This window comes from Alcaligenes endophyticus, assembly GCF_026344035.1.
Taxonomy (GTDB): domain Bacteria; phylum Pseudomonadota; class Gammaproteobacteria; order Burkholderiales; family Burkholderiaceae_B; genus Alcaligenes; species Alcaligenes endophyticus.
In genome coordinates this window covers 57,672-115,342 of record NZ_JAPKND010000004.1, presented here as the reverse complement: position 1 = coordinate 115,342, position 57,671 = coordinate 57,672, and the positions used below count along the sequence as shown (strand labels likewise).

The 57,671-nt window shown below is 49.4% G+C and carries 46 protein-coding genes and 2 tRNA genes (2 of these 48 cut by a window edge); 30 read left to right on the top strand and 18 right to left on the bottom strand.

Translation table 11 applies throughout. From position 1 onward, the window contains the following. On the top strand, positions 1-324 hold the 3' portion of the coding sequence (locus OSH01_RS08915; protein WP_266123747.1) for a DUF1178 family protein. It extends 129 nt beyond the left edge of the window; 324 of the gene's 453 nt are visible here — the last part of the coding sequence; its start codon lies off the left edge, out of view; it ends in the stop codon at positions 322-324. A gap of 78 nt (positions 325-402) precedes the next feature. Here the strand turns inward: OSH01_RS08915 and efp are convergent, their stop codons facing one another. The 8 genes from efp to prpB all read right to left on the bottom strand — a co-directional run bounded on the left by efp (position 403) and on the right by prpB (position 9,111). Further along, positions 403-960, bottom strand: coding sequence for an elongation factor P (gene efp / locus OSH01_RS08910; RefSeq protein WP_266123746.1), 558 nt, complete (start codon positions 958-960; stop codon positions 403-405). A 63-nt stretch (positions 961-1,023) separates the two neighbouring features. Continuing rightward, positions 1,024-2,148: an elongation factor P maturation arginine rhamnosyltransferase EarP gene (earP, locus tag OSH01_RS08905; RefSeq protein WP_266123745.1), complete on the bottom strand. Its 1,125-nt coding sequence runs from the start codon at positions 2,146-2,148 to the stop codon at positions 1,024-1,026. Continuing rightward, a complete protein-coding gene (locus OSH01_RS08900; RefSeq protein ID WP_266123744.1) occupies positions 2,126-3,328 on the bottom strand; it encodes a DUF2863 family protein in 1,203 nt (400 codons plus the stop codon). Before OSH01_RS08900 ends, earP begins: the two co-directional genes overlap by 23 nt. Before the next feature lie 136 nt (positions 3,329-3,464). After that, positions 3,465-6,050: a bifunctional aconitate hydratase 2/2-methylisocitrate dehydratase gene (gene acnB, locus OSH01_RS08895; protein ID WP_266123743.1), complete on the bottom strand. Its 2,586-nt coding sequence runs from the start codon at positions 6,048-6,050 to the stop codon at positions 3,465-3,467. Positions 6,051-6,167: 117 nt separating this feature from the next. Continuing rightward, positions 6,168-6,443 (bottom strand): GNAT family N-acetyltransferase, encoded by a 276-nt coding sequence (locus OSH01_RS08890; protein ID WP_266123742.1) that lies wholly within the window; start codon positions 6,441-6,443, stop codon positions 6,168-6,170. A gap of 16 nt (positions 6,444-6,459) precedes the next feature. Next, on the bottom strand, positions 6,460-6,861 hold the full coding sequence (locus OSH01_RS08885) for a hypothetical protein (RefSeq protein ID WP_266123741.1): 402 nt from the start codon (positions 6,859-6,861) through the stop codon (positions 6,460-6,462). Positions 6,862-6,983: 122 nt separating this feature from the next. Further along, complete coding sequence (prpC, locus tag OSH01_RS08880; protein WP_266123740.1) at positions 6,984-8,150, bottom strand: bifunctional 2-methylcitrate synthase/citrate synthase; 1,167 nt, start codon at positions 8,148-8,150, stop codon at positions 6,984-6,986. A 55-nt stretch (positions 8,151-8,205) separates the two neighbouring features. After that, positions 8,206-9,111: a methylisocitrate lyase gene (gene prpB, locus OSH01_RS08875; protein WP_266123739.1), complete on the bottom strand. Its 906-nt coding sequence runs from the start codon at positions 9,109-9,111 to the stop codon at positions 8,206-8,208. A gap of 204 nt (positions 9,112-9,315) precedes the next feature. Between prpB and prpR the strand changes: the two genes are divergently transcribed. Continuing rightward, positions 9,316-11,250, top strand: coding sequence for a propionate catabolism operon regulatory protein PrpR (gene prpR / locus OSH01_RS08870; protein WP_266123738.1), 1,935 nt, complete (start codon positions 9,316-9,318; stop codon positions 11,248-11,250). Between the two features lie 62 nt (positions 11,251-11,312). Here prpR and OSH01_RS08865 read toward each other — a convergent pair whose 3' ends face one another. Further along, positions 11,313-12,302 carry a malate dehydrogenase gene (locus OSH01_RS08865; RefSeq protein ID WP_266123737.1) on the bottom strand — a complete coding sequence of 330 codons (990 nt, stop codon included), beginning with the start codon at positions 12,300-12,302 and terminating at the stop codon, positions 11,313-11,315. Between the two features lie 322 nt (positions 12,303-12,624). Here OSH01_RS08865 and OSH01_RS08860 point away from each other — a divergent pair, with 322 nt between their 5' ends. The 7 genes from OSH01_RS08860 to gltA all read left to right on the top strand — a co-directional run bounded on the left by OSH01_RS08860 (position 12,625) and on the right by gltA (position 18,361). After that, positions 12,625-13,359 (top strand): GntR family transcriptional regulator, encoded by a 735-nt coding sequence (locus tag OSH01_RS08860; RefSeq protein WP_266123736.1) that lies wholly within the window; start codon positions 12,625-12,627, stop codon positions 13,357-13,359. A gap of 94 nt (positions 13,360-13,453) precedes the next feature. Then, positions 13,454-13,867, top strand: coding sequence for a succinate dehydrogenase, cytochrome b556 subunit (sdhC, locus tag OSH01_RS08855; RefSeq protein WP_266123735.1), 414 nt, complete (start codon positions 13,454-13,456; stop codon positions 13,865-13,867). Then, a complete protein-coding gene (gene sdhD / locus OSH01_RS08850) occupies positions 13,867-14,250 on the top strand; it encodes a succinate dehydrogenase, hydrophobic membrane anchor protein (RefSeq protein ID WP_266123734.1) in 384 nt (127 codons plus the stop codon). The genes sdhC and sdhD overlap by 1 nt, the downstream gene beginning before the upstream one ends. A gap of 2 nt (positions 14,251-14,252) precedes the next feature. After that, complete coding sequence (gene sdhA, locus OSH01_RS08845) at positions 14,253-16,031, top strand: succinate dehydrogenase flavoprotein subunit (RefSeq protein ID WP_266123733.1); 1,779 nt, start codon at positions 14,253-14,255, stop codon at positions 16,029-16,031. A gap of 15 nt (positions 16,032-16,046) precedes the next feature. Continuing rightward, a complete protein-coding gene (locus OSH01_RS08840) occupies positions 16,047-16,763 on the top strand; it encodes a succinate dehydrogenase iron-sulfur subunit (protein WP_266123732.1) in 717 nt (238 codons plus the stop codon). Positions 16,764-16,777: 14 nt separating this feature from the next. After that, the gene (locus tag OSH01_RS08835) at positions 16,778-17,038 is read left to right on the top strand and encodes an FAD assembly factor SdhE (RefSeq protein ID WP_266123731.1); all 261 of its coding nucleotides are present in this window, start codon (positions 16,778-16,780) and stop codon (positions 17,036-17,038) included. Positions 17,039-17,056: 18 nt separating this feature from the next. Continuing rightward, on the top strand, positions 17,057-18,361 hold the full coding sequence (gene gltA, locus OSH01_RS08830) for a citrate synthase (RefSeq protein ID WP_266123730.1): 1,305 nt from the start codon (positions 17,057-17,059) through the stop codon (positions 18,359-18,361). A gap of 193 nt (positions 18,362-18,554) precedes the next feature. Here gltA and OSH01_RS08825 read toward each other — a convergent pair whose 3' ends face one another. Further along, a complete protein-coding gene (locus OSH01_RS08825) occupies positions 18,555-19,316 on the bottom strand; it encodes an FCD domain-containing protein (RefSeq protein WP_266123729.1) in 762 nt (253 codons plus the stop codon). A 220-nt stretch (positions 19,317-19,536) separates the two neighbouring features. On the opposite strand from OSH01_RS08825, the gene OSH01_RS08820 reads away from it, so the two are divergent. Beyond that, complete coding sequence (locus OSH01_RS08820) at positions 19,537-21,315, top strand: L-lactate permease (protein ID WP_266123728.1); 1,779 nt, start codon at positions 19,537-19,539, stop codon at positions 21,313-21,315. A 129-nt stretch (positions 21,316-21,444) separates the two neighbouring features. Here OSH01_RS08820 and OSH01_RS08815 read toward each other — a convergent pair whose 3' ends face one another. Continuing rightward, complete coding sequence (locus OSH01_RS08815; RefSeq protein ID WP_266123727.1) at positions 21,445-23,739, bottom strand: NADP-dependent malic enzyme; 2,295 nt, start codon at positions 23,737-23,739, stop codon at positions 21,445-21,447. A 524-nt stretch (positions 23,740-24,263) separates the two neighbouring features. On the opposite strand from OSH01_RS08815, the gene OSH01_RS08810 reads away from it, so the two are divergent. The 5 genes from OSH01_RS08810 to OSH01_RS08790 all read left to right on the top strand — a co-directional run bounded on the left by OSH01_RS08810 (position 24,264) and on the right by OSH01_RS08790 (position 32,556). After that, positions 24,264-27,131 carry a 2-oxoglutarate dehydrogenase E1 component gene (locus OSH01_RS08810; protein WP_266123726.1) on the top strand — a complete coding sequence of 956 codons (2,868 nt, stop codon included), beginning with the start codon at positions 24,264-24,266 and terminating at the stop codon, positions 27,129-27,131. A 36-nt stretch (positions 27,132-27,167) separates the two neighbouring features. Beyond that, entirely contained in the window at positions 27,168-28,385 is a 1,218-nt protein-coding gene (gene odhB / locus OSH01_RS08805) for a 2-oxoglutarate dehydrogenase complex dihydrolipoyllysine-residue succinyltransferase (protein ID WP_266123725.1), read from the top strand. 156 nt (positions 28,386-28,541) lie between these two features. Beyond that, positions 28,542-29,969 carry a dihydrolipoyl dehydrogenase gene (gene lpdA, locus OSH01_RS08800; RefSeq protein WP_266123724.1) on the top strand — a complete coding sequence of 476 codons (1,428 nt, stop codon included), beginning with the start codon at positions 28,542-28,544 and terminating at the stop codon, positions 29,967-29,969. A 121-nt stretch (positions 29,970-30,090) separates the two neighbouring features. Further along, entirely contained in the window at positions 30,091-31,185 is a 1,095-nt protein-coding gene (gene zapE / locus OSH01_RS08795) for a cell division protein ZapE (protein WP_266123723.1), read from the top strand. A gap of 42 nt (positions 31,186-31,227) precedes the next feature. Next, entirely contained in the window at positions 31,228-32,556 is a 1,329-nt protein-coding gene (locus OSH01_RS08790; RefSeq protein WP_266123722.1) for a tryptophan--tRNA ligase, read from the top strand. A 62-nt stretch (positions 32,557-32,618) separates the two neighbouring features. Here the strand turns inward: OSH01_RS08790 and OSH01_RS08785 are convergent, their stop codons facing one another. After that, a complete protein-coding gene (locus OSH01_RS08785) occupies positions 32,619-33,128 on the bottom strand; it encodes a hypothetical protein (protein ID WP_266123721.1) in 510 nt (169 codons plus the stop codon). Positions 33,129-33,130: 2 nt separating this feature from the next. Beyond that, on the bottom strand, positions 33,131-35,479 hold the full coding sequence (locus tag OSH01_RS08780) for a Tex family protein (protein WP_266123720.1): 2,349 nt from the start codon (positions 35,477-35,479) through the stop codon (positions 33,131-33,133). A 148-nt stretch (positions 35,480-35,627) separates the two neighbouring features. Here OSH01_RS08780 and OSH01_RS08775 point away from each other — a divergent pair, with 148 nt between their 5' ends. Then, positions 35,628-37,661, top strand: coding sequence for an ATP-dependent DNA helicase (locus OSH01_RS08775; protein WP_266123719.1), 2,034 nt, complete (start codon positions 35,628-35,630; stop codon positions 37,659-37,661). 36 nt (positions 37,662-37,697) lie between these two features. Here OSH01_RS08775 and OSH01_RS08770 read toward each other — a convergent pair whose 3' ends face one another. Continuing rightward, positions 37,698-38,468 (bottom strand): outer membrane protein assembly factor BamD, encoded by a 771-nt coding sequence (locus OSH01_RS08770; protein WP_266123951.1) that lies wholly within the window; start codon positions 38,466-38,468, stop codon positions 37,698-37,700. A 113-nt stretch (positions 38,469-38,581) separates the two neighbouring features. Here OSH01_RS08770 and OSH01_RS08765 point away from each other — a divergent pair, with 113 nt between their 5' ends. The 5 genes from OSH01_RS08765 to phaR all read left to right on the top strand — a co-directional run bounded on the left by OSH01_RS08765 (position 38,582) and on the right by phaR (position 43,491). Next, on the top strand, positions 38,582-39,553 hold the full coding sequence (locus tag OSH01_RS08765) for an RluA family pseudouridine synthase (protein WP_266123718.1): 972 nt from the start codon (positions 38,582-38,584) through the stop codon (positions 39,551-39,553). Next, complete coding sequence (pgeF, locus tag OSH01_RS08760; protein WP_266123717.1) at positions 39,532-40,326, top strand: peptidoglycan editing factor PgeF; 795 nt, start codon at positions 39,532-39,534, stop codon at positions 40,324-40,326. Before OSH01_RS08765 ends, pgeF begins: the two co-directional genes overlap by 22 nt. Before the next feature lie 126 nt (positions 40,327-40,452). After that, positions 40,453-42,078, top strand: coding sequence for a PHA/PHB synthase family protein (locus tag OSH01_RS08755; protein WP_266123716.1), 1,626 nt, complete (start codon positions 40,453-40,455; stop codon positions 42,076-42,078). Positions 42,079-42,161: 83 nt separating this feature from the next. Beyond that, positions 42,162-42,899 (top strand): acetoacetyl-CoA reductase, encoded by a 738-nt coding sequence (phbB, locus tag OSH01_RS08750; protein WP_266123715.1) that lies wholly within the window; start codon positions 42,162-42,164, stop codon positions 42,897-42,899. A 43-nt stretch (positions 42,900-42,942) separates the two neighbouring features. Further along, complete coding sequence (gene phaR / locus OSH01_RS08745) at positions 42,943-43,491, top strand: polyhydroxyalkanoate synthesis repressor PhaR (protein ID WP_266123714.1); 549 nt, start codon at positions 42,943-42,945, stop codon at positions 43,489-43,491. Here the strand turns inward: phaR and OSH01_RS08740 are convergent. The 3 genes from OSH01_RS08740 to OSH01_RS08730 all read right to left on the bottom strand — a co-directional run bounded on the left by OSH01_RS08740 (position 43,488) and on the right by OSH01_RS08730 (position 45,629). After that, positions 43,488-44,624, bottom strand: a complete 1,137-nt coding sequence (locus OSH01_RS08740; protein WP_266123713.1) for a GNAT family N-acetyltransferase — start codon at positions 44,622-44,624, stop codon at positions 43,488-43,490. The genes phaR and OSH01_RS08740 overlap by 4 nt on opposite strands. A 152-nt stretch (positions 44,625-44,776) precedes the next feature. Then, a tRNA-Met gene (locus OSH01_RS08735) sits at positions 44,777-44,853 on the bottom strand. Between the two features lie 699 nt (positions 44,854-45,552). Further along, positions 45,553-45,629, bottom strand: a tRNA-Met gene (locus OSH01_RS08730). 65 nt (positions 45,630-45,694) lie between these two features. Between OSH01_RS08730 and scpB the strand changes: the two genes are divergently transcribed. From scpB to typA, 8 genes are all read left to right on the top strand, one after another. Then, positions 45,695-46,435 carry an SMC-Scp complex subunit ScpB gene (scpB, locus tag OSH01_RS08725; protein WP_376918071.1) on the top strand — a complete coding sequence of 247 codons (741 nt, stop codon included), beginning with the start codon at positions 45,695-45,697 and terminating at the stop codon, positions 46,433-46,435. Positions 46,436-46,445: 10 nt separating this feature from the next. Beyond that, positions 46,446-48,191 (top strand): 23S rRNA pseudouridine(2605) synthase RluB, encoded by a 1,746-nt coding sequence (rluB, locus tag OSH01_RS08720; protein WP_266123712.1) that lies wholly within the window; start codon positions 46,446-46,448, stop codon positions 48,189-48,191. 328 nt (positions 48,192-48,519) lie between these two features. Continuing rightward, positions 48,520-49,011: a ribosome maturation factor RimP gene (rimP, locus tag OSH01_RS08715; RefSeq protein ID WP_266123711.1), complete on the top strand. Its 492-nt coding sequence runs from the start codon at positions 48,520-48,522 to the stop codon at positions 49,009-49,011. Next, positions 49,008-50,492, top strand: a complete 1,485-nt coding sequence (nusA, locus tag OSH01_RS08710) for a transcription termination factor NusA (RefSeq protein WP_266123710.1) — start codon at positions 49,008-49,010, stop codon at positions 50,490-50,492. The genes rimP and nusA overlap by 4 nt, the downstream gene beginning before the upstream one ends. Before the next feature lie 66 nt (positions 50,493-50,558). Further along, positions 50,559-53,693 (top strand): translation initiation factor IF-2, encoded by a 3,135-nt coding sequence (infB, locus tag OSH01_RS08705; protein ID WP_266123709.1) that lies wholly within the window; start codon positions 50,559-50,561, stop codon positions 53,691-53,693. Between the two features lie 3 nt (positions 53,694-53,696). Further along, positions 53,697-54,101 carry a 30S ribosome-binding factor RbfA gene (rbfA, locus tag OSH01_RS08700; RefSeq protein WP_266123708.1) on the top strand — a complete coding sequence of 135 codons (405 nt, stop codon included), beginning with the start codon at positions 53,697-53,699 and terminating at the stop codon, positions 54,099-54,101. Between the two features lie 32 nt (positions 54,102-54,133). Next, entirely contained in the window at positions 54,134-54,886 is a 753-nt protein-coding gene (truB, locus tag OSH01_RS08695; RefSeq protein ID WP_266123707.1) for a tRNA pseudouridine(55) synthase TruB, read from the top strand. A 3-nt stretch (positions 54,887-54,889) separates the two neighbouring features. After that, entirely contained in the window at positions 54,890-56,707 is a 1,818-nt protein-coding gene (typA, locus tag OSH01_RS08690) for a translational GTPase TypA (protein ID WP_266123706.1), read from the top strand. A 64-nt stretch (positions 56,708-56,771) separates the two neighbouring features. Here typA and OSH01_RS08685 read toward each other — a convergent pair whose 3' ends face one another. Then, entirely contained in the window at positions 56,772-57,440 is a 669-nt protein-coding gene (locus OSH01_RS08685; RefSeq protein ID WP_266123705.1) for an LOG family protein, read from the bottom strand. Between OSH01_RS08685 and polA the strand changes: the two genes are divergently transcribed. Next, a protein-coding gene (polA, locus tag OSH01_RS08680; protein WP_266123704.1) for a DNA polymerase I crosses the window boundary here: on the top strand, positions 57,439-57,671 show its start. It continues 2,485 nt past the right edge of the window; the window shows 233 of its 2,718 coding nt (coding positions 1-233); the start codon lies at positions 57,439-57,441; the stop codon falls past the right edge of the window. The genes OSH01_RS08685 and polA overlap by 2 nt on opposite strands.

Sequence of the window (57,671 nt, the reverse complement as noted above, 5' to 3'; positions counted from 1 at the left end):
GAACGTAAGCTGACCGCCGCCCGTATTAATACAGGAGCGAAAGAACCGACCTCAGCACCCAGCACAAGTACTGCAGCTAGCGCTGTGACTCCTAGTGTTGAGACAATGCAAAGTCAGGCTATAAAGCAGTTACGCGCCTTGGTGAGGCAAACAGAAGATGTAGGAGCGCGATTTGCCCAAGAGGCTAGGCGTATGCATGAAGGGGATATAGAAGCGCGCGCTATCCGTGGGCAGGCTACTCAGAAGGAGTGCTTGGAGTTGCTGGAGGATGGCGTAGAGCTGATGCCTATCCCTGCTTTTTTGGATGACGACCGTTTGCAATAAAGCCGTTGCTTAGTAAGTACGTTAACGCAAAGGGCCACTCATTATGAGTGGCCCTTACTGTGTTACTTGTACGACAGCTTAGTTTACACGGCTGCGGTATTCGTTGGTGCGAGTGTCAATTTCAATTTTGTCACCGATGTCGCAGAACATAGGTACGCTCAGTTCCATGCCAGTGGATAGTTTTGCTGGTTTGAGCACTTTACCGGACGTATCACCGCGTACTGCAGGTTCGGTGTAGGTGATCTCTCGTACCACGATAGTGGGGAGCTCAACAGAGATAGCACGGCCATCATAGAATACTACTTCTACTTCCATGTTTTCTTCTAAGTAGTTTAGCGCGTCGCCCATGCTTTCAGCTTCAATTTCGTACTGGTTGTACTCTTGATCCATAAATACATACATAGGATCACCGAAATACGAATAAGTGCATTCGCGTTTGTCTAACATGACTATTTCAAACTTTTCGTCGGCCTTGTGTACTGCCTCACTAGGTGAGCCTGTTAACAGGTTTTTGAATTTTAATTTGACAACAGCAGCATTACGTCCAGATTTGTTGTACTCGGTTTTTTGAACTACGAGTGGGTTGCCGTTCAACATGACTACGTTGCCAACGCGCAATTCTTGTGCGGTTTTCATGGAAAAAGAACTCCGTTCAGGGGCTCCGCGCATATCGAGGAGCATTAGCGTAAACCATGTATTTTACCGTGTTCGGGCGACTTGAGCATAAAAAGACAGAATAGCGTTGCTTAATTCTGGCCCGTTGATGAGTTTTTCACTAAAACTTGCCGCTTGAGCTTGCCATTCAGACCAGTTGTGGGGCTGGAAAAGCTGCTCTAGCGCCGGACGTAAGTCATGCCCCGCGGCTTGACTCCATGCGTAATGTGCCTGCTGTACGCTAGGATTATACGAGGTGTGTTGTAGCCAAGCCGCGAGTTTTTCCAGGTGCCAGTTATCATCTTGGTAATAGGGTTGCCAAATCATGGGTTTAGCGGCCCAAATAGCCCGTACTAGAGAGTCCTCTCCACGCACTATATTAAGGTCGCTACACCAAAGCACGCAGTCAAAATCGGTTTGGCTAATAGGGGGGAGGATATGCAAGGCAAGTTTTGGTGTGGGCGTAAACGTAAAGTGCCGGGCCACACTGGCTGGAACCAGGAGCAAGGTGTTGTGTTCCTGCAAAACTTGTAATAGCTCTTGAACAGGGGCGTTGGGGTAGCAAAACAAAAAGATAACTTTACGCTGTGCGAGTTGAGCTACCAGCTCTTCGTCTACGCCTAAATAACGTAAAAAATCCCGTCTTGTCTCACTATTTGCTTGTAGTGCGTCGCGTTCAGATACAAGATCTTTTTCACGCAGTAAGCCGCCTGTTTCGGGGGTGAAACCGGGGAAGAAAAAGTATTTTGTTTGGCCTCCCGCTTGGGGGGAAGCACCCAGATGAAAAGAAGGTACCCACTTTTCAGCCGATAAATACTCTAGATTGAGCCACAAGGTGTGTGCCCCAACATGCTGTTTGACGCTTTCTGGTAGTTCGCAGGCAAAAGCCTCTATGAGTAGCTCTAATGGAGGTGGAAATACGCAGTCTTGGCGCCAGTTTAGGACTTCAATTCCTTGGCTGCGTTGTAAGTGTAGATGAGGTTGAATCTCTGGATTGATATGGGTAAAGCTATGAAGATCGTCGACCCAGAGACGTACTTGTGGTAATTGGTGCCGCAGTTGGCGTGCTAGTCGCCAACATACCCCAATGTCGCCATAGTTATCGATAACGCGGCAGTAAATATCAGCGCCATTAGGGGTCATAGGTTTAATGTAGCTGGACTGGCTCAAGGTTAATTTCGTCGGGAAGCTCAGGGTGCTTCAGTTCTCCCTGCACGCTAGGAAAAAATGGAGCCTGGCAGTCCTCGCAAGTCTCGGGAGTATAGATGCCGGGATGGCGCTGTATGCCTTCCACTCCTAAGCTTTTCAATAAGGCTGCAATCGTATCCGGAATATCGATGTGTTCTGCATCTGATTTGCTGCTATCGACTTCGTCTTGGCTGAGCACAGGCCAAATGCACCCGTATATCACAGCACTAGAGCCTTTGACGCTAAAACCAACACGATATTCTTCGATGTGTTCTTGACCGCAAGCAGCAATAGAAACGATGAGTTCTTGAGGTTGGATATTGGCGGCAGCCTGTAGCCAACTGACCCCAGCTTGTATTGTTAAGGGACGAATTTCACGATCGGCTTCGCGAATATTATGATAGTAGCCATTAGGAGGTAAAAACTGTACTTGGCAGCCCATAAGCAGAGGAGCAAGTTGTTGTTGGCATAACTCACGCCAAGACTGATGCACGCGCTCAGTGGCTTCAGGGGGAGCATCTAGGGCTTCCTGCCATTGAAACAGAGGCATCCCTACGGGGGTAATAGCCACACCAACTAAAAAGCGTGCGTCAGCCAGCAAGTTGCCGGTTTCACTATTATTGGCAAGTTCAAACCCAGCACCGTCGGGAACGAGCGCCTGATGCGCAAGTTTTTGTGTCCATTCGTGCACCTGTCTGAAGGTTTCAGGCATGGTGTCGTAATTAACCAGCTCGTGTAGCAAAGCTAGGCGAGTGTGGGCAGTAAAGACATGCTCCTGTAGGCCTTGGCGTAGCGTATCTATGCTGTGCGAGGGTAAATGACCCGGAGGCAATTGATAGCGAGTCCACAGTGTCATGGGAGCAGTGAATAGCAGTGCTTCGTAGTGCTGCCCTTGATGCTCGATGACCATGCTTTCAGCCATAGATTCTGTGTGCTCTAGGACTATTTCATAGTGCTGTAAGAGCTCGTGTTGGAGGAGTAAGTCGAGTGTTTGTTCAATAGACTGATTTTTTTTACTACTCAGCAGCTTGTTTAGTAGGCTACACAATAGCTTATGCCAGTATTTTTCTTCTACGAGCGAGCCAGAACGCATCATGGCGTCAGCGTAGTGGATGAGACGCTGTACGTCTTTAGGTGACTGAGTAAACAGTTGAGGTGTCATAAAGGGCATGGCGACTTTTTTGGATAGCTATGTGTCTAGTTTAACCCGCCATGAGGATAAATATAGCGTAGTAGGCTAGCAAAAAAAACACCCCCGATGCTTAGGGCAGCGGGGGTGTTCAGGTGGAGCAGTTACATTACAGACCTACGGAGTCGGCAATTTCTTTGAACTCTTCAATTTGATCGAAGTTCATATAGCGATAAATATTGTCGCTATCGCTTTCTAAAATGCCCATATCGGCCAAGTACTCTTCACGTGTGGGGATACGTCCCAAGCGTGAGCAAATGGCGGCCAGTTCAGCAGAGCCTAAAAACACGTTTGTGTTCTTGCCCAAACGGTTGGGGAAGTTACGGGTGCTGGTAGACATCACCGTAGCACCTTCACGCACTTGAGCTTGGTTACCCATACACAAAGAGCAGCCTGGCATTTCCATGCGAGCCCCGGCTACGCCTAACACACCGTAGTGGCCTTCCTCGGTCAATTGTTGTTGATCCATTTTGGTAGGTGGTGCGACCCATAAACGAGTAGGAATATCGCGTTTGCCTTCCAATAGCTTAGACGCAGCACGGAAGTGCCCGATGTTAGTCATGCAACTACCAATAAAGACTTCGTCAATTTGGGTGCCAGCAACGTCTGAAAGCGTTTTCACGTCATCGGGATCGTTCGGGCAAGCTACGATAGGCTCATGAATCTCTGCCAAATCGATGTCGATGACTGCTGCATATTCTGCGTCAGCATCTGGCTCAAGGAGTTGCGGATTAGCCAACCACTCTTCCATGGCTTTGATGCGGCGTGTAATAGTGCGCTCATCTTCATAGCCGTTTGCAATCATCCACTTGAGCAGCGTAATGTTGCTGTTCAAGTATTCAATGATGGGCTCTTGATTCAGGCGGACAGTACATGCTGCTGCGGAACGCTCGGCTGAAGCATCAGACAGCTCAAAAGCCTGTTCGATCTTCAGGTTCGGCAAGCCTTCGATTTCTAGAATGCGCCCTGAGAAAATGTTTTTCTTGCCTGCTTTTTCGACGGTTAATAAACCCTGCTTAATGGCATAGAAAGGAATGGCGTTAACCAAGTCGCGCAACGTAACGCCAGGCTGCATTTCGCCTTTAAAGCGCACCAGTACGGATTCGGGCATATCCAAAGGCATGACACCCGTGGCAGCTGCAAAAGCGACTAAGCCAGAGCCAGCTGGGAAGCTGATGCCGATTGGAAAACGAGTGTGCGAGTCACCGCCTGTACCAACGGTATCAGGCAAGAGCATGCGGTTCAACCAAGAGTGAATAATACCGTCACCAGGACGCAAGGAAACACCACCACGTGTACTAATAAATGCTGGCAGCTCATGATGTGTTTTGACGTCTACGGGCTTAGGATACGCCGCGGTGTGGCAGAATGACTGCATGACTAGGTCAGACGAGAATCCTAGACAAGCCAAGTCTTTCAATTCATCGCGGGTCATGGGGCCAGTGGTATCCTGACTACCAACGGTAGTCATGCGTGGTTCGCAGTAGGTGCCTGGGCGTACGCCGGTACCCTCTGGTAGACCGCAAGCACGACCTACCATTTTCTGCGCCAAGGAAAAACCACGTTTGGTATCTGAAGGATTCTGCGGCAAGCGGAACAAGGTAGTAGGAGGCAATCCGAGCGCCTCGCGAGCACGTGTGGTAAGACCGCGACCAATGATCAGGGGAATACGACCACCTGCACGAACCTCGTCAAAGAGGACATCGGACTTGACTTCAAACTCGGCAATGACTTCGCCATTTTTCAGTGCTTTACCTTCATAGGGGCGCAGTTCCACCACATCGCCCATTTCCATATTGGATACATCAAGCTCAATGGGCAGCGCGCCAGCGTCTTCCATGGTGTTGTAGAAGATAGGAGCAATTTTGCTACCTAGGCAAACACCACCGAACCGCTTATTAGGGACGAAAGGTATATCTTGGCCTGTGTACCACAGCACTGAGTTGGTCGCGGACTTGCGTGAGGAGCCTGTACCAACTACGTCACCCACGTAGGCGATCAAGTGACCTTTTTCTTTTAAGGATTCAATGAACTTAATAGGACCAATTTTGCCGGGCTCGTCGGGCTCAATACCTGGACGAGGGTTCTTAAGCATGGCCAGTGCATGTAGCGGAATATCAGGACGGCTCCACGCATCGGGCGCAGGAGATAGATCGTCAGTGTTGGTTTCGCCAGTGACTTTAAATACGGTGACAGTCAGGCTTTCGGGGACTTCAGGACGGCTGGTGAACCACTCGCCATCGGCCCAGCTTTGTAGCACAGCTTGAGCATGTGCGTTACCTTGATCTGCTTTTTCTTTGACGTCGTGGAAGGCATCAAACATCAATAGCGTTTTTTTCAGGCCGTCGGCAGCGATGGGAGCGAGTTCGGCATCATCCAATAATTGGATGAGCGGCGAAATGTTGTAGCCGCCCAGCATGGTGCCGAGTAATTCGGTGGCACGGGCGCGGCTGATTAGGCTACAGGCTTCCGTGCCCAATGCCAAAGCAGTTAAGTAGGAGGCTTTAACGCTAGCGGCTTCGTCCACACCAGCGGGGACACGATGAACTAATAGGTCCAGCAGGAAATCCTCTTCGCCAGCCGGTGGGTTTTTGATCAGTTCGATAAGATCGGCAGTTTGCTGCGCTGACAAAGGCAGCGGTGGTATGCCTTGCGCTGCACGTTCGGCAGCGTGTTCACGGTAAGATTCCAACATGTGGCAGGCCTATCGGTAAGAGGTTGAGTACAAATAATGAGTGACTGCTTCAATTGTAGATTGAAGCGGTGTATGAATCAATGGTCTTATATCTTATATAAGACTTGGGCCGCTGTTTTAAGGTAACAAGTTAGCAAATTCAGGATGACGCTTAATGTACGCCTCGGCGTAGCTGCAGGCGGGAACAACTTTCCAGTCGTTTTTCTGGGCTGTTTGTAAAGCATGCCGCGTTAAATCGGCAGCAATGCCACGGCCTTCTAAGGCAGAGGGGACAACAGTGTGGGTAATGGTCATGACTTGATCACGTAACTCGTAATCAATAATGCTGCGTAAGCCGTCTTCTAGGTAAAAAAACTGTTGCTCGTCGCGATCGTGTTGTATTGTCCGGTGCATAGCAAAGTCCTAATGATTAAGCTAAAGCTGTCTGTAATCCAATAAGTGCCCATACGCTTAGCATGCTGATTATGCCCAGTAAGCAGCCTCCCCAGAAGCCCATTAATGGCCACTTAACAGAGAGTGGAACCGTATCGGCTTTGACGTGTGGGAGTAGGGTGTTGGCTTGGCCAAAAATCCAGCCACGAGAGTTAGAAAAGTTTAAACGTATAAAGTAATCTAACAAAATGCCCATTTTTAATGAGAGTGGCAACTGCTCCCAACTATATTTCTCTAGGTAAGGATGCTTCAAGGCCTGGTTTGTTTTACGTAGATTGAATAAAAACAGATACAGACCAGAAACAAGGCAAGCAAAGGCGCAGGCCACGAGCAAGGTAGCACTAAAGGGCAGGGCGTAATGTACAAAAGTGGATAACATGTTGCAGTGCAGAGTATGGCGTTAAAAGCCCCAGCGAAGAGCTAGGGCTTTGAGTGTGCAGCTAGTTTGCCAGATATTTAGGCCCGCGCAAGCAGAAATGCTTGATTGAGCCATACTCTGATTTATGAGCGCTGATCCAAGGGAACAAAATCTAGATTTTCCGGGCCTACGTAATTAGCTGTAGGACGGATAATTTTGTTGTCGACACGCTGCTCTATGATGTGGGCAGCCCAACCGGCGGTACGGGCAATCACAAATAGAGGGGTGAACATGGCAGTGGGTACTCCCATGGTGTGATAGGAAACCGCTGAGAACCAGTCTAAGTTGGGGAACATTTTTTTCACTTCCCACATGACTGTCTCCAGACGTTCTGCAATGTCATACATTTTTGTGTTGTTATCAGCTACGGCTAATTCCTTGGCAACTGACTTGATAACCTCGTTGCGTGGATCGGATACTGTATAGACAGGGTGACCAAATCCGATAATGACTTCTTTATTAGCCACACGTTCGCGAATGTCTGCCTCAGCTTGGTCTGGAGTTTCGTAGCGTTTTTGAATTTCAAAAGCAACTTCGTTTGCGCCGCCATGTTTGGGGCCACGCAGAGCACCAATCGCACCTGTAATAGCCGAGTACATATCGGAGCCCGTACCAGCGATTACTCGGCTGGTAAAGGTTGATGCATTAAATTCATGTTCAGCATAAAGATTGAGGGAAATGTGCATCGCACGCTCCCACTCAGGGCTGGGTTTTTCGCCGTGCAGCAAGTGCAGGAAGTGACCACCTATACTGTCGTCATCCGTCTGTACATCGATCATTTCGCCGTTATGGCTGAAGTGGTACCAGTACAGTAGTGCGGAGCCTAGGCTTGCCATAAGGCGGTCGGCGATATCGCGTGCATCGGGTAAGTTATGATCGTCTTTTTCAGGCAGAGTGCAACCTAACACCGATACGGCTGTGCGCATCACATCCATAGGGTGGCTATGCGCAGGTAGAGCCTCTAGGGCGGTTTGTACAGTTAGTGGTAATCCACGCAGACGCTTGAGTTTAGTTTTGTAGGCCTGTAACTCTGCTTTATTGGGCAGCTTGCCATGTACGAGCAAGTGAGCCACTTCCTCAAATTCGCACGCTTTGGCCAGATCTAAGATGTCGTAACCACGGTAATGAAGATCGTTACCCGTGCGGCCCACGGTGCATAAAGCGGTATTGCCCGCTACAACGCCAGAGAGAGCGACTGATTTTTTTGGTTTAAAGGTGCTGCTAGTGGCTTGTGTTTCTGTATTGCTCATTAGATGTGCTCCTGATGTTATAAAAATATCGTCGTGATGTGCCGTGGCACTTTGATCAAGAATTTTTGTTTTTCTGAAATAAAGCGTCTAGGCTGCGCTCAAACTCGTGATAGCCAATGCGGTCGTAGAGTTCCTCGCGACTTTGCATCAAGCTAATAACTTCTTTTTGATGGCCCTCTTGGCGGATGGATTGGTATACCTGTTCGGCTGCTTTATTCATTGCTCGGAATGCAGATAAAGGATACAAAATGATTTGTACACCTACAGATGCCAGTTCGTCGCGAGTAAATAAAGGAGTTTGTCCAAACTCAGTAATGTTTGCCAGTACGGGAACGTCTAAGGCATCGGTAAAGCGTTTGTAGCTTTCCAAGTCGTAGCAAGCCTCTGCAAAAATACCATCAGCACCCGCTTCTACGCAAGCAATAGCACGTTCCAGTGCCGCATCTATGCCCTCTACGGCAATGGCATCGGTGCGCGCCATAATGAAAAAGTCGGGATCAGTGCGAGCGTCAGTAGCGGCTTTGATGCGGTCAACCATTTCACCTGCACTGACGATTTCCTTGCCTGGGCGATGGCCGCAGCGTTTGGCGCCGACTTGGTCTTCGATATGACACGCCGCAGCGCCAAATTTGATCAAGCTTTTAATAGTGCGAGCGATGTTGAACGCTGAAGCGCCAAAGCCGGTGTCGATATCTACCATTAGTGGTACATCGCATACATCGGTGATACGACGTACATCGGTCAGCACATCATCAAGAGTGTTGATGCCTAAGTCTGGTAAACCTAGCGAGCCTGCTGCGACGCCACCCCCGGACAGATAAATGGCGCGATAACCGGCGCGCTTTGCCAGCAGGGCATGATTAGCATTGATAGCACCGATGACTTGTAACGGTTGTTCTTCACGCAAGGCTTGGCGAAATGCGGCACCGGCAGAGTGTAGAGAGGTATTGGCTTGGCTCATGATCGTCCTTTTGGTCTAGAAAAGAATAGTAGATTGATAAGTGCATTAAGCAAAAATCATGCCAGTTTTTAAATGGATGCGGTTGTTTTCCTAAGGCCGAGTGTATCAGGCGCGGCGCTATCGATAATCAGAGAAAAAAAATGATGGGCTGCAGGATGCTGTTAAGATGTTTCATTTTTGAATCGTTTTCGTTTCAGGTGTTTCATGGTCGATACTGCCGCTGGTCTAAAGAATAGGTCTGACACTAGGCTAAGAATTGCTGCAGTAGGCATGCATGGGTTGCGTGACATGCTGGAGCAATTGGCGCCTGAGTATGCGCATCGGGCTGATATTCTTATCATTGACAAGGGGTATGAGCAGGCCGTGCAAAGTGTGCAAGCACTTTTGCGTCAAGATGGCGTGGATGCAGTTGTCTCTGCTGGTTCTAATGGGAGTTACTTGCGGGCTCATTTGCCCGTGCCAGTTGCAACCGTGCGTGCAGGAGGGTTTGACCTGATGGAGTTGCTAGCCCACGCAGCAAGGCAAACCCGCAGCCTTGCGATGGTCGTGCACGGGCAAATCCCTGAGGGCTTGCGGGCGTTGGTCAGTGAATTTTCCCTCCCTGTGCATTTGCTGAGCTATCAGGACGAGGATCAGGCAAAAACGTGCGTGCAACGTCTACAGGATCTAGGGGTGGAGGTGGTGCTTGCTCCAGGCTTGGTGGTGGATTTAGCACGAGCGGTGGGGCTGCAGGCGGTGTTGTTGTATTCGCCTGCAGCCGTTAGGGCAGCCATGGAGGATGGCATCGAAATGGCCCGCGCTGCGCGTGCTGAGGCCGCGCGCCATGATAGATTACGAGCCATGCTAGGCCATTTACGCGACGGGGTGTTGGCGGTGGATGTGCATGATCGTGTGTATGCATTAAATCCCTCTATGTTGAATGTAGTGAATCTTCAGGAGGCTGATCTGCTTGGGCAGGTTCTGCATGAGGTGCAGCCCGAGCTGAGCTTGCAAGCCATTTTGCGTAGCGGTAAGCCCGAGTTGGAGAAAGTTCAGCAGATAATGGGGCGTACTTTGGTTGTGACTCGTCTTCCCATTATTGAGCAGGGGCAATTAAACGGTGCGGTTTTGGTGTGTCAGGATCCGGCTGCTATTCAGCGAGTGGATCGTAGCTTGCGTAGCCGTCGTTCACGTACAGGCAAGGCGACAAGATATACCCTTGATGATCTGATTGGACACAGCGATGTCATGCAATCTTTACGCGCCGTCGCACATGCTTACGCACGTAGTAGTGCCACGGCGCTAATTGTGGGTGAGAGCGGAACCGGTAAAGAGCTTTTGGCGCAAGGGGTACATAATGCCAGTGCGCGTCACGCCCAACCTTTTATAGCGGTTAATTGTGGAGCTTTTCCCGAGTCTTTGCTGGAAAGTGAGCTGTTTGGCTATGTAGAGGGCGCTTTCACTGGCTCAAGCCGGGGGGGGAAAATAGGCTTATTTGAGGCGGCTCATACCGGTACTTTGTTTTTGGACGAGATTGGCGAACTCCCGCTTGCCTTGCAAACTAGATTGTTACGAGTGCTGCAAGAAAAGGAAGTATTGCGTATTGGAGCTATCGAACCTACACCGCTTGATGTGCGGGTAATTGCCGCCACGCACCAAAACTTAGAGTTGTTAGTTGAGCAAGGTCGCTTTAGGCAGGATTTGTACTACCGCCTCAATATTCTGGTGCTAAAGCTTCCACCTTTACGGCAGCGACTCGAAGACTTGCCAGCGCTGATGCAGCATTTACAGCAAAAGTTGGCGCATGACCTAGGACTGGATGCGACGAGTCAAGCCAGCTTGTTTCATGCGCTGTTACGCTTGGGCGTAGGGTATGCATGGCCAGGTAATATTCGCGAGCTGGAAAACATTGTCGAACGGGTGCTCGTTTTGGGTATGGCGGGTTTACTAACAAAAGAGCAGCAATTGAGCCAAATCGTACCTGAGTTGTATGACAGGCAGGCAGAGGGTGGGGGGGAATGGCAAGTGCGCCAGCATCAGGATGAGCAACGTTTACTAGAGGCTGTGTTGGCAGAGTGTGGTGGCAATCGAGAGCAGGCGGCAAAAAAATTAGGGATTAGTCGTAGTACCTTGTGGCGGCGTTTAAATCGTTCTACTTGAGTCGCGAAAGACAAAAACGGCACCTTATGTAAGGTGCCGTTTGAGCATAAAACAGGCTTGGCTTATGCCAGCAAGTCTTTTACCCCGTCACGCTCTTCCAAGAGTTCGTTAAGCGTGTGATCCATGCGTTCGCGTGAGAAAGCGTCGATCTCTAAGCCTTCAACGCGTGTGTATTCACCGTTTTCGGTAATAACAGGTACGCCGTAAATAATACCTTCAGGGATACCGTAGGAGCCATCTGAAGGTACGCCCATGGTTACCCACTTACCGTTAGAGCCTAGAACCCAGTCACGAATGTGGTCAATGGCTGCATTGGCAGCGGAGGCTGCGGAAGAGAGGCCGCGCGCTTCGATGATGGCGGCGCCACGCTTACCAACTTTAGGAATAAAGGTATCGCGGTTCCAAGCTTGATCGTTAATCAGAGCGTCGATTTTCTCGCCATTAACGGTGGCAAAGCGTGAATCAGGGTACATGGTTGGGGAGTGATTGCCCCAAACAATCAGATTTTCGATGTCGGCAACCGCTTGCCCGGATTTAGCGGCTAATTGGGATAGTGCACGGTTGTGATCTAGGCGCAGCATGGCGGTGAAATTTTTCGCTGGCAGATCGGGAGCCGATTTCATTGCAATGTAGGCATTTGTGTTGGCCGGATTGCCGACAACCAAAACTTTCACATCACGACTAGCGACCTTGTTCAGTGCGCGACCTTGAGCGGTGAAGATCTGAGCATTGAAATTCAGTAGGTCTTTGCGTTCCATACCTGGCCCGCGAGGACGCGCGCCGACAAGTAGAGCGATATCAGCATCTTTAAAAGCACTTTCTGGATCGCTGTGTGCGGACATTCCTTGTAGGAGGGGGAATGCACAATCGTCCAGCTCCATCATGACGCCTTCTAGCGCCTTCTGGGCTTTTTCATCGGGTAGCTCCAGCAATTGCAAAATAACTGGCTGGTCTTTGCCTAGCATTTCTCCGGATGCGATACGAAATAGCAGGGCATAGCCGATTTGTCCGGCTGCGCCGGTGACGGCAACGCGCTTGGCTGGTTTGGACATGAGAGTATGACTCCGTAGGTGTTGAAAGTCGGTCGTAAAAATAGAGTGTAATCCTTCGAGCCTTATCTAGGCTGATGGATGATATAAAAATGATACAAAGGGTCTGCTAAAGAGCTAGACTGATTTGCGCAGCCTAGTGTAAAACTTACTGCGCGTCAAATCATCTTATATCTTATATAAGACAGAAGAGTGTTAGACATTCAGCCTAATGCATGCGAAAATTGAGCGGTGTTATTTGTAAAGTAAGTCGTGTCCTGTCAAGAGAGTGGTACGCTTGGGTGTAATAAGGTGAATCATTTTTTGACTGAAAATCGAATCAACAATGACTAAAACAGCGATTAGTGCGGCATACAGTCCGTTATACCAACAGATTAAGGCTTTGCTGCTGCAAAGTTTGGATCGTGGTGAGTGGAAGCCGGGCGAGTCTATCCCTAGTGAGTTTGAACTGGCTGCGCGTTATCAGGTCAGCCAGGGTACGGTGCGCAAAGCTATCGACGAGTTAGCAGCGGATAACCTGCTAATACGTCGACAAGGCAAAGGTACGTTCGTGGCCACGCATCACGAAGCCAATGTTCGTTTTCGTTTCTTACGTCTCACTCCTGATAGTGGCAGAGTGGGCCTTTCTACCAGCCAAATTCTCGATTGCACTCGTCTTAAAGCGCCGGCTGACATCGCTTTGTTACTCGATTTACGCACGGCAGATATGGTCGTTAATTTGCGGCGCGTCTTATCATTTGATGATAAGCCAACTATTTTTGATGATATTTGGTTACCTGGCACGGTTTTTAAAAAACTCACTCTGGAATTGGCTGAGAAAAACAAAGGGCCTATGTACGCTTGGTTTGAAAGTGAGTTTGGTGTAAGTATGGTTCGTGCTGATGAGAAAATCGAGGCGGTTTCAGCTAATGATGAGGCGGCAACGCTTTTGCAGGTGACACCCGGAAGTCCTTTGCTGCACGTTGAGCGAGTATCATTTACCTATGGCGATCGACCTGTAGAGGTTCGTCGTGGTTGGTACCTCACAGACAGGTTCCATTACCGAAACCATCTCAACTAAGCGTTCAATATACGTAATTGATGCTGCACGGCATCGTTAAATCAGCGAAAATACCTAGGTTTATTTTATTTTTTTACTTTTATTCGAGGCCATCATGTCTGATACCGCACCTAAGCAGCGTCCGCAGTATCGCAATATCAGCGTGCCGCAGATATTAAGCTACCGCTTGCCCTTGGCTGCAAAAGCATCGATTTTGCATCGAGTCAGTGGTGCTCTACTATTTCTGTGTTTACCGCTAGTGATATTGCCACTATTTGCGCTGAGTGTTAGCTCACCTGAGTCGTTCGCCAGCTTACGTAGTTATGTTGATAATCCCTTCTGTAAGTTGATCGTGCTGGCCTTGATCTGGGGCTATATGCACCACTTCTGTGCTGGGATTCGTTACCTGTGCTTAGATCTGCAAATGGGTAATGATAAACATAGTGCGAAAAAATCGGCTACTGCCGTCTTCGCGGTGAGCCTAGTGCTGACTGCTATCTTTGGCCTGAAACTATTTGGAGTCTGGTAATGGCTAATCGTGAACGCATAGGAGCTCATCGCCTGGTAGTGGGTGCGCATTACGGTACGCTTGACTTTATTGCTCAGCGCGTAACAGCTGTCATTATGGCTATTTATACCTTAGTCATTGTGTTCGGTATTTTGTTTACCAGCGAACTTAATTATGAGTCTTGGCGCCATCTGTTTACTTTTCACGTGGGCGCTTTGCCGCTAGGGCAGTTGTTGGCCACGCTGTTTTTCTTCGCTTTGTCTTGGCACGCCTGGATTGGCGTGCGTGACATCTGGATGGATTACGTTAAGCCTGCCGGCTTGCGTCTGTTATTGCAGACGCTCACCTTGCTCTGGCTGATTGCTTCCATCGTCTATTTCGCAAAAATTCTTTGGAGTCTGTAACCGTGGCTGCTGTCAAATCTTCTTTGCCTCGCCGCCAGTTTGATGTGGTGGTAGTTGGTGCCGGTGGTGCCGGCATGCGTTGCTCCCTACAACTTGCTCAGGCAGGGCTGTCTGTTGCCGTTCTTTCCAAAGTGTTCCCAACGCGTTCGCACACTGTCGCTGCACAGGGCGGTGTGAGTGCCTCTTTGGGCAACATGAGCGAAGACCATTGGTATTGGCACATGTACGACACGGTGAAAGGGTCCGACTGGTTAGGCGACCAAGACGCCATTGAATTTATGTGTCGTGAAGCACCGCACGCTGTGTATGAGCTTGAGCACTTCGGTATGCCCTTTGACCGTAACGCCGATGGCACTATCTATCAGCGTCCATTTGGTGGTCATACTGCCAACTTCGGTGAAAAACCTGTACAACGCGCCTGTGCTGCAGCTGACCGTACTGGGCATGCCATGCTGCACACCTTGTATCAGCGCAACGTGGCCGCTCGCACGCAGTTTTTTGTAGAGTGGATGGCCCTAGACTTGCTGCGTAACGAAGCAGGTGATGTGCTGGGTGTGACTGCCCTGGAAATGGAAACGGGCGATATCTATATTCTTGAGGGTAAGCGCGTAGTGTTGGCCACAGGTGGTGCCGGTCGTATTTGGGCCGCGTCTACTAACGCCTTTATTAACACCGGTGATGGCCTAGGTATGGCCGCACGTGCAGGGCTTCCGTTGCAAGATATGGAGTTCTGGCAATTCCACCCTACAGGGGTGGCTGGTGCAGGAGTCTTGATTACCGAAGGGGTACGAGGCGAAGGCGGTATTCTACTCAACAAAGATGGCGAGCGCTTCATGGAGCGTTATGCCCCTAACCTGAAAGACTTGGCCCCGCGCGACTTCGTTTCGCGCTCAATGGACCAAGAAATCAAAGAAGGTCGTGGTTGTGGTGATGGTAGTTACGTGGTCTTGAAGCTGGATCATTTGGGCGCTGACGTCATTAAAAAGCGTTTACCGTCTATTCGAGAAATTGCGATCAAGTTCGGTAACGTTGATCCTATCAAAGACCCGATCCCTGTAGTACCCACAATTCATTACCAGATGGGTGGTATTCCAACCAACTATTACGGCCAGGTTGTGACGCAAACTGCCAGTGGTGAAGCAAAAGTTGTGAATGGTCTGTACGCCATCGGTGAGTGTGCGGCTACTTCCGTACACGGAGCTAACCGCTTGGGCACGAACTCCTTGCTCGACTTGATCGTGTTTGGTCGTGCAGCAGGTAATCACATTGTTGATTCGCATCCCGAGCGTGACCATGCTCACCAAGAAATCAACGAGTCCACCATCGAATTCTCCATGGATCGTCTGAACCGTATGGAAAGCCGCACCTCAGGCGAAAAAGCACAGGATGTCGGTGAGAAAATTCGTCACGCCATGCAGGCTCATTGCGGTGTATTCCGCACTATGGATCTGCTAGAAAAAGGCGTGGAGAAAATAGAAAGCTTGGTGCCAGAAGTCGGTCAAGTGTATTTCAAAGATAAATCTAAAGTCTTTAATACGGCACGTATTGAGGCGTTGGAAATTGAAAACATGATTGAAGTGGCTCGTGCAACGACGCGCTCTGCCGCAGCTCGCACAGAAAGCCGTGGCGCACATGCCTTGAACGACTACCCTGAGCGGGATGACAATAACTGGCTGCGTCATACCTTATGGTTCTCCGAAGGCAGTAAGCTTGAGTACAAGCCTGTGCAGATGGAGCCCTTGACTGCCGAGAGCATTCCTCCCCAAGCACGGACTTTCTAAGACAGGATTACTGAAATGAGTCAAACCCGTACCCTTAAGTTTGAGATCTATCGCTACGATCCCGACAAAGACGATCGTCCTTACATGCAGAAGCTTGAAGTCACTTTGAAGCCAACAGATAAAATGCTGTTGGATGCCATTGTGCGCATCAAAAATGATATCGATGATAGCTTGGCCATTCGTCGCTCATGCCGTGAAGGTGTGTGTGGTTCAGATGCCATGAATATCAATGGTAAGAATGGTCTGGCATGTACGACTAACTTGAACGATCTTAAGCAGCCCATCGTGTTGCGTCCGCTACCAGGTTTACCCGTTGTACGTGACCTGATCGTGGATATGACTAACTTTTTTGATCAATACCATTCGGTCAAGCCTTTCCTGATAAACGATGCGCCTCCGCCCGAGAAAGAGCGTTTACAAACGCCCGAAGCGCGTGAGGAGCTGGATGGCTTGTACGAATGTATTTTGTGTGCCTGTTGCTCCACTTCGTGCCCGTCATTTTGGTGGAATCCCGACAAATTTGTTGGTCCAGCAGGTCTATTGCAAGCATACCGCTTTATCGCCGATTCTCGTGACGAAGCCACCGGTGAGCGTTTGGATAACCTAGAGGATCCATATCGTCTTTTCCGCTGTCATACCATCATGAACTGTACGGATGTATGTCCTAAAGGATTAAATCCGTCACTTGCCATCGGTAAGATTAAGGAAATGCTTGTACGGCGCAGTATTTAAGGAGCGTGTCAGGCATGGGAACCTTATCAGAGCTAGAGCGCGCACGTTTAAGATGGCGCGCCCGTCGGGGCTTATTAGAAAACGATTTAATCATTACTCGGTTTTTAGATCGTTTTGAGTCCGAGTTGACGGAAGTTGAAGTCTCAGCTTTGACCCGTTTATTCGTTATGGATGATACGGAGTTACTAGATGTACTGCTAGCTCGTAAAGAGCTAGAGGGTCCCTACGACACGCCTGACATCCGGCGCCTAGTTGCAGTTATGAGAGAGCTTTAATCTTTGAGGAAGTAAGTGATGGAATTGTCAGATAAAAAGGCTACGCTATCGTTTTCCGATGGCACTTCTCCTATCGAGTTCCCGGTTTATAAAGGATCGGTAGGTCCAGACGTAATTGATATCCGCAAGTTGTACGGCCAAACAGGTATGTTTACCTATGACCCAGGCTTTATGGCTACCGCTTCATGTGAGTCGGCTATCACTTACATTGACGGTGATAAAGGTGAGTTGCTGTATCGTGGGTACCCCATTGATCAGCTGGCGCAGAAATGCGATTTCATGGATGTGTGTTACCTTATTTTGAATGGCGATTTACCGAATGGCCAGCAAAAGCAAGAGTTTGACTCCTTGGTAACCAACCACACCATGGTTCAAGAGCAAATGCAGCACTTTATGCGTGGCTTCCGTCCTGATGCTCATCCAATGGCTATTATGACGGGTCTGGTCGGTGCGTTGTCATCGTTCTATCATGACTCCACAGACATCACTAATCCCCATCACCGTCATGTCTCGGCAATACGCTTAATTGCGAAAATGCCAACTTTGGTGGCGATGACCTATAAGTATTCTTTGGGCCAGCCTTTCATCTATCCAAAAAACGACCTGTCTTACACGGGTAATTTCTTGCGTATGATGTTTGCTACGCCTTGTGAAGACTACCATGTCAATGAAGTGGTAGAGCGCGCTCTGGATCGCATCTTTATTTTGCATGCAGATCATGAGCAAAATGCATCTACTTCAACTGTGCGTTTGTGTGGTTCATCGGGTACTAATCCATTTGCAGCTATCGCCGCCGGCGTAGCGTGTTTGTGGGGCCCAGCTCATGGCGGTGCTAACGAAGCATGCTTGAATATGCTTGAGCACTTGCAGGCAAATGGTGGCGTGGCAAAAGTGGGCGAGTTCATGGAGAAGGTTAAAGATAAATCTTCTGGCGTGCGCTTAATGGGTTTTGGACATCGTGTTTACAAAAACTACGACCCACGTGCAAAACTTATGCAAGAAACCTGCAAAGAAGTGCTGAGTGCCTTAGGCCTAGAAAACGACCCATTGTTCAAGCTGGCCATGGAACTTGAGCGCATTGCGCTGGAAGATCCTTACTTTGTAGAGCGTAAACTGTACCCTAACGTAGACTTCTACTCAGGTATTGTGCAGCGTGCTATTGGTATTCCTACCTCTTTGTTTACTGCTATTTTTGCGTTGGCACGTACAGTAGGCTGGATTGCCCAGTGGAACGAAATGCTATCTGATCCAGATTACAAAATTGGCCGCCCACGTCAACTGTATGTTGGCTCACAGCGCCGCGATGTTAATCTAGAGCGTTAATTCCGTTCTCGCTGTGTTATGAAAAGCTGCGCTTTTCATTAAAAAACACCCCAAAAATAGGCGATGCCTGTAAATTTTGGGGTGTTTTTATTGTTGATACCCTAAATATGTTCGCTAGCGTCCCTTAGGGCAGTTTAGTGCCCAGTTTGTCGACGCGAACAAGCCGCCGTTTAAACGTAGAGCATACTTATTTTTAATTATGTAATTGTACTTTTAGACGCTCTAAGCGTTGTCGACGGGCATCATCTTCCTCTACTTTGCGTATGCTGTGTTGTACATAATCTAGGTGTCGCTCAGCATGTGATTTTGCATTTTTCGCATCACCCATCAGTATCGATTCCATCAGTGCATGATGCTGCTGCGTCAGCTTTTCTACCGCACGACGATCATGAAACTGAAAAATAATACGTCTATTTTCATGCACGGTAGAAAAAAGCAAATTTACTAAACCACGCATAACTTGCAGCATAACGGCGTTTTGGCTGGCCTGTGCAATGGCTAAATGAAATTGCGCATCCGCTTTCGCAGCCTCGAAAACAAGATTTTGTTCTTGCAGCTTAATCAAATGATCAAAGCTGCGTTCAATGGCGTCTTTGTCTTTGGGAGTGGCGCGTAAAGCGGCAAACCATGCGCAACTGCTTTCTAGGGCACGTCGTGCTTCTAAGACATCGTAACGATAATACACGTCGCTTTGCAGGAGTGCGTTAACTGGCGTCATAAACTCGGCGCGCCATTCTGCATAGTCTTTTTTAATATAGCTGCCACCGCCATGACGAGTTTGTAACAAACCCTGGCTGCCTAATATACGTAATGCCTCTCGTATGGGGGCTCTGGAGCTATTAAGTAGCTCACACAGTTTACGTTCTGAGGGCAGGCGATCCCCAACAGCTAAGGCTTGTTCTTGAATCAGTATTCTTATCTTTTTGGCGAGTATTTCAGAAAGAGGTATAGACATAGAGGGTGTTTTACTAGAGTGGTCTTACCAGTTTAGCGTTTTTCTTGATTTTTAGTGCGTTTTTCAAGGGTTATCTCGGATAAGCGCCAGATGGTTAGACTACTAAGATAAACGCTGCTTACAAGACGACGAGCTTAATGGGTGTTTTATTAAGCCAAAAAAACCAGCTGCCGTGTAGGCGGTCTAGGCGAGTCGCAATTTATCTCTTAAGGATGAGTTTATGACTAACGTTTACACTTTGTTGGCGCTTGCGCCTATCGCAGTGGTCTTTGTGTTAATGGTGGTGCTGAGCCGCTCCGCAAAGACATCTATGGGGGTTGCCTATGTAGTAACAGCCGTCTTGGCATTAGCGGTTTGGGGAACGCAGCCCACTGTCGTGGCGGCTGCTACGGTGCATGGTCTGGTAACGGCCGTGACCCTATTGTTCATTGTGTTTGGCGCTATTTTGTTGTTGAACACACTTAAAGAAAGTGGTGCCTTGCATGCCATTCGCCAAGGCTTCATGGATGTTTCGCCAGACCGCAGAATCCAAGTCATTATTGTTGCTTGGTTGTTTGGGTCGTTGATTGAAGGATCTTCCGGTTTTGGCACCCCTTCAGCTGTGGGTGCACCGTTGCTTTTAGCCTTGGGTTTCCCCGCTATGGCAGCTGTGATGGCGGTTTTGGTGATTCAGTCTACGCCTGTATCTTTCGGTGCTGTGGGCACGCCCATGATAGTGGGGGTCATGTCGGGTATTGATAATAAAACGGATGTAGCCCAGGCCATTGCTCCCCTGAGCCCAGTGGAGTATTTGCAGCTTATTGTGGCCGATGTGGCGTTGCTGCACGCCTCAATCGGTTTGTTTATTCCTTTGATACTATGTGGCTTGCTCACGCGCTACTTTGGTGCCGAGCGCTCATTTACTCAAGGTCTAAAAGCCTGGCGTTTTGCGTTGTTTGCAGGCCTCGCTTTTACCGTGCCTTACTACTTTATAGCGATCACCTTAGGGCCCGAGTTTCCGTCTATGTTAGGCGCTATGATTGGTTTGGCTATCGTCATTACTGGAGCGCGTAAAGGGTGGTTTCAACCTAAAGAAGTATTTGATTTCCCGCCGCGCAGTCAATGGGAGTCACAATGGCTAGGAACCTTGTCTTTAGATGCTGACGAACAGGATACTAGCGCACCGCGTTTTTCAGTGCTGCGTGCTTTTTCACCCTATTTATTAGTGGTGTTAATGTTGATCGTGACCCGTATTATTCCGGAAGTTAAGGCCTTTCTAACCGGGCCTATCGCGACGATTAAATTTAGTCAGCTCTTTGGTACAAATATCACTAGTTCTGCGCAGTTTCTCTACTCGCCAGGTTTTATGTTGATACTCGTGTCTTTAGCGTGTATTGCTATTTTCCGAATGAATGGTAGTCAGTACATGACAGGTGTGCGACGCTCCGCAAAAACAATGCTAGATGCCGCACCCGCGCTATTGTTAGCCGTCCCTATGGTGCAGGTATTCATTAACTCTGCCTCGGCTGATGGTAGCTTACTCAGCATGCCTTTGATGTTGGCTCAAGGGGCTGCTGCGATAGCAGGGGAGGCCTGGCCTAACTTTTCACCATGGGTGGGAAGTTTAGGTGCTTTTATTGCGGGTTCGAACACGGTGAGTAATATGATGTTCGCTTACTTCCAGTTCTCTACCGCTCAGCATTTGGCGTTGAATATTGATCAAACCGCGGTAGTGGTGGCCTTGCAAGCGGTGGGCGGAGCTGCCGGGAATATGATTTGTGTACACAACGTTGTGGCGGCTGGGGCAGTGGTAGGCATGATGAACCGTGAAGGTGAAATCGTACGTAAAACCCTAATTCCTATGTCGTACTATGCCATTCAGGCTGGCTTATTAGGGCAAGCCTTAATTACTGGCAATATCCTGTGGGGTATTGCAGCCGTTGTTTGGCTGGCAGCGTTTTTGGGTATCAACAGTTTTTTCAAAGGAACTGCACCAGTCTTACGCTCAGTTGCACCCTAAAACCTATTATCGCTAGGTGTATGGTTTTGTGTAACATAAGTGAATGACCACCGGGTTTTGCCAGTGGTCATAAAAAAAGCCAAGTTCCGATGGGGAACTTGGCTTTTTGCATGGCCTAGTGTTTAAGAGTTAGGCTTTAACTTGTGCTTCCTGCTGTGCATCGACTACGGCCAAGGTGGTCATGTTTACGATACGACGCACGGTAGCGCTGGTGGTTAAGATGTGTACAGGACGGGCAGCGCCTAACAAGATTGGCCCCATTGCCACCCCGTTACTACCTGTCATTTTCAACATGTTGTAGGTAATATTGCCTGCATCTAAGTTAGGTGTGATGAGTAGGTTGGCGGCACCGCGCAGGGTAGTGTCTGGGAAGGCCTTAAAACGTATGCTGTCAGATAGGGCTGAGTCAGCGTGCATCTCACCATCAACTTCCAGTTCGGGCGCGCGTTCACGGATCAGATCGCGTGCTTTAGCCATTTTCCGTGAGGAAGCTGTTTTACGGCTACCAAAGTTAGAGTGCGAAAGTAAGGCAATACGTGGTACTACACCAAAGCGTTTCACTTCTTCTGCCGCTTGGATAGTCATGTCAGCGACTTGCTCGGCGGTAGGATCTTCGTTGACGTGCGTATCGCAAACAAACAGTGTCTGTGAAGGCAGCATCAAGACATTCATGGCAGCCAATGTGTGGTTGTCGCTTTTTTTGCCGATAACCTCTTGCACGTGGTTGAGTTGCTTGTCGTAGTTGCTGGTAACGCCGCAAATCATGCCGTCCGCATCACCCCTTTGCAACAACATGGCAGCAATCAGGGTGTTGTGTTTGCGTATCATGGCCTTGGCGATGTCGGGAGTGACGCCGTCACGGCCTTTCATTTGATAGTAAGCAGTCCAGGTTTCGTTAAAACGAACGTCATCTTCGGGATCAACCACCTCGATGTTTTTACCAATTTCCAGACGTAAGCCAGCTTTTTTTACACGCATTTCGATGACGCTAGGACGACCTACCAAAATAGGTTGAGCTAGCTTTTCGTCTACGATGGTTTGAGCAGCGCGTAAGATACGCTCGTCTTCACCATCTGCGTAAATAATACGTTTAGGATCAGATTTAGCCTGCATGACCAATGGACGCATTAACTGACCAGAGTGGTAGATCATGCTGATGAGTTTTTGGCGATAGGCTTCCATGTCCTCGATAGGACGAGCCGCTACCCCGGAGTCCATGGCCGCTTGTGCCACTGCTGGAGCGATCTGCACGATAAGGCGGGAGTCAAAGGGTTTTGGAATGATGTAGTCAGGGCCAAAACTGAGGTCCTCATCGGCGTAGGCGGTAGCCACTTCGTCGTTTTGTTCGGCTTGAGCCAGTTCAGCAATAGCCCGTACGCAAGCCAATTTCATTTCTTCATTAATGACGCTTGCGCCGACATCGAGAGCGCCACGGAAGATGAAGGGGAAACACAATACGTTATTAACTTGATTAGGGTAGTCGGAGCGGCCAGTCGCAATAATGCAGTCAGGTCGAACGGCTTTAGCCAACTCTGGGCGAATCTCAGGCTCGGGATTTGCTAACGCTAAGATCAAGGGGCTTGGTGCCATGGTTTTCACCATATCCGCGGTGAGTACACCAGGAGCAGAACATCCCAAGAACACATCGGCGTCAATGCAGCCATCGGCTAGTGTTCGGGCATCAGTATCTTGTGCGTAGCGGGCCTTGTTGGCCTCCATGTTTTCGTCACGGCCTTTCCAAATGATGCCGCGAGAATCAGCTACATAGATATTTTCGGGTTTAACGCCAATCGCTACCAATAAATCCAAACATGCTATGGACGCGGCGCCAGCACCGGAACACACCAGTTTGATTTCGTCAATTTTTTTGTTGACGACTTTCAGTCCATTGATAATGGCTGCTGAAGAGATGATAGCCGTACCATGCTGATCATCGTGAAAGACGGGGATTTTCATTCGCTCGCGTAGTTTCTTTTCTATATAGAAACACTCGGGCGCTTTGATATCTTCTAGGTTAACGCCACCTAAGGTGGGTTCCATGGCAGCAATGATATCTACCAGTTTGTCAGGGTCATTTTCGTTTAGTTCAATGTCAAAAACGTCAATGCCAGCGAATTTTTTGAATAGGCAGCCCTTGCCTTCCATGACAGGCTTAGCCGCCAAGGGGCCAATATTACCTAGACCGAGTACTGCAGTTCCGTTGGTTACCACAGCAACAAGGTTAGAGCGCGAGGTGTATTTGGCGGCAGCCTCTTCACCTTCTTCGTAAATGGCCATGCAGGCAGATGCCACACCTGGAGAGTAAGCAAGTGAAAGGTCGTCTTGGTTGGCTAGCGTCTTAGTAGGGACAACCGAGATTTTGCCTGGAGTGGGGTATGCGTGATAGTCCAGCGCTAGTTTGGCCAGATCGGCATTGGCATCCATCGTGGTAAAGCTCCTGTATATGTTTTGGCGTGAAATATAGCAGTAATTTATAAGAAAAATAGGCACTCAGGATGAGCTATTTTGTTATAGCCCGAATTTGTTTGTGCTGTGATCCCGTTTAATGCGATATTAATAAGCAATATGCCCTGTGCGGTCAGCCTAAGCAAGTCCGTTTGCAATATTTTTCTTCAGTCTCTTTGCTGTTTTTCATATAGTGGTTATAGTTTTCACTATGTGCGTGAGCCCTTAGTTATAGCGCTCTTTGAGAGTTTTGTCTGGAGTTTATTATCGTGCAGTGCAGCAATTGTGTTTGTTTAGACCAACGGCCTGACCGCTCAAACATAAATATATGTGATGGGCAATTGCAGGTCTTGTTTGGGGCGGTATACTAAGAGCTATACGGCTTGTACAAGGCGTCCAACGTTGCCTTCTGCTCCGCTATCCGCTAACCGGCGTGGCCGTGTCGCGGAAGGTCCTCCTGCATCTCAACGCGAGTGAAACACTCGGATAGGTGAAGCGTAATAATGTCATCACAAAAAGATCTGCAGTCAAACGCTTATTTGTTTGGCAGTAATGCTCCATACGTCGAAGAACTCTATGAGTCTTACCTCGACAACCCTGGTTCCGTCGCCGATAACTGGCGCGACTATTTCGATCAACTTCAGAACTTGCCCGCCACAGACGGCTCCGATTCGACACGTGACCAAGCGCACGCGCCTATCGTCGAGTCTTTCGCACAGCGTGCTAAAGCCAATAGTTTCTTGAGCCGAGCTCAAGCGCCTGATCTGGCGATGGCTATGAAGCAAGTCTCCATTCAATCCATGATCGCGGCGTATCGCTCTTTAGGCGCACGTATCGCCGATTTGGATCCCCTTAAACGTTCTGAGCGCCCAAGTTTTCCAGAGCTTGATCCTGCTTTTTACGGTTTAACCGAAGCAGATCTCGACCAAGTTTATTCGGCGACAAACACCTACTTTACCAAAGCCGACACCATGAGCCTGCGTGACATGCTCAAGGCTTTGCGTGACACATATTGCCGCTCCGTAGGTGCTGAGTTCATGCATATTTCTGATCCTGTCGCTAAGCGCTGGATTCAAGAGCGCCTAGAGTCTGTGCATGGCAAGCCTAGCTACAATGTCGAGCAAAAACGTAATATTTTGCAGCAACTGACCGAAGCCGAAGGATTGGAGCGCTTCTTGCATACTAAGTATGTCGGTCAAAAACGCTTTTCCCTTGAGGGCGGCGAAAGTTTTATCGCATGTATGGATGAAGTGGTCAACCATGCTGGCGAAAACGGTGTTCAAGAAGTCATCGTTGGAATGGCCCACCGTGGTCGTCTGAATATGCTCGTGAACATCATGGGTAAAATGCCAGGCGACCTTTTTGCTGAGTTTGAGGGGCGTCATGCAGAAGGCTTAACTGATGGCGATGTGAAGTATCACAACGGTTTTTCTAGCGATCTATCAACCCGTGGCGGTCCTGTTCACTTATCCTTGGCTTTTAACCCATCACACTTAGAAATTGTTAACCCAGTGGTCGAAGGGTCAGTTCGAGCCCGTCAAGATCGACGTGGCGATGCCGATGGGTCTAAAGTGTTGCCAGTGCTGGTGCACGGAGATGCGGCATTTGCGGGTCAAGGCGTGGTGATGGAAACCTTGAACTTAGCCCAAACACGCGGTTATGGCACTGGCGGCACGTTGCACGTTGTCATTAATAACCAAATTGGTTTTACGACCTCTGACCCACGTGACACGCGCTCTACCCTGTATTGCACAGACGTAGTCAAAATGATCGAAGCGCCTGTGTTCCACGTGAACGGTGACGATCCTGAAGCAGTGGTTTTTGTGACTCAATTGGCGCTCGACTACCGTCGTGAGTTTAAACACGATGTTGTCGTTGACATTGTTTGTTTCCGTAAATTGGGCCACAACGAGCAGGATACTCCGTCGCTCACGCAGCCCTTGATGTACAAAAAAATCGGTACGCACACCGGCACGCGTAAGCTTTACGCCGATAAATTAGTCGCTCAAGGTGTACTGGCTGAGAACGAGCCAGATGAAATGGTGAAAGCCTACCGTCAATTGATGGAAGATGGGAAGCGCACCGTTGAGCCGGTACTGACCGACTATAAAAATAAATACGCGATTGACTGGACGGCGTTTTTGACAGCCAAGTGGACGGATCAAGCAGACACAGGTTTGCCCATTAGTCTCTTGACCAAAATCGGCGAGAAAATCACCACAGTACCAGAAGACTTCACTGTTCATCCTTTAGTCAACCGTTTGCTCAACGATCGCCGCGCTATGGCTCGTGGTGAGGCTCGTGTTGATTGGGGTATGGCGGAGCACTTGGCTTTTGCGACCTTGCTTAACTCAGGTTACGCTATTCGTATTACTGGACAAGACTCTGGTCGTGGAACGTTTACGCACCGTCATGCTGTACTGCATGATCAGAAACGTGAGCGCTGGGATGATGGTACATATATCCCACTGCAAAATGTTTCAGACGAACAGGCCACGTTTACCGTTATAGACTCTGTCTTGTCCGAAGAAGCTGTGTTGGCATTTGAATATGGTTATGCTTCTGCAGAGCCTAATATTTTAACCATTTGGGAAGCGCAATTTGGTGACTTCGCGAATGGCGCTCAAGTTGTTATCGATCAGTTCATTACTTCTGGTGAAGCAAAATGGGGACGTCATTGTGGTTTAACGTTGATGTTGCCTCATGGTTACGAGGGGCAGGGCCCAGAGCACTCCTCGGCACGTATTGAGCGTTTCTTGCAGTTATGTGCTGATAATAATATTCAGGTGGTGCAGCCTACTACAGGGGCACAGATTTTCCACCTGTTACGTCGTCAAATGATACGCCCGTTCCGCAAGCCTTTGGTGATTATGACGCCTAAGTCCTTGTTGCGTAACAAAGATGCTACCTCTCCACTAAGTGATTTAGCTGATGGTCATTTCCAGCCTGTCATTGGTGAGCAGGACGACAGCATTGATGTCGGCGCAGTGAAACGTGTGTTAGTGTGTTCAGGTAAGGTTTACTATGACTTGGTCAATAGCCGTACCGAGCAAGAGCGCAAAGATGTTGCCATTATCCGTGTTGAGCAGCTTTATCCATTTGCTCATAAGTCTTTCCAAGCCGAGCTACAACAGTATAGCAACGCTAAAGAGGTCATTTGGGTTCAAGATGAACCACAGAATCAGGGTGCTTGGTTCTATGTGCAGCATCACATCTATGAAAACATGACCGAAGGTCAGAAGTTGGGTTATGCGGGTAGAGCAGCATCTGCATCGCCTGCGGTAGGTTATTTGGCCAAACACCAAGAGCAGCAAAAGGCCTTGCTAGAGCAAGCTTTTGCTCCACGTGCCAAATTCATGCTGACCAAATAAACGCATCCCAATTTTTTAAATACGGAAATTATTATCATGGCAATTACTGAAGTATTAGTACCTCAACTCTCTGAGTCGGTCTCCGAAGCAACACTGCTTGAGTGGAAAAAGAAGCCGGGTGAGGCGGTGCAGGCCGATGAAATCCTGATTGAAGTGGAAACGGATAAGGTGGTGTTGGAAGTGCCTGCCCCTGCATCAGGGGTGTTAACCGAGATTGTTAAGGCGGATGGCAGCACCGTAACATCAGGTGAAATTTTGGCGCGTATTGACTCAGCTGCTACCGCTTCCGTTGCACCTGCGGCCGAAGCCCCTGCTGCGGCTGTTGCAGAAGCGCCAGCCGCAGCACCAGCAGCAGCGACGAAAGGCGCCAGCGCCGTTGCGTCTCCTGCCGCTGCCAAAATTCTGTCGGAAAAAGGCGTTGAGGCGGGTAACGTAGAGGGTACTGGTCGTGGTGGTCGTATTACTAAGGCAGATGCTTTAGCGGCTAATGCCACAGCAGCGCCTGCCGCCACACCGGCAGCAGTTGCTCCCGCCCCCGCCTTCTCCCTAGATGGTCGTCCCGAGCAACGTGTTCCTATGAGCCGCTTGCGTGCTCGTGTGGCTGAGCGTTTGCTACAGTCGCAAGCAGAAAATGCTATTTTGACTACGTTTAACGAAGTCAACATGCAAGCTGTCATGGATCTGCGTAAAAAATATCGTGATCATTTCGAAAAAGAGCACGGTGTAAAATTAGGTTTCATGGCTTTCTTTGTGAAAGCTGCAGTGGCAGCACTCAAAAAGTACCCAGTGCTGAACGCCTCGGTAGACGGTAAAGATATTATTTACCATGGCTATTTTGACATCGGGGTAGCAGTAGGCAGCCCACGTGGCTTGGTAGTACCTATTTTGCGTAATGCTGATCAACTCAGTATTGCAGAAATCGAGCAGCAAATTGCTGACTTCGGTACTCGTGCGCGCGACGGTAAGTTGACACTGGAAGAGATGACAGGCGGTACGTTCTCTATCTCTAACGGCGGTGTATTTGGCTCCATGCTGTCTACGCCTATCATTAATCCTCCTCAGTCTGCGATTCTAGGTATTCACGCCACCAAAGAGCGCCCCGTGGTAGAAAATGGACAAATTGTGATTCGTCCAATGAACTACCTCGCCATGTCTTATGACCACCGTATTATTGATGGCCGTGAAGCAGTATTGGGTCTGGTCGCCATGAAAGAGGCATTGGAAGACCCACAGCGCTTGCTGTTGAATCTGTAAGCATGCGTCTGTCGCAATAGTTGATGTAAGCTGCGGCCAAGTGCTTTGTTATTAAGCCTTGGCCGACTTTCTTTGTCCCCCTGCTCCTACACCTTTACCCGAGTGTGTAGACCGATTAAGCCGGGTTGGAAAGTAGTTATAGAATGGGAAAAAATCATGGCAAAACAGTTTGATGTTGTCGTTATCGGTGCCGGTCCTGGTGGTTATATTGCGGCTATTCGTGCCGCCCAATTGGGCATGAGCGTGGCTTGTGTGGATTACTGGTCTACGGCCGATGGCAAGCCAGCACCTGGAGGCACATGTACCAACGTAGGTTGTATTCCTTCCAAGGCTTTACTGCAGTCTTCCGAACACTATGAGCATGCCCAAAAACACTTGGCTGAGCATGGCGTGAAAGTGGAAGGTGTTTCCTTGGATATCAAACAATTTCTAGGGCGTAAAGATACCGTTGTGAAGCAAAACAACGACGGTATTCTATATTTGTTCAAAAAGAATAAAGTTACTTTCTTCCATGGCAAGGCGTCGTTTGGTGCCAAAGTCGACGCAGGTTGGTCAGTTAACGTGAGCGGCGAACAAACCGAAGAGCTGGTGGCTAAAAACGTTATCGTCGCTACGGGTAGTTCTGCAAGAGCTTTGCCAGGCCTAGATTTTGACGAAACACAAATCCTTTCCAACGATGGGGCTTTGCGCTTAGCGTCGGTGCCTAAAAAATTAGCAGTCATCGGTGCTGGTGTTATTGGCTTAGAGCTTGGTAGTGTATGGCGTCGTTTGGGGGCAGAAGTCACTATTTTGGAAGGGGCGCCTGAGTTCTTGGCCACGGTGGACCGTGACGCAGCAAAAGAGGCACTGAAGGCATTCACCAAACAAGGCTTGACCATTCACACAGGGGTTAAAGTCGGTGAGATTAAGAAAACAGCGAAAAAAGTAACGGTTCCTTATACTGATGCTGCAGGCGCAGAGCATAAAGTAGAGGCTGATAAGCTGATTGTATCGATTGGCCGCGTCCCTAATACAGAGGGCCTTGGTGCAGAAACGATTGGTCTTAAGCTAGACGAACGTGGCTTTATCGTTGTGGATGACGATTGCGCGACAAGCCTGCCAGGCATTTGGGCAGTGGGTGACGTGGTGCGTGGCCCCATGCTGGCCCACAAAGCTGAAGAGGAAGGCGTGGCCGTGGCCGAGCGACTAGCCGGCCAACATCCTCATGTGAACTTTGATACCGTGCCTTGGGTTATCTATACTTCCCCTGAAATTGCATGGGTAGGTCAAACTGAGCAGCAACTGAAAACTGCGGGTCGTCAGTATCGCTCTGGTAGCTTCCCGTTTTTGGCTAATGGCCGTGCTCGGGCCTTAGGTGATACGACTGGTTTTGTGAAGGTTTTAGCGGATGCAAAAACTGACGAAGTATTGGGCGTACACATCGTGGGGCCCGTAGCATCCGAGTTGATTGCTGAAGCTGTCACCATTATGGAGTTCCGTGGCGCAGCAGAAGATATCGCTCGCATTTGTCATGCTCATCCGACCTTGTCGGAAGCCATGAAAGAGGCTGCATTGGCAGTTGATACGCGTGCGTTAAACTTCTAAGCTTAGGTGTTGGCTTAGGAGCAAAAGGGCGAGCATATACTCGCCCTTTTTTTTGCAGGTCTATTTAAGTTCTGATGCCAGCAGGTTATGGTGTGGCGGTATCAGGAGAGTAAAAGGTTTTATGAACGTTACTGAGTATTATCATCAGGCGCTAAGCCAGAAAGGTTACCATGCAGATGCTGCTCAGGAGCGTGCAATAGCGCGCTTACAGCAGTTTTACGAGGACTGGGAAGCGTATAAGCAAGCGCGTTCTTCACGTTTGCGCCGTTTGCTACAAAAACCGGCAGTGCCCCGTGGTGTCTATCTATGGGGAGGGGTAGGACGAGGCAAGAGTTTTCTAATGGATGCTTTCTATCTTGCCGTTCCTTTAAAGCGTAAAGGACGTCTTCATTTTCATGAGTTTATGCGTGGCGTTCATAAACAGTTGGACGAAGTGCGCGGTATGCCTGACCCGCTTGACGAAGTTGCCAAGCGCATTGCAGCACGTTACCGGTTAATTTGCTTTGATGAGTTTCACGTCTCAGACGTTGCCGATGCCATGATTTTGCATAAGTTATTGCAGGGCTTGTTTGACCGAGGCACTTCTTTTGTGATGACCTCGAACTATGAGCCTAATAAACTGTACCCCGATGGTTTGCACCGAGATCGTATTTTACCCGCCATTGCTTTGATTGAAGCGCGCATGGATATTTTGAATGTGGATACGGGTGTGGATTATCGACGTAGGGCGTTAGAGCAAGTGAATACGTATTTAACCCCCTTGTCAGCAGCGACTACTGAACAGTTGCAAGCGGCTTTTGATGCCTTGGCGGATGCCACCCCCGAGCCTAACCCAGAGCTGAAAATTGAAAACCGTCAAGTGCGTGCACTAGCTTTAGCAGGCAGCGTGGTGTGGTTTGATTTTAAAACCTTGTGTGTAGAAGCTCGTTCACAAAACGACTATTTAGACCTAGCAGAGCGTTTCAAGACTATTATTGTGTCCGATGTCCCTCGTATGAGCGCCAGAGATGCATCTGCCGCACGTCGCTTTACGTGGTTAGTGGATGTGCTCTACGACCATAAGGTGAAGTTAATTTTGGCAGCTGAGTGCCCTCCTGAAGACTTATATGTGGAAGGAGTGATGTCCAGTGAGTTTCATCGTACTGTATCCCGTTTGTTGGAAATGCAGTCGCGTGAATATCTTGAGTCCGAGCGTAGAATGACGGTTACGCTATAGGCCTATTTTTGTTGTTTGCACTGCTTTTTAAGTCGAAAATTTATGAAGACCAGAGTCTTAACCGGGATCACTACTTCAGGCATCCCCCATTTAGGTAATTATGCTGGTGCCTTGCGTCCTGCTATACGTGCTAGTCAGCAAGCCGATGTTGATGCGTTTTTCTTTATGGCTGACTATCACGCACTGATTAAGTGTGATGATGCTGAGCGTGTGGCCTATTCTAGGTTAGCGATTGCAGCAACATGGTTAGCGGCAGGCTTAGATCCCGAACGTGTAACGTTCTATCGTCAATCTGACATTCCGGAAATTCCTGAATTGAATTGGGTGCTGAACTGCGTAAGCGGTAAAGGCTTGCTGAATCGCGCCCACGCTTATAAGGCGGCGGTGGATCAAAATGAACTGAAGGGCACCGACCCAGATGACGGCATTAGCATGGGATTATTTTGTTATCCAGTGCTGATGGCCGCAGATATCTTGCTGTTTAACGCACAACAAGTACCAGTGGGGCGTGATCAAGTCCAGCATATAGAGATGACGCGCGACATGGCGCAACGCTTTAATCATCTGTATGCGCCAGAGCGAGATATTTTTGTGCTACCGGAAGTCTTGTTAGATGACGATGTGGCCATACTGCCTGGTTTAGATGGGCGTAAGATGTCCAAAAGTTATGACAATACCATCCCTTTATTTGAAGGTGGTAGCGCTGCATTGAAGGCTGCTATTGCTCGGATTGTGACCGATTCGCGCGCGCCGGGGCAAGCCAAGGAAGCGGAAGGTTCGCATCTGTTCATGCTGTATCAGGCATTTTCTAGCGCAGAGCAAAGCGCTCAGCTACGTGATGACCTACAACAAGGGCTGGCTTGGGGAGAGGCTAAGCAGCGCCTGTATGAGCTACTGGAGAGTCTCTTAGCTCCTATGCGCGAGCGTTATTTTGAACTGCTTGCCCGTCCTGAAAGAATTGAGGATATTTTGCAAGCAGGAGCGGACAAGGCACGTGCTCATGCCATACCGTTAATGCAGCAAGTACGGGCCGCAGTAGGCTTACGGGGCGCGCGCCAAACCAAGGTGGTAGAGCAAACTGTACAAAAGTCCAAAAAAGCAAAATTTATTCAGTTTCGTGAATCAGATGGCAAATTTCATTTCCGTCTAATCGATGGTGATAACGTGGAATTGTTTTTGTCTGTGGGCTTCGATAACCCTAAAGAGGCAGGTGCACTGATTAAAGCTTTGCAAGGAGCTGACTTTGCACAATATTTGGTCACTGATGCTGAACAAGTGCACATTGTTTGGGAAGAGCGCCATGTGGCCAATGTGTCTGTTGAACAGGAAGGTAGCTTGCGCCACGCCTTGGAAAGTTTTCAGGGCGAATAAGTAGGTCGGATAAAAAAGCCAGCCTGATGAGGGCTGGCTGTAAAAAATATATAAAGCGGTTTTTATTCCAATATATTTGCAGCGGTCAAGCCCAACTGCTCACATAACTCTAAAATTTCGTCCATATACTGATGTTGTATCAGTATGAGTTGAAAGGCATATTCAGGGTTATGTGCAAATTCAATCAGGCCGTAATCTGGGTGTGCCAGTTGTAATTGTTCATTCGCCCAGATAAAAAAGCTTTCAATGTCTTGAAAAGGCATTTCTTCGTAAGGGAACGCCGGCATAGCGGGCGTTTCGAAGGCAGCAAGAATTTCTTCCCATATTTCGTCGACAGAGTCACCCAGAGCAAAGTAATCATCCAGTTCATAGCTTAAGGCTAATAACAGGCTGCTAGCAGGGTTTTCTGCGGCTAGGGCTTGGGTATCAGGCCCGTATGCCGCTTGCATTGCCTGAGGGCTTTCTAGTGCCTCAATAATACGGTCAGCAATTTCCTGTAGGCTATGAGCGGGCTGTTCGCAGTTAGCGAGCAGGTCCAGTAAACGGATTAAAGCAGTTTTATTGATACTCATAGTTATTTCCTCAGTTTTCCAAACGCTGCTGCCATAGCGCCTTCAGGCACAGTGCTGGATTTGCTAGGACGCGGTGCGCGCTTGTGGTTATCGGTGCTGGGGGCCGTACGGCGTGCATTGCTTGGAGCATCGTCATGTAAGCGCATCGAAAGGGCGATACGCTTACGGGCCACGTCAACCTCTAGCACTTTTACTTTGACGGTTTGGCCTACCCGCACGACGTCGCGCGGGTCTTTGACGTAAGTGTCGGAGAGGGCGGAAATATGGACTAAGCCATCCTGGTGCACGCCTATGTCTACAAACGCGCCAAAGTTGGCTACGTTACTCACCACGCCCTCAAGTATTAAGCCAGGGCTGAGGTCGTTGAGGGTATTGATGCCTTCTTCGAATTTAGCCGTTGTGAACTCTGGACGTGGATCGCGTCCCGGTTTTTCAAATTCGTTGAAAATATCAATGATAGTAGGAAGACCGAAGCGCTCGTCGGTGAACTCACTTGGAGAGACGTTTTTAAGAGCTCCAGGCTTACCCATTACTTGGGCTGCGTCAGCTTGAATTCGCGCAAGAATTTTTTCTACAATGGGGTAGGCTTCGGGGTGTACAGCCGTGGCGTCTAGAGGGTTTTTGGCGCCAGGTATACGTAGGAAGCCAGCCGCCTGTTCAAAGGCTTTCTCGCCAAAGCGCGGCACTTTTAGTAGCTCTTTACGTGAGCCAAAAGCACCATTATTATCGCGCCAGCTCACAATGTTGCGAGCCAAGGTGTTATTTAGCCCGGATACACGCGCTAGCAGTGGCGCTGAGGCGGTGTTAACGTCTACCCCGACGGCGTTCACGCAGTCTTCGACTACTGCGTCAAGGCTGCGGGCTAATTCACGCTGATTCACATCATGTTGATATTGGCCTACACCAATTGCTTTAGGATCTATCTTGACGAGCTCAGCTAAAGGATCTTGCAGACGTCGGGCAATCGATACTGCTCCGCGCAGAGTGACGTCTAAGTCTGGGAACTCAGCGGCAGCTAGTTCGGAGGCTGAGTAGACCGAGGCGCCTGCCTCGGAGACTACCACACGCGTTAACGGTAGTTCGGGTTGAGCTTTTTGTAAATCGGCAACGAGTTTCTCTGTTTCTCGGGAGGCGGTGCCATTGCCAATAGCGACTAACTCAATATTATGCTTTTTTGCGAGTTGGGCAAGTACACGCAAGCTTCCTTCTCGGTCGCGGCGTGGCTCAAAAGGATAGATAGTGGCTGTTTCCAGGACTTTCCCGGTACGATCAATAGCCGCCACTTTAACGCCGGTACGTATGCCTGGGTCCAGTCCTAATACCGCCTTGGGACCGGCTGGCGCCGCTAATAATAAATCACGTAAATTTGCCGCAAAAACTCGCGTGGCTTCTTGTTCAGCCTGTTCACGTAATTGTCCGATAATTTCGGTTTCAAAGGACGTTAATAGTTTTACGCGCCATGTCCAACGACAAACCTCGGCTAACCACTGTGTTCTTGCCGTGGCATTGTTGGAGAAGTCGGCGCCATTGTTGATCAGCTCTGCGCTTTTGACGACGCATGGATGAGGAACCAGAACATCGGTTTCGGGTTCCAGACCTACTCGTAGCTCAAGTACCCCTTGTTGGCGGCCACGTAGTAACGCCAAGACCCGGTGTGAGGGCAGTTGGCTGATAGGCTCGTGGAAATCAAACCAGTCGCGGAATTTGTCGCCCTCTTGCTCTTTACCTTCAGCTAACTTGGCATGTAGATGGGCATGTTGCCAAAGGTAGTGACGCATTTTCTCAAGAATGTTGGCGTCTTCCGCATAACGTTCTGCGAGGATATCACGTGCCCCATCTAAGGCCGCTTTAGGGGTGTCAAACTTGGCCTCCGGATTCAGATAGTCTTGAGCTAGGCTTAAGGGGTCAACGTTGTCTTGGGACAAGATAGCGTCAGCGAGAGGCTCTAAGCCTGCTTCTCGGGCGATTTGTGCGCGGGTGCGGCGTTTGGGTTTGTAGGGGGTGTATAGGTCCTCTAGGCGCTGTTTTGTGTCAGCGGCCAAAATAGCCGCTTCAAGCTCGGCACTGAGTTTGCCTTGTTCGCGTATTGATTCAAGGATAACGTGGCGACGCGTTTGCATGTCGCGCAGATAGAGCAGGCGAACTTCGAGTTCGCGCAACACATTGTCATCGAGTCCGCCAGTTGCCTCTTTGCGGTAACGGGCGATAAACGGAACAGTGGCACCGTCATCCAGTAATGCTACGGCCGCACTGGCCTGTCGCATTGGTATGTTTAACTCAGTGGCTAACAAAGAGAGTATTTGTGCCTGGCCCTGATCCAGAGCTATTTTTTCAACTGTTGTATCGTTCATGAGTCCGTCGTTGTAAAAGGGTCTGCAAGCGCCGCATTTTGCCATAAAGCCTGACTGTAACCCAGGAATGGCGAGTATCATCTTGTGTAATCACTGTAATTGTAGACAGTATTCGCTACAATTGTCTGTCAGCTTCTTTGGTAAAACTATGTTTTCGCAGGATTTATCCGATGTTTTTTCGGCGCAAGGGCCTCTTGCCGAAAATTCGCCCCACTATACGCCACGTCAGGCGCAGATGGAGCTTGCTCAAGCGATTGAACAAGCAATACATGATAATACCGTGCTCATTGCCGAGGCAGGTACAGGTACCGGCAAAACGTGGGCGTATCTGGTCCCAATTTTTCTACGTGGTGGAAAAACCCTGATATCCACGGGTACACGCACCTTGCAGGATCAGCTTTTTAGGCGTGATATTCCTCAGCTGCGCAAAATGTTGGCGGTTCCTATACAGCTAGCTTTGTTGAAAGGGCGGGGTAATTACGTCTGTCATTATTATCTAGACAGACTTGAGTACGATGAAGCCGCACTGAGCTCACGCACCGAAGTTCAGTACTTGCGTGAAATACAGTTGTTCGCACAGCGTTCTCGCTCGGGGGATAAAAGTGAATTGGCGACGGTTCCCGAGGAGGCCGAAATTTGGCAACGGGTAACTTCTACACGCGAAAACTGCTTGGGCCAAGACTGTCCGTTTGTGCGTGAGTGTTTTGTCATGAAAGCAAGGCGACAGGCCCAGGAAGCGGATGTGGTGGTGGTCAACCATGCCTTGTTTATGGCGGATCTGGCATTGCGCGAAGACGGTATTACGGACCTATTGCCTGCCGTAGACTTAGTGGTGTTTGACGAGGCCCATCAATTACCCGATGTGGCGACGCGTTTTCTAGGCACCAGTATTTCTCTTTATGAAATTACTGACCTGAGTCGTCAAGTAGAAGTCGCTGGCTTAGGCCATGCCAGAGACACGGTTAACTGGAGCCAAATAGCGGCAAAAGTTCAGCAGGCAGGGCGTGAACTGCATCTGAGCACCGCGCCAGCGATTCAGCAAGGGCTTAGTCGTGTCGGTTACTTCGATATTCCCGAAGCGCAGCAGTTTGATGAACGCTTAGAGGCCTTGCTTGAAGTGCTGGATAAACTATTGCAAATATCGGGCATGGTGGCCGAACGCCATCCTGATCTGGCAGCCGCTCATAAATTGGCGCTCGATATTCGTGCAAGATTATTTCAATGGAGTCAACCAGACAGGCAGGGACGCCATGCGTATTTGTCCGATGATTCTAACGATCAGGAACACCCCGAGCAGGCGGTCCGTTGGCTAGAAATCGGCCGTAACTTTTTACGTTTGCACAGTGCGCCACTGTCAGTAGCAGGTGTGTTTTCGCGCTATCGTGCACAGGATCAAAGTTGGGTGTTAACGTCGGCGACATTAACTGTCCATGGTGACTTCTCCCATTTTCAGCGTCAGCTAGGGTTGCAGTCGGCACGCACCCAGGTGTGGTCGTCGCCATTTGATTACGCCCAACAAGGCTTGTTCTATGTGCCTTCGTCTTTGCCTTTACCCAGCCATCCTAGTTTTAACGAGGCGTTTGTTGATGCCCTGTTTCCTTTGCTTAAGGAAAATCATGGCGGGGCCTTGGTGCTGTGCACAACCTTAAGAGCGGTGGAGCGTTTGGCCGATTTGCTGGCTGAGCATTTCGAGGCTCAAGGTATAGAAAGGACGGTATTGCGACAGGGGCAGCGCTCTAGGCAAGTATTGTTGGATGAGTTCCGTGCCCGTAAGAATGCCGTGTTAGTAGGCAGTGCCAGTTTTTGGGAAGGGATAGATTTGCCCGGAGAAAGCTTAACCTTGGTCGCTATTGATAAACTGCCATTTGCCCCCCCCGATGACCCCGTTTTAGAAGCTCGCATTAATGAGTGCAAAGCCCGCGGAGGTAATCCTTTCATGGAGTATCAAATTCCTGAGGCAGCCATCGCTTTAAAGCAAGGTGCAGGACGTTTGATTCGTACTGAGCGCGATTGGGGAGTGCTGTTGGTTGGTGATACGCGTTTGGTTGATAAACCTTACGGTAAAGTGCTTTGGCGAGGCTTACCGCCTTTCTCACGCACCCGAGACCCAGCCCGAGCTTTAGCCTTTTTACGTGAGAAAAAAAGTCAGCATAAAATCTTACCAGTCGAGCTGGAAGAGTAAACACACTACCTGTTGATACAGGCAGTGTGTTGCATGCTAGAACCAGTTAATCGGATTCCAGTAATTGACTTGAGCCTTTAGGCCTTGATCAAAGTAGACCGTATTGGGGAAGTTGGCTCGTAGTACACGCTCAGTGTCATCGCGCAGTTCGGTGTTGCCAAGCTTATCGAACGATAAGTAGGCAATGTATAAAGCGCGCTCGACGATGGGGACGCCTTTAAAGTCAGTCACTACGGTTTGTGCACGGTTTACCGCAGCAACATAGGCACCGCGCTTGTAGTAATACTCGGCGATATGGACTTCGTTCTGTGCAATGGTGCTGACTAACCAGGTTTGACGCTTGGCAGCATCGGCAGCATATTTACTATCTGGGTAACGCTGTAGCAATTCGTGGAATGCCTCATAGGATTCCCGTAAACCCTTTGGGTCGCGCTCACTGGGATCTTGGCGTGTAATTTTGGATAAAGCCGCACTTGGAGGGGTAAAGGAAATAAGCCCTTTCAGATACAGCATGTAATCTGAGCCCGGGTGGCTAGGGTACTGCTTTTGGAAACGGTCGATAGCAGCTAGTGCTTGAGCGGGCTCTTCATCTTTCCAGTTTATGTATGCTTGGTCGATAAGTGATTGTTGCGCATAAGTGCCAAATGGATAGCGCGACTCAATGGCTTCTAGGCGTGTGCGAGCGGCTTTCCAATTACCGGCATTCATCTCAGCGCGGGCGTCTTGGTACAGACGATCAGCAGTCCATCCAGTAGTAGGGTCTACTTCATTTTTAACCGAGCTGCAGGCTGCTAGAGCCGCTAGCATAAAGGTTGCGACCAGCAGACGCAGGCCACGCAGGCGTGAAAAATTGATATTGAAACGAGTCACAAAAGCATCCTTGGTGTTAGCATTGCACGTCGATTATATGATTTGTCGCCATGCCTGACATAGATACTGAAAAAGATAATTCTTTTACGCTAGAGCCACAGCGTTTTATTTTACCCATTTCTGCCACTCCCGAGCGTTTAGATAAGGTGCTGGGGCAATTATTACCAGAGCATTCTCGTAGTCGCATGCAAACTTGGGTGACCCAAGGGCATGTGTTGGTGAATGATCAGCAGGTGAAGATACGCCACATCGTTTATCCCGGGGATGTGATCCAGGTTTGGGTGCAGACAGCACCTGAAGACTTGGCATTCGAAGCCGATGATGTGGCATTTACCGTATTAGCTGAAAATCCAGCTTGGCTGGTCATTAATAAGCCAGTCGGTTTGGTGACCCATCCGGGGGCGGGGAATTGGCGTAACACATTATTAAATGGGTTGTTGTTCCGCTACCCAGAGCAGCGCCATGTGCCGCGTGCGGGCATCGTGCATAGGTTGGATAAAGATACATCCGGTATTTTAGTAGTGGCCCGTACCGAGACTGCTCAAACGCATTTTGTGCGACAGTTACAAGATCGCAGCATGGGGCGTCGTTACCAGGCATTGGTACACGGGGTGCTGACTGGGGAAGGAAAAATAGAAGCACCCATAGGAAGAGATGCGCGGGTGCCTGTACGTATGAGCTGTGAGCATAGTATTGCGCCTAAGTCGGCATTAACCCACTACCAAGTAGTGCGGCAAGGTTACTCCGCAGAAGGTGAAGCTGTTACTGAGCTAGCTTGTCGTTTAGAAACTGGACGTACCCATCAAATACGTGTGCACGTAGCGAGCTTAGGTCATCCTTTGTTGGGGGACAGCTTGTATGGCGGTAAACTCAGTGAGCAAGCACCTCGCCAGATGCTACATGCTCGAGAGCTCAGCTTTATTGATCCAATCAGTCAACAGCAGCGTGTTTTTGAGGCGCCATTAGCGGATGATTACATCGCATGTCAGGAGTCTATAGAATGGAATCAAAGACCGTCCTAGTACCTGAAGGAATTTCTGGTCCGGCATTTTCGGGAGTGCGCTATTTTTGTACTAGAAGGCAATTAGTGCAAGATGAACAGCACGCAACAGATGCACTGAATTTAGGTTTGAACACTCCCGATGAGCCCGCGCAAGTGTACGCGAACCGAGAGCGTTTATACCTTCAGGCAAATTTACCTAACCAGCCCTTATGGCTCACTCAAGTACATGGCGCAGAGGTGTTGGATGCTGATCAGCAGGACCTCGGCTCTGAGGCACAGCGCCGTGTCGATGCCGCGGTGACGACGCGTCCGGACAGAGTATTAGCTATTCTTACTGCCGATTGTTTACCGGTCATCATGTGGAATGAGGCGGGTACGATTATTGCTGCTGCGCATGCCGGATGGCGTGGTTTAGCAGCAGGGGTGCTGGAAAATACGTGGGCTGTCATGCAAAACAAACGGGTCAATTGCACTCGTTTTCATGCCTGGATAGGGCCCGCAATTAGTCAAGACTGTTTTGAGGTGGGCCAAGAGGTCTATGAGGAATTTGTCAACGCTGAACAAGCGCTCACACGGTTTTTTAAACCTGGTGCTATCTCTGGAAAATGGTATGCGGATCTAAGCGGCATTGCTGAGTTTAAATTAAAGCAATTAAGTTTAGGGTCAATGCAAGTACATCAAAGCCGTGCTTGCACTTATTCTGAAGCTAGTCATTATTATTCTTATCGACGTTCGGCGCTTACGGGTCGGCAAGCCAGTGTGGCCTATTTAACTAAAGAGTCATCTAAATAAAGTACATTGGTTTTTGCACGTTAAGCTATTATTTGTGGCGCAGACTAACGATTTACCCCAATTGACCGTTGTTACGTGTAATTCCATCATGGGGTATAAAGAGACAAGCGTAATATTAGGTGGCAAATGACAAGCGGTAATCCATTTTCTCCAGAGGTGTTGGGCTTCATGAAGTCCGAGCATTTGTCTGCATTACAGACTGAGTTTTTTAAATCTTGCCAAGCACTTTTTGAGCAAGCACAGCAAGGACAATTACCTCCCTTACAAGACCGTCGTTTTGCTGACCCTGCGTGGCAAAAGCATCCTGCTGCTTTATGGCAGGCCCATATGTGGGAACTATCCGAAAGGCTGCTACAGCAATACGTGGCAAAGCTGGATATTGAGGAGCGCGAGCGTGAGCGTCTGGCCTTTGCGGCAATGCAATGGGTAGAGGCGATGGCGCCTAGTAATTTTTTGTGTAGTAATCCCCAGGCATGGGAAACCTTACTAGCGACCCAAGGGGAATCATTGCTACAAGGGGCGCGTAATTTCTTTGAGGATTTACAAAAAGGGCGCTTAAGCCAATCTGATGAGTCACAGTTCCAGTTAGGCGAAAACTTGGCTACTACGCCAGGGGCGGTTATTTATCAAAATGAGCTTATTCAACTCATTCAGTACCGTCCTACCACAGCAAAACAATATGCATTGCCTTTATTGATTGTGCCGCCATGTATCAATAAGTTTTATATTTTAGATCTGCAACCTCAAAGCTCTCTAGTGCGTTACGCTTTGGATCAAGGTATTGCTGTCTATTTGATTTCTTGGCGAAACCCAGCTTGCCAGCAATCTGGTGCTATGCATCAAGCAAGTTGGGGCGATTACCTTGAGCACGGGGTATTGCAAGCGATTGATGTGGTTCGCGCGGTCTCAGCGCAAGCAAAAATTAATACCTTGGGGTTTTGTATAGGCGGCACCTTGTTGGCTACCGCGTTGGCCTTAGCGAAGGCGCAAGGTGATGAGCCTGCTGCCAGTATGAGCCTCTTGACAAGCATGCTTAATTTCGCTGATACCGGTATTTTGAATGTTTTTATTGATGAAGCGCATGTGCAATTACGCGAGTGGCAAGCAGCTCAAGGGAATGTACTTCATGCGGCGGAATTAGCCACGACTTTCTCTTTTTTGAGGCCTTCTGAACTGGTCTGGAATTACGTCACGAGTAACTACCTACAAGGTAAAACCCCCAGCGCGTTTGATTTGCTCTACTGGAATTCAGATGGTACGCATTTACCAGGAAATTTCTTTGCTTGGTACTTGCGGCATACTTATTTATTGAACTCGTTAGTGCAGCCAGGTGGTGTGCTTATTAACGGTTTGCAAGTCGATATCAGTCAGTTGAACTTACCTGTGTATATCTATGGTTCACGTGACGATCATATCGTGCCTTGGCGCTCGGCCTTTGCCAGTGTGAGTGCTCTGCCTCAGGCGCAGCACCGTTTTGTATTAGGGGCCTCGGGTCATATCGCAGGGGTGGTCAATCCGCCCGCGCGCAAACGACGTCACTATTGGACGGCGGATGTCGAGCCGCAACACTTCTCAGCCCTGCAGTGGCTGGAGCATGCGCAGCGTCATGATGGTAGTTGGTGGCCTGACTGGATTGAGTGGTTACAGTCCCATAGCGGTCACCAGCAAAATAGTTCTCCGCAGTTGGGTAATGCACAGTTCAAAGAGCTTGAATTGGCGCCGGGTAGCTATGTTCAAGTACGTGCTGTATAAATTTTAGTCGATTTCTGTTTGTTGTCCGGTCATTGCACGCATAGCGATGACCTTTACCAGTCAGCACCATCAGGAGAGGGTTTATGAGTAGTAAGGTAGCGTATGTCACTGGGGGGATGGGAGGCATTGGTACAGTTATTTGCCAACGCTTGGCAAGAGATGGTTTTACAGTAGTAGCAGGTTGCGGGCCAAGTCGTGATCATGAAAAATGGCTTGATGAACAGGCCGCTGAAGGATATAGATTTTACGCCTCGGTTGGTAATGTGGCTTGCTGGGACTCCACTGTTGAGGCCTTTGATAAAGTCCGCGCCGAGCATGGTCCTGTCTCGGTACTGGTCAATAACGCGGGCATTACCCGTGATGGTACATTTCGCAAAATGGGGCTGGACGACTGGCGCAGTGTCATGGATACCAACCTGAATAGTTTGTTTAATGTTACCAAGCAAGTTATTGATGACATGGTGAATAACCAATGGGGGCGAATTATTAATATTAGTTCGGTGAATGGCCAAAAGGGGCAGTTTGGGCAAACCAACTACTCGACAGCGAAAGCCGGAATACATGGTTTTACGATGGCATTGGCGCAAGAGGTCGCAAGCCGTGGTGTTACTGTCAATACCGTCTCCCCAGGTTATATCGGTACAGATATGGTGCGTGCTATACGCCCCGATGTATTGGAAAAAATCGTTGCCACCATCCCAGTGGGGCGTCTGGGCACTCCGGAAGAAATTGGCTCTATTATTGCTTGGTTGGCCTCAGAGGAGTCTGCTTTTGCTACGGGCGCCGATTTCTCGCTAAACGGCGGCTTACATATGAGCTAACATAAGGCGTGCAATGCTATTTTTATTAGGGTAATAAAACAACATGGGTTCCCCTCGTCTGATTAAAAAATATCCCAATCGTCGTTTGTATGACACCCATGCCAGTGCTTACATTACTCTGGTCGACGTCAAGCAACTGGTATTGGATGGAATTGAACTGTCGGTCATTGATGCAAAAACAAATGAGGACTTAACCCGTAGTATTTTGCTGCAGATTATCCTTGAGGAGGAAAGCGGGGGTATACCCATGTTCTCTACCCCCGTATTAACGCAGATCATTCGTTTTTATGGAAATGCCCTGCAAGGGGTCATGGGCTCGTATTTGGAGAAAAATATCCAAACCTTCACAGAGGTTCAAGCGCGTATGACCGAACAGTCCAAGCACATGTATGGTAGTCAGTTTGGTCCTGAAGCGTGGACGCAGTTTATGCAGGTGCAGGCGCCGGTACTGCAGTCAGTGATGAATAGTTATATTGACCAAAGTAAAAACTTGTTTGTGCAGATGCAAGACCAAATGCAGGATCAAACTCGACAGATGTTTTCCGTCTTTCCATTTACTCCCCCCTCGGGGAAAGACGACAAAAAAGACTAGTTGTGCTCAACCGTTTTCTTTTTGAATGGGCTATGCAGAGTCAGTGATTCTGCATACTCATTTACTGCTGGCGTTTCTTGGTCTAAAAAGTGCTGTATGGCAGCAGAAAATTGTGCATCTGCAATCCAGTGAGCCGAATAAGTGGTTATCGGAAGTAAGCCGCGAGCAAGTTTATGTTCGCCTTGTGCGCCACCTTCAAAAGATCGTATTTCTTGGGCAATGCAAAACTCAATAGTTTGTGTATAGCAGGTTTCAAAGTGCAGGCCGGGCAAATAGTGCATGCTGCCCCAGTAGCGTCCGTACAAACTGTCTTTATCTCGTATGCATAAAGCGCTGGCTAGGGCGGATTCGTGTTGGTCCGCGACGATGAGTACCCATGACTCTGGATTATCGTGGTACCAGCGCTTAAAAAAAGCGAAGTTTAAGTAAGGTAGCTGCCCTCTGCTTAAATAGGTGTGCGCGTAGCATTGATAAAAGAAGTCTAAATCGGCAGGAGTTATTTGATCTCCTTGCAGATGCCGGAAGCGGACTCCGGCCGCGTGTACTTTTTTGCTGTCTTGGCGCATTTTTTTTCGTTTGTCGCGCGTCATACTAGCAAGAAAGTCCTCCATGCTTGAGTACGATTCGTTGTGCCAGTGGAACTGAACGTTCGTACGTAACATAAAGCCAGCCTGTTCTAAGGCCAGGCGATCTTGTTCATCTGGGAATAAAACATGGAGCGATGAGAAGTTTTGCTGTGCAGCGAGTTGTTGCAGGCCCTGAGCTAGCAGTTGTTTATGCGAGGAGTTGTTGGCTAATAGGCGGGGGCCAGACACAGGAGTGAATGGTACGGCAACCAGCAGTTTTGGATAATATGCCAATTGGTGCTGAGCATAAGCCTGAGCCCAATGGTGATCAAAAACATACTCGCCACGTGAGTGTGTTTTGACGTATAGAGGCACGGCTCCTACAAGTTCATTGTTTTGGTGTAGTAATAAGTAATTGATATTCCAGCCTGTAGCTTGTGTCGCGCAATTTTCCTGTTCTAGCGCATAGAGAAAATCATGGCGAGTGAACACATGCTGGCTTAATGCATCCCAAGCTAGAGGATTAACTTGCTGTAAGGAGTGAACGATGGAATAAGTATTAGTCACTGTTGTGGGGTAAAAAAGCTAAGAAAAAGTGACTAAAGTATAAGGTACGGACGATTACGGCCCAACATACATCCACTTTGTTTACAGTGGAAGTTGAGTGCGTCCTTTAAAACAAAAAAGCCAAACGTTGATACGTTTGGCTTTTTTTAATTTGGTTGCGGGGGCAGGATTTGAACCTACGACCTTCGGGTTATGAGCCCGACGAGCTACCATGCTGCTCCACCCCGCGTCTGAAGTGTTAACTATAACCTAGTTTTTTGAGCTTTGTCTAGTATTTAATCTGTTTTTAATAATGATTTTGTAAAAACAAAGGTTGCCTCTCGTTTTTGTGAGTAATTCTGTAGGCAAACCCGTCTGTTATTATTTGGGCGTCGATCGACGGAGTTCAGGCTAAAGCAGGTAGGGATTGCATGGTCGAGTCTGCGGCTCAGCATGACTGTCTTAAACAAGGCACAAAATTCTTGCTTCGTAGGTGAAATTGATGGTGTAATAGAGCCATTGATCAGGCAACCTTTACTTTCATCAGACTTAAAAAGCTTAAAAAAGCGTAGGTGAAATAATTACAGGTTAGTTACCCTGATAACCGTATTCAAAAATTATCGCTGTGGTGTTGGTGCCAATTTGGCACTTATAGAAATAAGCCACAAGCCGTGCTGCACACAGTGCGTAGCAGGCAAGATTCAAAGCTGCATCCCATACTAAGGATTGCTTTCGATTATTGCGAAGAAGTTCTCAGCTTTTATTATTTTTGCAATTGTACGTGGTCGTGTGTTTGCGCCATTTATCCTATTCCATGCTGCCAGTTTTAAATCTGACTTTAATGTCAGGGGGTTTGCTGCGCGCAAGAATACCGGGCGCGTTGATGGGGCAGGGGGTAATGAGCAGGCAAAGAAAAAGCCAGATGCTCAATACATCTGGCTTTCAAATTTGGTTGCGGGGGCAGGATTTGAACCTACGACCTTCGGGTTATGAGCCCGACGAGCTACCATGCTGCTCCACCCCGCGGCAAGAAAAAGATAATAACCTTTATAGGTAAAGTATGCAAGTGTGTACCACGATGCAGGTTTGGTGTGACTGACAACGAGTTTATTAGAGTGCTGGAGACAGCACTACTGTGTGCGGCTCACCCTATGAGCTTGGCGGAAATGCGCAAAATGTTCGTGTCGCCGGAGCTCTCTGTAGAGGATGCACGACGGTTTTTGGCGGTATTGCAGTTAGATTGGCGAGACAGGGGCTTGGAGTTGGTGCAAGTGGCTGGTGGGTGGCGATTTCAAAGTCGTGCTTCTATGCAGCCATTTTTGTCGAGGCTGACGCTTGATAGGCCGCCTAAGTATTCTCGTGCAGTGCTTGAGACGTTAGCGATCATAGCCTGGCGTCAGCCGGTTACACGAGGCGATATTGAGGATATTCGTGGAGTGGGTGTCTCAAGCCAAATTATACGTGTGCTGGAAGAGCGAGGCTGGATAGAAAGCATAGGATTTAGAGACGCACCTGGTCGTCCAGCTTTGCTGGGAACCACGAGACAGTTTTTGACGGACTTGGGTTTACGTTCCTTAGATGAACTGCCCGATATCGATAATCTCGATTCGGCGGATTTGTTTAGAACACTGCCCGGGCACGTACAGGAAGAATTGCAACAGCAGCAAACTACTCAGGAACAGGTAGGGATACCGCTTGCGTCTGCTGAGGGGGTGCATGCTGGATTAGAGGTCAGCATTAAGACTGAGGTGGCAGGGGAGGTGCAGAGCTCCGCCCATGTTGAGGAGCCTTTGAGTGCTGGGCCGCACAGGAATATAAAAATACAGGAGTAAATATTTCAAAATGAGTGAATCTCAAGAAAGTCTGGTGCAGCACGCTCCAGCACAGTCTGCCGATGGTACTAAAGCTTCCAAGCCTCGTGGGCAGGGACGCAAGTTGCGTACTCCTTTTCGTCGGCGTCGTGGTGATGCAAGCACTGAGTCGGCTGCTAAGCCCGTAGCGAACCAGGCAGAGGGTGAGGCTGCGCAGGCTGCGGCTCCCATGCGCCAAGCTAACAAGCCAGTCAGGGCTAGAACTCGGGGGCCTCAAGGACAGAGTCGGCCCGCGCAAAACAGGCGTGCAGGCGCTCGACCAGCGGCTAAGCGAGGGGGTAGGGCTCAGCCGCGTCAGCATGAGCAGGTTGGTGCGCCGGTTGAAATCATTGAAGGTGAGGATGATATCGCGCTAGGTCATCTGGCGAAGCAGGCGCGTTTGTCGCAGCGTTTGGGTAAGTTTTTGGACAGCGAGCTAATTCAGCCTAAGTTGCACAAAGTGTTGGCCGATGCAGGTGTGGGGTCTAGGCGTGACATGGAAGACCTTATTATTGCGGGTCGAGTGTCAGTGAATGGTGAACCCGCCCACATAGGGCAGCGTGTCGCGCAAAGCGATAAAGTTCGCGTCAATGGCCGTTTGATTGCGCGTCCCAATACTAAAAAGCCGCCACGGGTTTTGCTTTATCATAAACCGGCTGGTGAAATCGTTAGTCATGATGATCCTGAGGGGCGTGCCACGGTTTTTGCACGTTTGCCGCATTTGAAAGTAGGCAAGTGGCTGTCGGTAGGGCGCTTGGATCTAAACACCGAAGGCTTGTTAATTTTTACCACTTCTGGCGATGTGGCTAATCGTATGATGCATCCTCGTTATGGGGCGGAGCGTGAGTACGCGGTAAGGGTGTTAGGTGAGTTGGGTGAAGAGCAGACTCGCGCCTTGGTTGAAGGGGTGCAGTTAGAGGACGGCCCCGCTAAATTCGGGTTGCTCGAGTCCTTGGGCGGGGAAGGAAGTAATCGCTGGTATCGCGTTACTATTAATGAGGGGCGTAACCGCGAGGTGCGTCGCATGTTTGAGGCGGCGGGAGTGACGGTGAGTCGCTTGATACGTACACGCTTTGGTGATGTGGTTTTGCCACGCGGGCTCAGGCGTGGTCGCTGGGAGGAGCTGGAGCCTAATCTTGTCACTGCGTTTATGCTGCGTTTGGGGTTGCTCAAAGAAGCGGGTGCGGACGAAGGTCGTCAGCAACAAGAGCGTCAGCCGCTCAGCCATGACAGTGCTTTGCCTCCCGGGTTTGGAACGATGGATAACAACGGTTTGATTGGAGCTAGATTAAGTCGCTCAGGGCGAGTGTCTCGTCGTGGGCCCTCCAGGTCTCGTGACGCGATGCCCGCAGATGTGTCCCATGGGTCGGCGTTATTTATTAGTGGTGGCCTAGCGAACGGTCATCCTGATGCCGGTCGAGGTGCTGCTCGGGGAGAGGGGAGAGGTGCAACTGCCAGACCAGCGCGTAAAACAGTAGGACGGAGTCGTCCTGCAGGTAACGGGAATGCTCGTGGGCCTGCGGTAAAAGAAAATGTTGCGTCTAAGCGACCCCGCAGAGCTCGGCCAGCGGTGCGTGCTGAGCAGCCTATGTCTCAGGTTTTATCCGAACGAGCTCCTGCTCCAGTAAAGAAAACGACGGTGATTCGACGTGTAAGCAAACTCAAGCGTGATGCCGACTGGCAGCCCATAAGTCAGTCAGCTCACGAGTCACGCTTGATTCGTGGTGGCGACTCATAGGGCAGTTTTGTTTGCGCGCAACGAGCACGGGCGTAAATTTTAACTTGTGCGTAAATCTGGGTTAAGCTCGCGAAATAGCAGGTATTTTTTTGAATTTCTGTTAGAATATACGACTTGACCCAGATGAGTAGGTTTGCACTGGGTGCACAGCTGTGCTGTATGTCGCTAGTGGCTTGGTTTAGGGCTAGGGGATATTTACCAGCATAGTGATATAAACATAACCTCACGTGTGTGCGGGTGTGTTGGCAGTGCATGGCAAGTCACGGCATAGTGGCTGGGCTTGCATAGTAATCATGGGCTGGCATACAGCCCATTTTTTTTGGATTTTATGGCAGACATCTTAACCTTGGTTCAGGAAACCCTGGCAGGCACCGAGCTCGAGTTGGTGGACGTTGAACGTGCGCCCTTGGGCTTGTTGCGCGTGGTCATCGATCACCCGGAAGGGGTGCGTATCGAGCATTGCGAGACGGTTTCCAAACAATTGTCACGTGTATTCGAAGTCGAGGACATCGATTACAACCGCTTAGAGGTTACCTCCCCAGGGGTGGACCGACCATTGCTGCGTATTGCTGATTTTGTGCGCTTTGCTGGTCAGCGGGTGCAAGTGCGCTTGCACGAGGCGGTAGATAACCGCAAGGTGTTTGTTGGTACATTGGTGGCGCCCGAGCAGGTAACGGCCTTAGATGTGCCGACCACTAGCCTATTCAGATTGGAACTGGACGACGTGGCAGGCCAGCTAAATGAACTCCAATTCACTTATGATCAGGTGGATAAGGCCAAACTGGACCCTGTTCTTGATTTCAAAGGTAAGAAGCGATGAGTCGCGAAATTCTATTGCTGGTTGATGCGTTGGCGCGTGAGAAATACGTATCGCGCGAGGTTGTCTTTAGTGCGCTGGAAGGCGCTCTGGCGTCCGCCATGAAAAAGCGCTTCAAAGAAGATGTTGATATCCGCGTAGACATTGACAGGGACACGGGTAGCCATGAGGGCTTCCGACGCTGGCTAGTCGTGCCCGATGAGGCAGGCCTACAAGAGCCTGATCGCCAAGAGCTCTATTCTGAGGCGGTAGAGGTTGATCCTGACTTAGAAGTGGGTGACTACATTGAAGAGCCATTAGAACCGATTGAGTTCGGTCGTATTGGTGCGCAAGCGGCTAAGCAAGCTATTTTGCAAAAAATCCGTGATGCTGAGCGTGAGCAAGTGCTGAATGATTTCTTGGAACGCGGGGAAACCGTTGTTTCAGGCACGGTTAAGCGTATGGATAAGGGCGATGTCATTGTAGAAATGGGCAAGATCGAGGCCCGTTTGCCACGCACTGAGATGATCCCTAAGGAAAATATACGGGTAGGTGACCGTGTGCGAGCTTGGGTGCAGCGAGTAGACCGTGCTGCACGCGGACAACAGGTTATTTTGTCGCGTACCGCTCCCGAATTCATAAAGGAACTTTTTGAAAATGAAGTGCCTGAAATAGAGCAGGGCTTGTTGGAAATTAAGGCAGCCGCTCGCGACGCTGGCATACGGGCCAAAATCGCTGTGATTGCCTACGACAAGCGTATAGATCCTATTGGTACTTGTGTTGGTATGCGAGGTTCACGCGTAACTGCCGTGCGTAACGAGTTAGGTGGTGAGCAAGTGGATATCGTGCTGTGGGCAGATGACCCAGCAGAATTTGTGATTGCAGCTTTGGCGCCAGCCCATGTCGAGTCTATTTTGGTAGACGAAGATAAGCATGCCATGGATGTGGTGGTAGACGAAGAAAACCTACCTAAAGCAATTGGTTCACGCGGACAAAACGTGCGTTTGGCCTCTGAGCTTACCGGTTGGCAAATTAATATCATGACGCCTGAAGAAAATCAGAATCGTCAAGAAGAAGAGCGTGCGGAGCTGCGCACTATGTTCATGTCCCGTTTGGACGTGGATGAGCAGGTGGCAGATATCCTCATTGATGAGGGCTTTACTGGTCTTGAAGAGGTTGCATACGTTCCCTTGCAAGAACTGCAAGAGATCGAAGCCTTTGACGAAGAAACAGTAAATGAGCTGCGTACACGCGCTCGTAATGCTTTACTCAGCGAAGCAATAGCTAAAGAAGAACTTGTGCAAACCGCTACACGGGAGCTGCAGGAGCTAGAAGGTCTAACTCCTGAGCTGATTGCCAAGTTGGCTGAAAACCAAGTTGCAACTTTAGATGATCTAGCAGAGCTAGCTAGTGATGAACTAGCAGAGGTTGCTGGAATTAGTACCGATGAAGCCAGCCAGTTGATTATGCGTGCGCGCGCTCACTGGTTCGATGACGAGGAATAATCATGGCTAATTAGGTCCCTAAGTTGTATTCATTAAGAATAGTAGTAGTAAGCAAGAGAGAGTCGAATGCCGAGTAACACTGTCGCCCAGTTCGCTCAAGAACTGAAAATGCCAGCTGATGCACTGTTGGAACAGTTGCAAACAGCTGGTATTAAGCTCAAATCGGTGAATGATCCCATTACCGATTCGGATAAGGCGAAACTGCTTGAGTCTTTGCGCCGTTCCCATGGAGGTGCGGAGGGGAATAAGATTACCCTAACACGCCGCCAAACTTCCGAGATTCGCCAAGCAGATGGGTCTGGACGCTCACGCACGATTCAAGTTGAAACACGTAAAAAACGTGTATTCGTCAAGCGTGATCCATCCGAGTTGGCGGCAGAGGCAGCGGCTGACCTGCAGCAAGAGGCACGGCAGGCTGCAGTAGCAACGCAAAAAGAAGCCACTGAGACTCAGTCGGCAGATGTTATGCCTGCTGCCTCGACAGCACCCACTGTACCAGCTTCGGCAGACACTCCAGCACCCGCGGTAGTGAATGCTGTTGAAAATGAGCCCGCTCCAATGACCAGTGAGCCTGTTAAGGCAAGCGCTGCTGTCGAGGAGCCCTCTGTAGTCGCTCAGCAAACCGAGCCAGAAAAGAAAGCAGAGGCTCCTGTTGAGGCAGTAAACCAACCAAAAACCGAAAACGTTCCTGTCTCCGCTCCTGCAGATATTGAAACTGCACCAGCAGCAGAGACAGCCATTAGCAAACCCGAGCCACAGCCTGTTGCTGAGCCTACAGCAGTGGCTGTATCGGTTACGCAAGAAACTAAGCCTGTGGTTCCAGCAAGTCAGGCCAAGACCGAAGAGAAGCCAGTGGTACCTGTTAAACCAGAGACTGAAAACCGTAAACATACATCCTCCAATAAACCCCAGGGTCAGGCTAACGGGAATCAACCCCGTAGTGGTGCACAAAGCGCTCCTCGTCGTGATGCCCAGGCGCAGCAGGGCCAACGCCCTCCAGCGCCTCGTGCAGCAGGCCCACGCACAGCCGCGCCGCGCGCCGCAAGTCCGCGTGCGGCTGAGCCCGAGCTCGATGTCGATCGTGAGCGTGCCCGTAAAGCCGCTGAAGCAGAGGCAGCAGCGCTACGTGAGATGCTGAGTCGTCCACGCAAAGTTTTGCGCGCACCTGAAACTGAGGGAGAAACAGGTAAGTCTGTTAAGGGCGCAGCTCGTAAAGACGGTAAAGTTGCCGCAAAAGGCGAAAAAGCGCCTGTTAAAGTAGTGAAAGCCGATGGCAGCGCATGGGCAGGAGACAGCTCTCGCAAGAAGCAAACCTCCAAAGCGGAAGTGGCTTCCGTGGCCGCAGGTGGCGGTCGTGAAGCCTGGAAAGCCAGTGCAAAACGTGGAGGCGGTCGCAACTCTCGTGGACGTAACGCGCAAAATGATCGCCGTGAGCCTCAGGTAGCCGAGTTTATTGCACGTGAAGTTCACGTGCCCGAGACCATCACCGTTGGAGACTTAGCTCACCGTATGGCGGTTAAAGCTGCTGAGGTGATTAAGCATTTGATGAAGTTGGGTCAAATGGTCACCATTAACCAGGTGCTGGACCAAGAAACCGCCATGATTTTGGTGGAAGAACTAGGCCATACAGCTATTGCAGCCAAACTGGATGATCCCGAGGCCTTCTTGGTCGAGTCCGAATCTGATGCTGAGTCCATGCCCCGTGCTCCAGTTGTAACGGTAATGGGTCACGTGGATCACGGTAAAACCTCCTTGTTGGATTACATTCGACGCACGAAAGTGGCCTCTGGTGAGGCGGGTGGCATTACTCAGCATATTGGTGCTTACAACGTAAAAACAGATCGTGGTACAGCGACGTTCTTAGATACTCCTGGACACGAAGCGTTTACCGCTATGCGTGCTCGTGGTACGAAATCCACTGACGTGGTTATTTTGGTGGTGGCTTCCGATGACGGCGTTATGCCTCAGACACGCGAAGCGATTCATCACGCACGCGCTGCAGGTGTGCCGTTAGTGGTGGCGATTAACAAAATTGACAAGCCAGAAGCCAACCCCGAGCGCGTTAAGCAGGAATTGGTTGCTGAGCAGGTGGTGCCTGAAGAGTATGGCGGTGATGTTCCTTTCATTGCTGTCTCTGCAAAAACAGGTCAAGGTATTGATGAACTGTTAGAAAACGTATTGCTGCAAGCGGAGATGCTGGAGTTGACAGCTCCTGTGGACGCACCTGCTAAAGGTACAGTGATTGAGGCACGATTGGATAAAGGTCGTGGTCCGGTAGCGACGATTCTCGTACAGAGCGGCACCTTGAATCGTGGTGACACTGTGTTGGTTGGTTCTAGTTACGGCCGTGTACGTGCTATGGTGAACGAACTAGGCAAGAACCTGCCTACAGCGGGCCCTTCTATTCCGGTAGAAATTCAAGGTCTAACCGAAGTTCCCGCCGCTGGTGACGAAATGGTGGTGATGGTAGACGAGCGTAAAGCACGTGAAATTGCGTTGTTCCGTCAAGGCAAGTTCCGTGATGTTAAGCTTTCACGCCAGCAAGCCGCTAAGCTAGAGTCCATGTTTGACAACTTGGGCGAAGGCACACAGACGTTGTCCTTGATTATTAAAACGGACGTGCAGGGTTCCCAAGAAGCATTGGTTTCTTCTTTAGTTAAGCTGTCTACTGAAGAGGTGCGAGTGCAAGTGGTACACGCTGCAGTAGGCGGAATTTCTGAAAGCGATGTTAACTTAGCGATTGCCTCTGAAGCAGTGATTATTGGCTTTAACGTTCGTGCCGAGCAAAGTGCTAAAAAATTAGCCGAAAACAACGGTGTAGATATTCGTTACTACAACATCATTTATGATGCAGTAGACGAAATTAAATCAGCGATGTCGGGCATGTTGGCACCTGAGCAGCGTGAAGAGATAATCGGTATGGTTGAAATCCGAGAGGTCTACCATATTTCGCGAATTGGTAGCGTGGCTGGTTGTATGGTGACAGAAGGGGTTGTACGACGTGACTCACAAGTACGTTTACTCCGTAACAATGTCGTACAGTGGACAGGTTACCTAGAATCGTTGCGCCGTTTCAAAGACGATGCACGTGAGGTAAGATCTGGTTTTGATTGCGGTATCACATTGCGTGGCAATAACGATATCGAAGTGGGCGATCAGCTGGAAATCTTCGAAATCAAAGAGATCGCTCGTACGCTTTAATTTATGGCAAGACACAAGTCCAAACCTAACCCAGGGCGCAATTTGCGCCTCGCCGACCAGATCCAAAAGGATCTGGCGGTATTGATCCAGCGCGAAATAGATATGAGTCGTGCAGGCCTAATAACGCTGACCGAAGTTGAGTTGTCAGCGGATTATGCCCATGCCAAAGTCTATTTTTCTGTGCTTGGTGCCGAACCAGAGCTGACCACCACCATTTTGAATGAAAAGGCTGGTTGGCTATATTCCCAACTTTATAAGTTACTGCACATTCACACGGTGCCTACACTTAAGTTTATCCACGACAATCAGTTGGCTCGTGGTATAGAACTATCACGTCTGATCGACAGTGCCATCGCAGGCTCTGCGGATACTTCGATCCCTGAAGATCCTGACGACGATCAATCCTGATCGTCCTTTTTTATTCACGGACAAAATAAATAATGGCTACGCGACGTCGTGGGCAGTTGATAGATGGTGTGTTGTTATTGGATAAGCCCGATGGCTTATCCAGTAACCACGCCTTACAACGAGCCCGTCGTGCATTAGATGCGCGTAAGGCAGGGCATACCGGCACGTTAGATCCGTTTGCTACTGGTTTGTTAGTGTGTTGCTTTGGTCGAGCAACGAAGATTTCCTCCACCATGCTAGAGGCTGATAAAGCCTACGAAGCAACCTTGTTGTTTGGTCAGGAAACTGATTCGGGTGACCTAACAGGAAATGTGGTTCAAACTGCGACTGCGTCATTTCAAGGGGTGACGCAGGCTGAGCTAGCAGCAGTACTGCCACAATTTCGCGGTAAAATTGCACAGGTGCCACCGATGTACTCGGCCCTGAAGCGTGATGGTAAACCGCTCTATGAGTATGCTCGTCAGGGCATAGAACTGGAACGAGCTCCACGCGAAATTACGATTCATGACCTTGAAATCATGGATTTATCAGGACAAAGCGCACGCTTATTTGTCCGTTGTAGCAAAGGTACTTACATTCGTACTTTGGCACAGGATATAGGTCGTGCGTTAGGTTGCTATGCCCATTTAACGGCATTGCGACGAACAGAGTTAGGGCCGTTTTCGATCTCGGCGGCCCATGGGTTAGAGGCTTTGCAACAAATGGACAATCCATCGTCTACTTTGCTAAGTATAGATAGCCTGCCAGCAGAGATTTTGCCCAAAAAACTTCAATCGGAAGGATGAGTTATGAGTCGCGCATTGCGCAATGTGGCTATTATTGCCCACGTTGACCACGGTAAAACTACACTGGTCGATCAACTGTTAAAACAATCGGGTACGTTTCGAGAGAACGAACACGTATCAGATCGCGTGATGGACTCGGGTGATATCGAGAAAGAACGTGGTATTACGATTCTTGCTAAAAACTGTGCCGCCGAGTTTGAGGGTACTCATATCAATATCATTGATACCCCTGGACACGCAGATTTCGGTGGTGAGGTAGAGCGTGTATTGTCTATGGTAGACGGCGTATTGTTGCTGGTCGATGCCGTAGAAGGGCCTATGCCACAAACGCGTTTTGTCACCCGTAAAGCGTTGGAACTGGGTTTGCGTCCTATTGTGGTGGTCAATAAAGTTGACCGCCATGGTGCACGTCCAGATTACGCTATTAACGCTACGTTTGATCTGTTTGACAAATTAGGCGCTACAGAGGAACAGCTCGATTTCCCTATTATTTACGCCTCAGGTCTAGCTGGCTATGCCGGTCATACTGATGACGTGCGTTCCGGGGATATGAAACCTTTGTTCCGTGCCATCATAGAACACGTTCCGCAGCGCGAGGACGATGCGGAAGGTCCTCTACAATTACAGATCTGTTCCTTGGATTACAGCTCTTACGTCGGTAAGATCGGTGTAGGCCGTGTTAATCGTGGCCGAGTACGTTCAGGTCAAGATGTAGTGGTGAAGTTTGGTCCAGAAGGACAGCCGATAAAAGGTCGTATTAACCAAGTGCTGAAGTTCCGTGGCTTGGAGCGCGAGCAAGTGGCCGAAGCCTTGGCCGGTGATATCGTACTCATTACAGGTATAGAAGAAATCGGTATTGGGTGTACGGTCACCGATCCCGAGGCCCAAGAGGCTTTACCGATGTTACGCATTGACGAGCCTACTTTGACCATGAACTTTATGGTGAACACCTCTCCCCTTGCAGGTCGTGAAGGTAAGTTTGTTACCAGCCGGCAGATACGCGATCGTTTGGACCGCGAACTGAAGGCTAACGTCGCCTTACGAGTGAACGACACAGCGGATGACACCGTGTTTGAAGTATGTGGCCGCGGTGAACTGCATTTGACGATATTGATCGAAAATATGCGTCGTGAAGGTTATGAGCTTGCGGTATCGCGTCCCCAAGTGCTGATTCGCGAAGAAAATGGCGAGAAGCTTGAGCCTTACGAGTTGTTGACCGTTGATATCGAAGACGGACACCAGGGCGGCATTATGGAAGAGCTTGGCCGGCGTCGTGGTGATTTATTAGATATGATTCCAGATGGTCGTGGTCGGACGCGTTTAGAGTATCGTATCCCTGCGCGCGGCTTAATCGGCTTTCAGGGCGAATTTATGACCCTGACACGCGGTACAGGCCTGATGAGTCATATCTTCGATGAGTATCGCCCTATGCGTGATGGCTCTGTAGGTGAGCGTCGTAATGGCGTGTTGATTAGCCAAGACGATGGTGACGCTGTCGCGTATGCATTATGGAAGCTGCAGGAGCGCGGACGTATGTTTGTCTCGCCAGGCGAAGCCCTTTACGAAGGCATGATCATTGGTATTCATAGCCGTGATAATGACTTGGTGGTTAACCCCATTCGCGAGAAAAAGCTGACTAACGTGCGCGCCTCGGGTAAAGACGAGCATATTGATTTAGTTCCTCCTATTCGTTTAACGCTGGAGTACGCGGTAGACTTTTTGGATGATGATGAATTGGTTGAAGTCACGCCCAAGTCAATACGTTTACGTAAGCGCTATTTAAAAGAGCACGAGCGTCGTCGTCATTCGCGTGAATCTTAATTTTCGCGAGTAAGCACAGTAAAAAGCCTGCGTGAAAGCAGGCTTTTTACGTTCAGAGCATCTTTTATTGAGGCAGTACAGGCTCAGAGCTGGGTATGACGCAGCATTCGTGTATATGATGCATCACTATATCTAAGTCGTCAGTCAGTATGAGCAAGTCTAAATCGTGAGGGCCGATGAGTCCCTGGGTTTGGAGCTGATCGCGAATCCAGTTAATTAAACCTGACCAGAACTTGGTTCCTATCAGTACAATGGGCGCAGGGGGAATCTTGCGCGTTTGCACTAGCGTTAGCACTTCGAATAACTCGTCTAGTGTGCCAAACCCCCCAGGTAAGGCGATGTACGCGGCGCTGTGCATGAAAAAAGTAGCCTTGCGTGAGCAAAAGTACTCAAATTGTAAGCTTTGTGTTTGGTAGGGGTTGTTGGAGGTTTCGTGCGGTAAGCGTATATTAAGCCCTATGCTTTGCCCGTGCGCTTCGAAGGCTCCTTTGTTGGCTGCTTCCATCAAGCCCGGACCGCCACCAGCAATAAGAGTCAGGCCAGCTTCTGCCAGACGTCTTCCCACTTCCTGAGCGATTTCATAGTAGGGTGTGCCGGGCTTGATGCGTGCGCTACCAAAAACGCTAATTCCAGCCCCCATTTCTTTTAAGGTGTTAGCCGCTGTTTGCAACTCTTCCATGATGGTTGGGATTTGCTCGGAGGCGGTTAAACGAACTGCTTTATTGTTAGACATGAAAAAAACCTTGTTGCTTGTTGATGGTTCCAGCTACTTGTACAGAGCGTATCATGCGATGCCTGATCTGCGAAATGCTGATGGTGCTCCGACGGGGGCACTTTATGGTGTGATTTCCATGTTACGTCGTTTGTTGCAGGATCACCATGCAGATTATATGGTTTGCGTATTCGATGCTAAAGGCAAAACGTTTCGGGATGATTTGTACGATCAATATAAGTCGCATCGGCC

Excerpts from the sequence above, each read along its gene's own strand:
- OSH01_RS08775 (WP_266123719.1), top strand. The coding sequence starts at position 35,628 with ATGTTTTCGCAGGATTTATCCGATGTTTTTTCGGCGCAAGGGCCTCTT.
- OSH01_RS08840 (WP_266123732.1), top strand. The coding sequence starts at position 16,047 with ATGAGTCAAACCCGTACCCTTAAGTTTGAGATCTATCGCTACGATCCC.
- sdhC (WP_266123735.1), top strand. The coding sequence starts at position 13,454 with ATGTCTGATACCGCACCTAAGCAGCGTCCGCAGTATCGCAATATCAGC.
- OSH01_RS08815 (WP_266123727.1), bottom strand. The coding sequence starts at position 23,739 with ATGGATGCCAATGCCGATCTGGCCAAACTAGCGCTGGACTATCACGCA.
- OSH01_RS08790 (WP_266123722.1), top strand. The coding sequence starts at position 31,228 with ATGAAGACCAGAGTCTTAACCGGGATCACTACTTCAGGCATCCCCCAT.
- efp (WP_266123746.1), bottom strand. The coding sequence starts at position 960 with ATGAAAACCGCACAAGAATTGCGCGTTGGCAACGTAGTCATGTTGAAC.
- gltA (WP_266123730.1), top strand. The coding sequence starts at position 17,057 with ATGGAATTGTCAGATAAAAAGGCTACGCTATCGTTTTCCGATGGCACT.
- phbB (WP_266123715.1), top strand. The coding sequence starts at position 42,162 with ATGAGTAGTAAGGTAGCGTATGTCACTGGGGGGATGGGAGGCATTGGT.
- OSH01_RS08765 (WP_266123718.1), top strand. The coding sequence starts at position 38,582 with ATGCCTGACATAGATACTGAAAAAGATAATTCTTTTACGCTAGAGCCA.
- OSH01_RS08890 (WP_266123742.1), bottom strand. The coding sequence starts at position 6,443 with ATGCACCGGACAATACAACACGATCGCGACGAGCAACAGTTTTTTTAC.
- OSH01_RS08900 (WP_266123744.1), bottom strand. The coding sequence starts at position 3,328 with ATGACACCTCAACTGTTTACTCAGTCACCTAAAGACGTACAGCGTCTC.
- odhB (WP_266123725.1), top strand. The coding sequence starts at position 27,168 with ATGGCAATTACTGAAGTATTAGTACCTCAACTCTCTGAGTCGGTCTCC.
- rluB (WP_266123712.1), top strand. The coding sequence starts at position 46,446 with ATGAGTGAATCTCAAGAAAGTCTGGTGCAGCACGCTCCAGCACAGTCT.
- OSH01_RS08810 (WP_266123726.1), top strand. The coding sequence starts at position 24,264 with ATGTCATCACAAAAAGATCTGCAGTCAAACGCTTATTTGTTTGGCAGT.
- acnB (WP_266123743.1), bottom strand. The coding sequence starts at position 6,050 with ATGTTGGAATCTTACCGTGAACACGCTGCCGAACGTGCAGCGCAAGGC.
- nusA (WP_266123710.1), top strand. The coding sequence starts at position 49,008 with ATGAGTCGCGAAATTCTATTGCTGGTTGATGCGTTGGCGCGTGAGAAA.
- OSH01_RS08865 (WP_266123737.1), bottom strand. The coding sequence starts at position 12,302 with ATGTCCAAACCAGCCAAGCGCGTTGCCGTCACCGGCGCAGCCGGACAA.
- OSH01_RS08860 (WP_266123736.1), top strand. The coding sequence starts at position 12,625 with ATGACTAAAACAGCGATTAGTGCGGCATACAGTCCGTTATACCAACAG.
- OSH01_RS08785 (WP_266123721.1), bottom strand. The coding sequence starts at position 33,128 with ATGAGTATCAATAAAACTGCTTTAATCCGTTTACTGGACCTGCTCGCT.
- prpR (WP_266123738.1), top strand. The coding sequence starts at position 9,316 with ATGGTCGATACTGCCGCTGGTCTAAAGAATAGGTCTGACACTAGGCTA.
- infB (WP_266123709.1), top strand. The coding sequence starts at position 50,559 with ATGCCGAGTAACACTGTCGCCCAGTTCGCTCAAGAACTGAAAATGCCA.
- zapE (WP_266123723.1), top strand. The coding sequence starts at position 30,091 with ATGAACGTTACTGAGTATTATCATCAGGCGCTAAGCCAGAAAGGTTAC.
- lpdA (WP_266123724.1), top strand. The coding sequence starts at position 28,542 with ATGGCAAAACAGTTTGATGTTGTCGTTATCGGTGCCGGTCCTGGTGGT.
- OSH01_RS08770 (WP_266123951.1), bottom strand. The coding sequence starts at position 38,468 with ATGCTAGCGGCTCTAGCAGCCTGCAGCTCGGTTAAAAATGAAGTAGAC.
- OSH01_RS08825 (WP_266123729.1), bottom strand. The coding sequence starts at position 19,316 with ATGTCTATACCTCTTTCTGAAATACTCGCCAAAAAGATAAGAATACTG.
- rbfA (WP_266123708.1), top strand. The coding sequence starts at position 53,697 with ATGGCAAGACACAAGTCCAAACCTAACCCAGGGCGCAATTTGCGCCTC.
- sdhD (WP_266123734.1), top strand. The coding sequence starts at position 13,867 with ATGGCTAATCGTGAACGCATAGGAGCTCATCGCCTGGTAGTGGGTGCG.
- OSH01_RS08820 (WP_266123728.1), top strand. The coding sequence starts at position 19,537 with ATGACTAACGTTTACACTTTGTTGGCGCTTGCGCCTATCGCAGTGGTC.
- OSH01_RS08885 (WP_266123741.1), bottom strand. The coding sequence starts at position 6,861 with ATGTTATCCACTTTTGTACATTACGCCCTGCCCTTTAGTGCTACCTTG.
- OSH01_RS08835 (WP_266123731.1), top strand. The coding sequence starts at position 16,778 with ATGGGAACCTTATCAGAGCTAGAGCGCGCACGTTTAAGATGGCGCGCC.
- phaR (WP_266123714.1), top strand. The coding sequence starts at position 42,943 with ATGGGTTCCCCTCGTCTGATTAAAAAATATCCCAATCGTCGTTTGTAT.
- OSH01_RS08685 (WP_266123705.1), bottom strand. The coding sequence starts at position 57,440 with ATGTCTAACAATAAAGCAGTTCGTTTAACCGCCTCCGAGCAAATCCCA.
- truB (WP_266123707.1), top strand. The coding sequence starts at position 54,134 with ATGGCTACGCGACGTCGTGGGCAGTTGATAGATGGTGTGTTGTTATTG.
- prpB (WP_266123739.1), bottom strand. The coding sequence starts at position 9,111 with ATGAGCCAAGCCAATACCTCTCTACACTCTGCCGGTGCCGCATTTCGC.
- OSH01_RS08755 (WP_266123716.1), top strand. The coding sequence starts at position 40,453 with ATGACAAGCGGTAATCCATTTTCTCCAGAGGTGTTGGGCTTCATGAAG.
- prpC (WP_266123740.1), bottom strand. The coding sequence starts at position 8,150 with ATGAGCAATACAGAAACACAAGCCACTAGCAGCACCTTTAAACCAAAA.
- OSH01_RS08780 (WP_266123720.1), bottom strand. The coding sequence starts at position 35,479 with ATGAACGATACAACAGTTGAAAAAATAGCTCTGGATCAGGGCCAGGCA.
- rimP (WP_266123711.1), top strand. The coding sequence starts at position 48,520 with ATGGCAGACATCTTAACCTTGGTTCAGGAAACCCTGGCAGGCACCGAG.
- pgeF (WP_266123717.1), top strand. The coding sequence starts at position 39,532 with ATGGAATCAAAGACCGTCCTAGTACCTGAAGGAATTTCTGGTCCGGCA.
- typA (WP_266123706.1), top strand. The coding sequence starts at position 54,890 with ATGAGTCGCGCATTGCGCAATGTGGCTATTATTGCCCACGTTGACCAC.